This window comes from Escherichia sp. E2562, from assembly GCF_005781075.1.
Classification (GTDB): domain Bacteria; phylum Pseudomonadota; class Gammaproteobacteria; order Enterobacterales; family Enterobacteriaceae; genus Escherichia.
In genome coordinates this window covers 57,672-106,653 of the sequence record NZ_VATM01000021.1, presented here as the reverse complement: position 1 = coordinate 106,653, position 48,982 = coordinate 57,672, and the positions used below count along the sequence as shown (strand labels likewise).

General features: G+C 49.8%; 49 protein-coding genes and 1 pseudogene. 26 read left to right on the top strand and 24 right to left on the bottom strand.

Features of this window, described 5'->3' with window-relative positions:
- From FEK43_RS20735 to FEK43_RS20725, 3 genes are all read right to left on the bottom strand, one after another.
- Window positions 1–1,745 (bottom strand): ESPR-type extended signal peptide-containing protein (locus FEK43_RS20735; RefSeq protein WP_276608464.1); only part of this gene is annotated, 1,745 nt, incomplete at its 3' end.
- Window positions 1,746–1,788: 43 nt separating this feature from the next.
- Window positions 1,789–2,472 carry a DUF3251 domain-containing protein gene (locus tag FEK43_RS20730; RefSeq protein WP_138158698.1) on the bottom strand — a complete coding sequence of 228 codons (684 nt, stop codon included), beginning with the start codon at window positions 2,470–2,472 and terminating at the stop codon, window positions 1,789–1,791.
- Window positions 2,473–3,007: 535 nt separating this feature from the next.
- A complete protein-coding gene (locus FEK43_RS20725) occupies window positions 3,008–3,370 on the bottom strand; it encodes a YibL family ribosome-associated protein (RefSeq protein ID WP_000665676.1) in 363 nt (120 codons plus the stop codon).
- Window positions 3,371–3,649: 279 nt separating this feature from the next.
- Between FEK43_RS20725 and yibT the strand changes: the two genes are divergently transcribed.
- Complete coding sequence (gene yibT, locus FEK43_RS20720; protein WP_130206674.1) at window positions 3,650–3,859, top strand: protein YibT; 210 nt, start codon at window positions 3,650–3,652, stop codon at window positions 3,857–3,859.
- A gap of 4 nt (window positions 3,860–3,863) precedes the next feature.
- Here yibT and mtlR read toward each other — a convergent pair whose 3' ends face one another.
- The 3 genes from mtlR to mtlA all read right to left on the bottom strand — a co-directional run bounded on the left by mtlR (window position 3,864) and on the right by mtlA (window position 7,871).
- Complete coding sequence (gene mtlR / locus FEK43_RS20715) at window positions 3,864–4,451, bottom strand: mannitol operon repressor MtlR (protein ID WP_138158697.1); 588 nt, start codon at window positions 4,449–4,451, stop codon at window positions 3,864–3,866.
- Window positions 4,451–5,596, bottom strand: coding sequence for a mannitol-1-phosphate 5-dehydrogenase (mtlD, locus tag FEK43_RS20710; RefSeq protein ID WP_130206670.1), 1,146 nt, complete (start codon window positions 5,594–5,596; stop codon window positions 4,451–4,453). The genes mtlR and mtlD overlap by 1 nt, the downstream gene beginning before the upstream one ends.
- 361 nt (window positions 5,597–5,957) lie before the next feature.
- Window positions 5,958–7,871 (bottom strand): PTS mannitol transporter subunit IICBA, encoded by a 1,914-nt coding sequence (gene mtlA, locus FEK43_RS20705; protein ID WP_130206668.1) that lies wholly within the window; start codon window positions 7,869–7,871, stop codon window positions 5,958–5,960.
- 535 nt (window positions 7,872–8,406) lie between these two features.
- Between mtlA and FEK43_RS20700 the strand changes: the two genes are divergently transcribed.
- From FEK43_RS20700 to aldB, 8 genes are all read left to right on the top strand, one after another.
- Window positions 8,407–8,769: a DUF3302 domain-containing protein gene (locus tag FEK43_RS20700; RefSeq protein ID WP_130206666.1), complete on the top strand. Its 363-nt coding sequence runs from the start codon at window positions 8,407–8,409 to the stop codon at window positions 8,767–8,769.
- Window positions 8,770–8,771: 2 nt separating this feature from the next.
- Window positions 8,772–9,908 carry an HlyD family secretion protein gene (locus tag FEK43_RS20695; RefSeq protein WP_000364939.1) on the top strand — a complete coding sequence of 379 codons (1,137 nt, stop codon included), beginning with the start codon at window positions 8,772–8,774 and terminating at the stop codon, window positions 9,906–9,908.
- 70 nt (window positions 9,909–9,978) lie between these two features.
- Window positions 9,979–10,587 (top strand): glutathione S-transferase, encoded by a 609-nt coding sequence (locus FEK43_RS20690; protein WP_135408531.1) that lies wholly within the window; start codon window positions 9,979–9,981, stop codon window positions 10,585–10,587.
- Window positions 10,588–10,684: 97 nt separating this feature from the next.
- Window positions 10,685–12,076, top strand: coding sequence for an L-seryl-tRNA(Sec) selenium transferase (gene selA, locus FEK43_RS20685; protein WP_131161556.1), 1,392 nt, complete (start codon window positions 10,685–10,687; stop codon window positions 12,074–12,076).
- On the top strand, window positions 12,073–13,917 hold the full coding sequence (gene selB / locus FEK43_RS20680) for a selenocysteine-specific translation elongation factor (protein ID WP_135408533.1): 1,845 nt from the start codon (window positions 12,073–12,075) through the stop codon (window positions 13,915–13,917). The genes selA and selB overlap by 4 nt, the downstream gene beginning before the upstream one ends.
- Before the next feature lie 189 nt (window positions 13,918–14,106).
- Window positions 14,107–15,258 (top strand): L-threonine dehydrogenase, encoded by a 1,152-nt coding sequence (gene yiaY / locus FEK43_RS20675; RefSeq protein ID WP_130206658.1) that lies wholly within the window; start codon window positions 14,107–14,109, stop codon window positions 15,256–15,258.
- A gap of 119 nt (window positions 15,259–15,377) precedes the next feature.
- Window positions 15,378–16,673 (top strand): Fic family protein, encoded by a 1,296-nt coding sequence (locus tag FEK43_RS20670; RefSeq protein ID WP_135408535.1) that lies wholly within the window; start codon window positions 15,378–15,380, stop codon window positions 16,671–16,673.
- Window positions 16,674–16,780: 107 nt separating this feature from the next.
- Window positions 16,781–18,319 carry an aldehyde dehydrogenase AldB gene (gene aldB, locus FEK43_RS20665; RefSeq protein WP_001551836.1) on the top strand — a complete coding sequence of 513 codons (1,539 nt, stop codon included), beginning with the start codon at window positions 16,781–16,783 and terminating at the stop codon, window positions 18,317–18,319.
- A 40-nt stretch (window positions 18,320–18,359) separates the two neighbouring features.
- On the opposite strand, the gene FEK43_RS20660 is transcribed toward aldB, so the two are convergent.
- Window positions 18,360–19,439 carry a type I restriction endonuclease gene (locus FEK43_RS20660; protein WP_171020821.1) on the bottom strand — a complete coding sequence of 360 codons (1,080 nt, stop codon included), beginning with the start codon at window positions 19,437–19,439 and terminating at the stop codon, window positions 18,360–18,362.
- A gap of 481 nt (window positions 19,440–19,920) precedes the next feature.
- Here FEK43_RS20660 and FEK43_RS20650 point away from each other — a divergent pair, with 481 nt between their 5' ends.
- Window positions 19,921–20,106 (top strand): type II toxin-antitoxin system HicA family toxin, encoded by a 186-nt coding sequence (locus FEK43_RS20650; RefSeq protein WP_130206652.1) that lies wholly within the window; start codon window positions 19,921–19,923, stop codon window positions 20,104–20,106.
- A 16-nt stretch (window positions 20,107–20,122) separates the two neighbouring features.
- Window positions 20,123–20,533 carry a type II toxin-antitoxin system HicB family antitoxin gene (locus FEK43_RS20645; RefSeq protein WP_130206650.1) on the top strand — a complete coding sequence of 137 codons (411 nt, stop codon included), beginning with the start codon at window positions 20,123–20,125 and terminating at the stop codon, window positions 20,531–20,533.
- Here FEK43_RS20645 and FEK43_RS20640 read toward each other — a convergent pair.
- Window positions 20,530–20,844: a hypothetical protein gene (locus tag FEK43_RS20640; RefSeq protein WP_135408538.1), complete on the bottom strand. Its 315-nt coding sequence runs from the start codon at window positions 20,842–20,844 to the stop codon at window positions 20,530–20,532. The two genes, FEK43_RS20645 and FEK43_RS20640, sit on opposite strands and share 4 nt — an antisense overlap.
- Window positions 20,845–21,026: 182 nt before the next feature.
- Between FEK43_RS20640 and FEK43_RS20635 the strand changes: the two genes are divergently transcribed.
- Window positions 21,027–21,350, top strand: a complete 324-nt coding sequence (locus FEK43_RS20635; protein WP_130206646.1) for a DUF3302 domain-containing protein — start codon at window positions 21,027–21,029, stop codon at window positions 21,348–21,350.
- A gap of 5 nt (window positions 21,351–21,355) precedes the next feature.
- Window positions 21,356–22,491 (top strand): annotated as a pseudogene (locus FEK43_RS20630) (HlyD family secretion protein).
- Here the strand turns inward: FEK43_RS20630 and FEK43_RS20625 are convergent.
- Window positions 22,488–23,462 carry a LysR family transcriptional regulator gene (locus FEK43_RS20625; protein WP_130206642.1) on the bottom strand — a complete coding sequence of 325 codons (975 nt, stop codon included), beginning with the start codon at window positions 23,460–23,462 and terminating at the stop codon, window positions 22,488–22,490. The pseudogene FEK43_RS20630 and the gene FEK43_RS20625 sit on opposite strands and share 4 nt — an antisense overlap.
- Window positions 23,463–23,586: 124 nt before the next feature.
- On the opposite strand from FEK43_RS20625, the gene FEK43_RS20620 reads away from it, so the two are divergent.
- The 3 genes from FEK43_RS20620 (at window position 23,587) to kdgT (ending at window position 26,347) form a co-directional block, all read left to right on the top strand.
- On the top strand, window positions 23,587–24,327 hold the full coding sequence (locus FEK43_RS20620) for a MipA/OmpV family protein (RefSeq protein WP_130206640.1): 741 nt from the start codon (window positions 23,587–23,589) through the stop codon (window positions 24,325–24,327).
- 156 nt (window positions 24,328–24,483) lie between these two features.
- On the top strand, window positions 24,484–25,104 hold the full coding sequence (gene sodA, locus FEK43_RS20615; RefSeq protein ID WP_001361705.1) for a superoxide dismutase [Mn]: 621 nt from the start codon (window positions 24,484–24,486) through the stop codon (window positions 25,102–25,104).
- Window positions 25,105–25,363: 259 nt separating this feature from the next.
- The gene (kdgT, locus tag FEK43_RS20610) at window positions 25,364–26,347 is read left to right on the top strand and encodes a 2-keto-3-deoxygluconate transporter (protein WP_130259279.1); all 984 of its coding nucleotides are present in this window, start codon (window positions 25,364–25,366) and stop codon (window positions 26,345–26,347) included.
- Window positions 26,348–26,402: 55 nt separating this feature from the next.
- Here kdgT and FEK43_RS20605 read toward each other — a convergent pair whose 3' ends face one another.
- Window positions 26,403–27,293 (bottom strand): dihydrodipicolinate synthase family protein, encoded by an 891-nt coding sequence (locus tag FEK43_RS20605; RefSeq protein WP_130206636.1) that lies wholly within the window; start codon window positions 27,291–27,293, stop codon window positions 26,403–26,405.
- A gap of 152 nt (window positions 27,294–27,445) precedes the next feature.
- Here FEK43_RS20605 and yiiM point away from each other — a divergent pair, with 152 nt between their 5' ends.
- The gene (gene yiiM / locus FEK43_RS20600) at window positions 27,446–28,120 is read left to right on the top strand and encodes a 6-hydroxyaminopurine reductase (protein WP_135408541.1); all 675 of its coding nucleotides are present in this window, start codon (window positions 27,446–27,448) and stop codon (window positions 28,118–28,120) included.
- A gap of 105 nt (window positions 28,121–28,225) precedes the next feature.
- Here the strand turns inward: yiiM and cpxA are convergent, their stop codons facing one another.
- Window positions 28,226–29,599, bottom strand: a complete 1,374-nt coding sequence (gene cpxA, locus FEK43_RS20595; RefSeq protein ID WP_000580414.1) for an envelope stress sensor histidine kinase CpxA — start codon at window positions 29,597–29,599, stop codon at window positions 28,226–28,228.
- Window positions 29,596–30,294, bottom strand: coding sequence for an envelope stress response regulator transcription factor CpxR (gene cpxR, locus FEK43_RS20590; protein WP_130206632.1), 699 nt, complete (start codon window positions 30,292–30,294; stop codon window positions 29,596–29,598). The genes cpxA and cpxR overlap by 4 nt, the downstream gene beginning before the upstream one ends.
- Before the next feature lie 148 nt (window positions 30,295–30,442).
- On the opposite strand from cpxR, the gene cpxP reads away from it, so the two are divergent.
- The 5 genes from cpxP to cdh all read left to right on the top strand — a co-directional run bounded on the left by cpxP (window position 30,443) and on the right by cdh (window position 35,305).
- Window positions 30,443–30,943, top strand: coding sequence for a cell-envelope stress modulator CpxP (cpxP, locus tag FEK43_RS20585; RefSeq protein ID WP_130206850.1), 501 nt, complete (start codon window positions 30,443–30,445; stop codon window positions 30,941–30,943).
- Window positions 30,944–31,091: 148 nt separating this feature from the next.
- Window positions 31,092–31,994, top strand: coding sequence for a CDF family cation-efflux transporter FieF (gene fieF, locus FEK43_RS20580; protein ID WP_064530279.1), 903 nt, complete (start codon window positions 31,092–31,094; stop codon window positions 31,992–31,994).
- Window positions 31,995–32,174: 180 nt separating this feature from the next.
- A complete protein-coding gene (gene pfkA / locus FEK43_RS20575) occupies window positions 32,175–33,137 on the top strand; it encodes a 6-phosphofructokinase (RefSeq protein ID WP_032185626.1) in 963 nt (320 codons plus the stop codon).
- A gap of 319 nt (window positions 33,138–33,456) precedes the next feature.
- Window positions 33,457–34,446 carry a sulfate/thiosulfate ABC transporter substrate-binding protein Sbp gene (gene sbp / locus FEK43_RS20570; RefSeq protein WP_130206630.1) on the top strand — a complete coding sequence of 330 codons (990 nt, stop codon included), beginning with the start codon at window positions 33,457–33,459 and terminating at the stop codon, window positions 34,444–34,446.
- Between the two features lie 103 nt (window positions 34,447–34,549).
- The gene (gene cdh, locus FEK43_RS20565) at window positions 34,550–35,305 is read left to right on the top strand and encodes a CDP-diacylglycerol diphosphatase (protein ID WP_131161564.1); all 756 of its coding nucleotides are present in this window, start codon (window positions 34,550–34,552) and stop codon (window positions 35,303–35,305) included.
- Window positions 35,306–35,363: 58 nt separating this feature from the next.
- On the opposite strand, the gene tpiA is transcribed toward cdh, so the two are convergent.
- Together tpiA and FEK43_RS20555 are read right to left on the bottom strand one after the other, a co-directional pair.
- Window positions 35,364–36,131 carry a triose-phosphate isomerase gene (gene tpiA / locus FEK43_RS20560; protein WP_130206626.1) on the bottom strand — a complete coding sequence of 256 codons (768 nt, stop codon included), beginning with the start codon at window positions 36,129–36,131 and terminating at the stop codon, window positions 35,364–35,366.
- Between the two features lie 107 nt (window positions 36,132–36,238).
- The gene (locus FEK43_RS20555) at window positions 36,239–36,838 is read right to left on the bottom strand and encodes a YiiQ family protein (protein WP_130206624.1); all 600 of its coding nucleotides are present in this window, start codon (window positions 36,836–36,838) and stop codon (window positions 36,239–36,241) included.
- 100 nt (window positions 36,839–36,938) lie between these two features.
- Between FEK43_RS20555 and FEK43_RS20550 the strand changes: the two genes are divergently transcribed.
- The 3 genes from FEK43_RS20550 (at window position 36,939) to uspD (ending at window position 38,345) form a co-directional block, all read left to right on the top strand.
- A complete protein-coding gene (locus tag FEK43_RS20550) occupies window positions 36,939–37,379 on the top strand; it encodes a DUF805 domain-containing protein (RefSeq protein ID WP_064530283.1) in 441 nt (146 codons plus the stop codon).
- A gap of 211 nt (window positions 37,380–37,590) precedes the next feature.
- Window positions 37,591–37,890, top strand: a complete 300-nt coding sequence (locus tag FEK43_RS20545) for a DUF406 domain-containing protein (protein WP_032204720.1) — start codon at window positions 37,591–37,593, stop codon at window positions 37,888–37,890.
- Between the two features lie 26 nt (window positions 37,891–37,916).
- Entirely contained in the window at window positions 37,917–38,345 is a 429-nt protein-coding gene (uspD, locus tag FEK43_RS20540) for a universal stress protein UspD (RefSeq protein WP_130206622.1), read from the top strand.
- Window positions 38,346–38,349: 4 nt separating this feature from the next.
- On the opposite strand, the gene fpr is transcribed toward uspD, so the two are convergent.
- The 4 genes from fpr to glpF all read right to left on the bottom strand — a co-directional run bounded on the left by fpr (window position 38,350) and on the right by glpF (window position 42,778).
- Entirely contained in the window at window positions 38,350–39,096 is a 747-nt protein-coding gene (fpr, locus tag FEK43_RS20535) for a ferredoxin--NADP(+) reductase (RefSeq protein ID WP_130259285.1), read from the bottom strand.
- A 96-nt stretch (window positions 39,097–39,192) separates the two neighbouring features.
- Window positions 39,193–40,203, bottom strand: coding sequence for a class II fructose-bisphosphatase (gene glpX, locus FEK43_RS20530; RefSeq protein WP_130206618.1), 1,011 nt, complete (start codon window positions 40,201–40,203; stop codon window positions 39,193–39,195).
- A 198-nt stretch (window positions 40,204–40,401) separates the two neighbouring features.
- Window positions 40,402–41,910: a glycerol kinase GlpK gene (gene glpK / locus FEK43_RS20525; RefSeq protein WP_130206616.1), complete on the bottom strand. Its 1,509-nt coding sequence runs from the start codon at window positions 41,908–41,910 to the stop codon at window positions 40,402–40,404.
- A gap of 22 nt (window positions 41,911–41,932) precedes the next feature.
- Window positions 41,933–42,778: a glycerol uptake facilitator protein GlpF gene (glpF, locus tag FEK43_RS20520; RefSeq protein WP_130206614.1), complete on the bottom strand. Its 846-nt coding sequence runs from the start codon at window positions 42,776–42,778 to the stop codon at window positions 41,933–41,935.
- 424 nt (window positions 42,779–43,202) lie between these two features.
- On the opposite strand from glpF, the gene zapB reads away from it, so the two are divergent.
- Complete coding sequence (zapB, locus tag FEK43_RS20515; protein ID WP_001296623.1) at window positions 43,203–43,448, top strand: septal ring assembly protein ZapB; 246 nt, start codon at window positions 43,203–43,205, stop codon at window positions 43,446–43,448.
- Between the two features lie 252 nt (window positions 43,449–43,700).
- Here the strand turns inward: zapB and FEK43_RS20510 are convergent, their stop codons facing one another.
- From FEK43_RS20510 to ftsN, 6 genes are all read right to left on the bottom strand, one after another.
- Window positions 43,701–44,375 (bottom strand): hypothetical protein, encoded by a 675-nt coding sequence (locus tag FEK43_RS20510; protein WP_138158695.1) that lies wholly within the window; start codon window positions 44,373–44,375, stop codon window positions 43,701–43,703.
- Between the two features lie 59 nt (window positions 44,376–44,434).
- Entirely contained in the window at window positions 44,435–44,920 is a 486-nt protein-coding gene (gene rraA / locus FEK43_RS20505) for a ribonuclease E activity regulator RraA (RefSeq protein WP_000872908.1), read from the bottom strand.
- Between the two features lie 92 nt (window positions 44,921–45,012).
- Window positions 45,013–45,939, bottom strand: a complete 927-nt coding sequence (menA, locus tag FEK43_RS20500; protein WP_130206608.1) for a 1,4-dihydroxy-2-naphthoate polyprenyltransferase — start codon at window positions 45,937–45,939, stop codon at window positions 45,013–45,015.
- Window positions 45,940–46,005: 66 nt separating this feature from the next.
- Window positions 46,006–47,337 carry an HslU--HslV peptidase ATPase subunit gene (gene hslU, locus FEK43_RS20495; RefSeq protein ID WP_001293348.1) on the bottom strand — a complete coding sequence of 444 codons (1,332 nt, stop codon included), beginning with the start codon at window positions 47,335–47,337 and terminating at the stop codon, window positions 46,006–46,008.
- Between the two features lie 9 nt (window positions 47,338–47,346).
- Complete coding sequence (hslV, locus tag FEK43_RS20490; protein WP_000208242.1) at window positions 47,347–47,877, bottom strand: ATP-dependent protease subunit HslV; 531 nt, start codon at window positions 47,875–47,877, stop codon at window positions 47,347–47,349.
- 92 nt (window positions 47,878–47,969) lie between these two features.
- A complete protein-coding gene (gene ftsN / locus FEK43_RS20485) occupies window positions 47,970–48,929 on the bottom strand; it encodes a cell division protein FtsN (protein WP_131161567.1) in 960 nt (319 codons plus the stop codon).
- Window positions 48,930–48,982 lie beyond the last annotated feature (53 nt).

Here is a 48,982-nt window from a genome sequence, read left to right as displayed (position 1 = left end):
CCGGTATCACTCATTGTTGCGCCACCGCCCAAATAGGACGTAATGGTGCTTGCCGTACTCTGAAGTTGTGAACCATTAATGGCATCGGTGCTGGTGGTAGAAACAGTGCCTGCCAGTACGTTGGTGATTTTGCTGGTGGCATCGGTGCCGTGCGCGGCGCTGAATGCATTTTTAGCATCATTCCACAGCAGGGCATCATCCTTAAGGTCACCAACGGAATTCGTCAGGCTGGAGATGTTGGTGGTGTTGGTGGCAATACTTGCCGTATTCGTGGCAATGTTGCTGGTATTAGTAGCGATATTGGTGGTATTGGCCTCGACATCGTCATTGGTAGCTTTCAGCTGAGAACCGTTAACCGCATCCTTACTGGAGGCTGAAATCGAGCCATCCGCAACATCGGTGATTACGCTGGCAGCTGAGCTACCATGAGCAGCGCTGTATTTGCCTTTGATTTGGTCCCATTGCAGAGTGTTTTCATCAAGTACAGTGAGCGCTGCCCCAACGTTACTTTTGCTACCATTTTTTAAATTGTAGGTTGGCGCTGTAACAGTACCGTCATCAACATCTACTGCAGACCCTCCCCCAAGCCTTTTTGCTATCGAGTCGCTAATGGCATAAAGCTGTGAGCCATTAATGGCATCGTAACTGTCAGACTTGATCGCGCCATTTTTCACATTAACGATCTTGCGTTTTAATGAGCTATTGCCGACAGAGACGGTATTGTCTAAATCCGCAATGGAATCTGCACCTAGCGCGACAGAGTTAATACCGTTAGCACTGGTATCACTACCAAGCGCAAGACTCTTATCACCAGTTACAACACTGGCCTTGCCTAAGGCAATGGCGTTTAAGCCGCTCGACTGGCTACCATTACCCAGAGCAATGGTATCCACACCATCAGCTTTGTTGCCCTGGCCTATGGCGATTGCATTATCTGCCAGAGCCTGGCTGCCATTTCCTAATGCGATAGTATTGACTTTATTGGCAAGGCTTCCGAACCCCATTGCCATGCTATTAGTCCCATTTGCCTGCGCTCCAGTACCAACTGCCGTCGCATTTTCAGCGGCTTTGCTCTCAGCGCCCATAGAAATTGCGTTTGCGGCGCTGGCGGTGGATAGTCTGCCGAATGCGAGGCCGTCGTCACCGTTTGCTACGCTATATTCACCCATTGCAATGGATTTGGCACCTCTAGCCTCAGCGTGAAAACCTGATGCGAGACTGGATAGGCCAAGTGCTTTGCTGTAATAGCCTAGAGCGACAGCGTTATCTGCATCGGTAGTGGCATATACCCCCATAGATATAGCAAAGCCGGCATTTGCAGTTGCATTGGATGAGGCTCCCATAGCAATAGAGCGGTTGCCATCGGATTTTGCTTTTACCCCCAAAGCCAGAGAGGAATCACCATTCGATTGACTGTATGAGCCGATTGCTGTGCTCCACGGTCCAAGTGCTTTAGCATAATAACCGAGTGCTGCTGATGCACCATTGGTATTTGTATATGAATTAGCGATAGCTCCATAACCAATTGCAATCCAACCAGTACCACTGTCGTAGTGGTTACTGTCACCAGTATCATTACCGGCATTTGCTAACGCCCCAAACGACGACAACAGCCCACCAGCAACCAGTGCAGAAATTAACAGCTTACTGCGTCCGCTCTTCTTGCCACGACTCTTCGCCGTTTCGCTGGCAACGCTGTAACTGCCCGTCGCCGGATTCCAGATAACTTTAAATATTTTGTTCATTATTGATGCTCTCTATTCCTTGATATAAGCGCAGAAGCTGCATTTATTTTTTGCTTTTTCGCTGCTGATATGCAGCAGAGTGAAGGTCGTCGAACTGAAGGTTTGCCATATTGATGGCGAGTTTCAGGTATTTCAGATTATTGGGAGATACGCCTTTCAGTGTCAGGTTAATGTCTTGCCATTGACCTGGTAATAATTTCAGCGAGGAGTTCATTGAGGTACTGAAAAGTAATTGTTGCCATTTTGCTAATTCTTTAGAGTTGGTAGGTTTTTCATTGCCCCACGTGGCATGAAAGCCAATATTGGATACGGGAACGCTTAATAAGTTGACCAGTGAAATACGAATAACGCTGCCATTTTCTACGGCGTCAATAGACAGTATGCGTCCTGCTAGACCGACTGAGCCGTTATTTAAAATGAAATATTGTGTTTGTGCCGGGTTAAATTCAGTGAAGACAAACTCATTCTGCTTGTCCTTGACTGATTTCACGACGCTGGCAAGCGTTTTGGTACTGGTTATGATGCTGTTTTGTTGTTTTTCAATAAGTTCAATTTTGCTTTTATATTGATCTTGCTGTTTTTTAAGCGCGTCTATTTGACTTTGTTGCAACGCTTGCTGCCTGGTGAACTCGTCGATTGAGTTTACTTTTTCAATATAGTCACACCCCGTTAATGCACAGAGTGACGATATCGTTAACACATTTAATAGTGCTTTTTTTATGCTCATGGGATGAATTCCTTTTCATAATCCTGATGCGTTGAAAACTACGGTGTAATTATTTTTTGTGTGAATGATTTAATATTTTATATTCACAATAAAAATGGATGAGAGAGTTTTTAATTAATGGGCATTGAGAGTGTGTTATTAAATGTCAAATTGTTTTAGTTTGTCGATGATAATGAGTAAATCGCGCGAATTTTAATGATCGGTGTCAATCAATGTCAAATATTTAATGGAGTAAAAGCGAGGAAGGTAAGAAGTTAATATTTGTATGGTGGATGTTTTGATAAAATAAATGTGATGATGGTTGGAAAATATAAATAATTAAGCATTAATACACGAATAATCATATTTAATATTTATATATAGTGCTTTTATTACGCAGAATATTTTCAGAATTTAGCCTGTGACAATGAGGCAAGCGAGCGGGCGACATTGAACATGCAATGTTAAGAATGTTAACGATATTCGGTATCTGAAACCGGCTCCTGCATGTGTCAGCAGGAGCGAGTAAAAATAGAGGAAGCGGTGATTACATTGATCAGAAGGCAGTCTTTGAGAACCCGGTCATCTCTTCCAGGCCCATTTCACGGCCCAGCGCGGTCATTGGGTGTACAACCACCAGTCCGCGAACGCTCTTCTTCAGTTTGCCCATATCAGCTTGCTCTTTTTTGGTAATCGCACGCTGGAATGGCATCTTCATCAGCTTTTGCGCTTCTTTACTGAGTTTCTGGCTATGAACTTCGCGCAGACGCGCAATTTCAGCTTCCAGCGTGGCTTTCTCTTTTTCCAGCTCGGCATATTTGTCTGCGGCTTCAACCAGTGACAGATCGGCTTGCTGATGGCGGATGGCGTCCAGGCGATCGCTGAGACGTTTGATTTCGTTTTTTTCGACTTCTTTCATGTGATGGCTTCTGATAAAGATAAATTTATAGTCCCTAGTATGCGCGACCAGGCACTTTGTTCACAACTGATGACATTGTAATAGTTCTTCCTTGCAACCAGTTACATGCTCAAAAACCATGTAACGTTTTGATTTGTAGTAAAATTAAAAGAAAAAGATAACCAGTGAGGGTGAACATTGAGGAATAAGCACGTTTTCCTTAATGCCATCTTGACCTGGATCCTAAACTAAAATTGGCGGCCGCGCATTCCCGGCGCGGGGTAATACGGAGATATTATCATGGGCAAATTAGGTGAAAACGTTCCGCATCTGATCGACAAAGCCGTAGATTTTATGGCATCAAGCCAGGCGTTCCGGGAGTATCTGAAAAAGCTTCCTCCTCGCGACGCTATTCCGTCCGGTATACCTGAGGATAGCGTGCCGTTATATCTGCAACGTCTGGAGTATTATCGTCGGCTTTATCGGCCGAAGCAGGTTGAGAAGCAGTAATCGCTTACTTTTGAAAGGCTTTTTTTAAGCTGATTTTGGAAATCAGCTCTGTCAGTGAAAGTACCATTGTTGAACGCACAGCTTGTTGGTAACGCTGAATTTGCATCGCATACAAACTGGAATCCGTTGGTTCAAATTGTGGCGGCGGTGGGATCGCCGCCACGCAGTGCAGCTCGCCAAATGGCCCAATAATTTCATCATCGGTAAAGGCATACTCGTTACCGTCGTGATTCAGCTCTTCACGCAGCGCCATCAAGAGTTCCGCATCTTCATATTCGTTGCGGCTAATCACGCCAAGCCCATAAATCAGCTTTAAGCGCACGGAAAGGTCGCCCAGCGGACCATCGCCGTCGAGTAACGGTTCTACAGCATACTTCACCGCGTAATCGTCTTTGCGGAATACCTGAAGCACCAGAAGATTCACCGCCTCGGTCAGGAGATCAACGGCGGTGATCAAAAAGCTTCGCACGGTTTTGCCAGCATTCAGACGCTCAAGCACACGGTTTTCAAAGGCCTGGGTTTGTTCCATTGTTGCCTGCATATCTGACAATCTGTTGTTCAGGCGCAGGGTTTTCTGCGCCTGGTTTACCATTATTTTGCGTTATAAGCCGTGACTGCTTCGGCGACTACCTCGCTGTTAGCATCAAGCCCGGAAATTTGCGCCAGCGCTTCCTGCGGGCCTTTCTCGGTAATCAGTGCCGCCAGTTCCTGCGCCTGCGGATCATCTTCACTACGGAAATGCATCGCGGCGGCGATACCTTCAATCAGGTTTTTGTGCGGCAAACCGTACTCCAGCGTACCCAACAGCGGTTTTACCAAACGATCGCCAGCGCTCAGTTTACGCAGCGGCTGACGCCCTACACGCTCCACATCATCCTTCAGATACGGATTTTCAAAACGACCGAGGATTTTCTGGATGTATGCTGCATGTTTGTCAGCATCAAAGCCATAGCGCTTGATCAGTACCGCGCCGCTTTCTTCCATCGCACCTTTTACCACTGCACGGATTTTCTCGTCGAGAATTGCATCACGAATGGTCTGATGGCCCGCCAGTTTTCCGAGGTACGCGGTTATAGCATGACCTGTGTTCAGGGTGAAGAGTTTACGCTCGACAAATGCCATCAGGTTGTCTGTTAATTCCATACCTGGGATGTTCGGCAGTGTGCCTTTGAACTGGGTTTTATCGACAATCCATTCGCTGAAGGTTTCTACCGTGACTTCCAACGGATCGTTAGTTGCAGAAGCGGAAGGCGGTACGATGCGGTCAACGGCGGAATCGACAAAGCCAACATGCTCTTCTACCCACGCTTTGGCATCTTCCGGCAGGGCGTTCATCACATGGCCTTTCAGTTGCGTGGTGCCGCGAACCATGTTTTCACAGGCGATGATGTTCAGCGGGGATTCATTACCTTGCTCTTTACGTTTCACCAGCCCTTTAGCGATGGCAGGAGCTATACGTTCCAGCACGACCGGGCCAACGGCGGTAGTGACTAAATCAACCTGAGCAATCAGATCAACGACATCATCACCGATGCTGCTGACGGCATTTACGCCGGAAACGGTATCCACCTGCTCGGTTTCGCCGACCACATGAACCTGATAGCTATGACGGGCATTCAGGGCATCAAGCACCACCTGATTTACATCGGCAAACGTCAGTTGGATACCCGCGTCCGCCAGCAGTTTACCGATAAAGCCACGACCGATATTACCTGCGCCAAAATGTAATGCTTTCATAGTATTAACCTTCATCAATGTTTTTACCCGAGAGGGCTGGGGTGAGGCATTTCCCTCACCCAAACCCTCTCCGTGTGGAGAGGGGCAGCGCCGGATGCGGCGTAAACGCCTTATCCGGCCTACAAGAACGTGCAAATTCAACAAACTGCGCTTTGTTTTGTAGGCCTGATAAGCGAAGCGCATCAGGCAATCAGCCCACCTTCTCCATGTGGAGAGGGGCAGCGCCGGATGCGGCGTAAACGCCTTATCCGGCCTACAATCGTGCAAATTCAACAAATTGCGCTTTGTTTTGTAGGCCTGATAAGCGAAGCGCATCAGGCAATCAGCCCCACCTTCTCCATGTGGAGAGGGTGGGATTGGATTACTTACGACCTGCCAGCAGTTCCAGCACTTCATCCACGCTGGTGGTGTGTGCCAGACGCTCGATGACGGACTCATCATCCAGTGCGTTGGTCAGGCTGGTGATAACCTGAATGTGCTCGTTGTTACGGGCTGCAATACCAATCACCAGACGGGCAATGTCATCTTCTTCTTCACCGAAGCGCACGCCTTCCGGGTACTGGCAGAACACGACGCCCGTTTTCAGCACGCGATCTTTCGCTTCAACCGTACCGTGCGGCACGGCGATAGACTCACCCAGGTAAGTCGGGGTCAGTTTTTCACGGTCCAGCATCGCCTGTACGTATTCCGGCTCAACATAACCGCCTTTCACCAGCTGCTCGCCAGCAAAACGAATCGCTTCTTCTTTGGTGGCCGCTTTGCGACCGAGGAAGATGTTTTCCGCGCCGAGCTTGAACAGGTTGGCATTAGAATCGTCAAAGCTGTCTTTCAGGCTGTCTTTTACTTTCACTTCGTTTTCAGTATGACGCTGGGCAGCAACCAGACGTTCAGTCAGGCTGGTGTACAGGCCGCTATCGAGGAAGTTAGTCAGCGAAATATGTTGTGCCTGCGGAACCTGGCGCATAGCGCGTTCGGTCAGATCACGGTGAGTGATGACCAGGTCCACATCCGGCGGTAGGTTGTTGATCGCGCTGTTGGTAACTGAAATCTGCGACAGACCCGCATCCTGAATTTTCTTACGCAGCACACCTGCGCCCATCGCACTGGAACCCATACCGGCGTCACAGGCAACGATGATTTTACGTACGTGGCTCAGGTCGTTAGTCACATCGCCAGCAGACAGCGGAGACGCGCCTTTAGACTCAGCTTTCATTTCCTGAACGCGACGTGCTGCAGCTTCAATATCATCTTCTTCTTTTACTTTGCTGGTTTTCAGCAAAATAGCAGAGACAACGAAGGACACAGCCATCGCCGCACACACACCTGCGATGTTAGCGAAATAAGCACCTTTTGGCGTCATCGCCAGTACCGCGAGGATAGAACCCGGAGATGCCGGAGAAACCAAACCACCGCCCAGAATAGTCAGCGTGAACACGCCAGTCATACCGCCGAGGATAACGGCCAGAATCAGACGCGGATTCATCAACACATACGGGAAGTAAATTTCGTGGATACCACCCAGGAAGTGGATGATTGCCGCACCGCCCGCAGACTGTTTAGCGCTACCACGACCAAAGAACATGTACGCCAGCAGAACACCCATACCCGGACCCGGGTTAGCTTCAATCAGGAAGAAGATGGATTTACCCAGTTCATGGGACTGCTGAATACCCAGCGGCGAGAAGATACCGTGGTTAATGGCGTTGTTGAGGAACAGGATTTTCGCTGGCTCAACAAAGATGGACGCCAGCGGCAGCATGTCATGGACAACCATGAAGTTAACGCCCGCAGCCAGCATTTTGGACAGGGCTTCAACCAGCGGACCAATCCCCATGAATGCCAGAATAGCGAGGATCATCCCCATGATACCGGCAGAGAAGTTGTTCACCAGCATCTCAAAACCGGATTTGATTTTACCGTCTACCCAGCGGTCGAAATGCTTAATGCACCAGCCACCCAGCGGACCTGCAATCATAGAACCGAGGAACATCGGCATATCTGCGCCGACGATAACGCCCATGGTGGTGATGGCACCGACTACGCCGCCACGTTCGCCGCCTACCAGCTTACCACCGGTATAACCGATCAGTAGCGGCAGGAGGTAGGTGATCATCGGCCCGACCAGCTTCGCCAGCGTTTCGTTCGGTAACCACCCTGTTGGAATAAATAACGCGGTGATGATACCCCACGCGATAAACGCGCCGATATTCGGCATCACCATGTTGCTGAGGAAACGACCAAAGCTTTGCACTTTGATCTTAATATCGGATGACATAAAAACACCCCTTCTTATGTTTGCTGTCGCGCAGGCTGGAAGCCCGAGGTTTTTTGTTAATGTGGCGGCAGAGGTAGCCGGACCTTGTAGATACTGCGAAATCTGGCACTGAATCGGTTAACTGTCCAGTTGGTGGCCTTTTGTGTGATGTTAGTCACATAAATATAGGGGGTAGAGAGGTAATTGACGTGATGTTCATCACAAAACGCTTGTGTAAAAAAGCAACAAGACGGCGATTTTCGCTAAAAATGGCATTTAAATGTGAGTAACGCCACATTTTTATTTTGACGGTTTGTTGAATCTTTGTGATCTAAATCACAAGATATTTTCTCACGGCGTTCACCTGATGTGATCTACAGCATGTTATGCCTTAGTCATAAAATCGTTATGTAACTAAGCAACTCATCGCTTCTTAAAATTATTCTTCGGTGTGATGGCGAGAATCGCAAACCCGGATTATTGTCAAATAATCAGCCCGACGCGTATCTGGCTGCCAGCCCATAACAACTCTGATAAGCGTGAATTCGAGGCAGCTATGTTTCTAAACTATTTCGCGTTGGGAGTGCTGATCTTCGTCTTTCTGGTGATTTTTTATGGAATCATCGCGATACATGACATCCCCTATCTGATTGCCAAAAAGCGCAACCATCCTCATGCCGATGCCATTCATACCGCAGGGTGGGTCAGCTTGTTTACGCTCCACATTATCTGGCCGTTCCTGTGGATCTGGGCCACGCTTTACCAACCGGAACGCGGCTGGGGGATGCAGTCGCATATTACGCCGCAAGAGAGGGCGCCTGACCCGGACATCGCTGCGCTTTCTGACCGTATCTCCCGGCTGGAACATCAACTCGCCGCCGAGAAAAAACCTGACTACTCCACGTTTCCGGAGATCTAATCATGGATCTGTTGATTGTCTTAACTTACGTGGCGCTGGCGTGGGCAGTATTTAAAATCTTCCGCATTCCGGTGAATCAGTGGACGCTGGCGACGGCGGCGCTCGGCGGTGTGTTTTTGGTGAGTGGTTTGATTTTACTGATGAATTATAACCATCCCTACACTTTTACGGCGCAAAAGGCGGTGATAGCTATCCCTATCACGCCACAGGTGACGGGGATCGTGACTGAAGTCACCGATAAAAATAATCAGCTTATTCAGAAGGGCGAGGTGCTTTTTAAGCTCGACCCGGTACGTTACCAGGCGCGAGTAGACAGACTTCAGGCTGATCTGATGACGGCGACGCATAACATCAAAACGCTGCGGGCGCAGCTCACTGAAGCGCAGGCTAACACCACTCAGGTTTCAGCGGAGCGCGATCGGCTGTTTAAAAATTATCAACGCTACCTGAAAGGTAGCCAGGCGGCGGTGAATCCGTTCTCGGAACGTGACATCGACGATGCGCGGCAAAATTTCCTCGCGCAGGATGCGTTAGTGAAAGGCTCGGTGGCGGAGCAGGCGCAGATCCAGAGCCAGCTCGACAGCATGGTCAACGGTGAGCAATCGCAGATTGTGAGCTTAAGAGCGCAACTTACTGAAGCAAAATATAACCTTGAGCAGACCGTCATTCGCGCGCCAAGCAATGGCTACGTTACTCAGGTACTGATCCGCCCAGGTACATACGCAGCGGCCTTGCCGCTGCGTCCGGTTATGGTTTTCATCCCTGAGCAAAAACGGCAAATTGTCGCCCAATTTCGGCAAAACTCGCTGTTACGTCTGAAACCCGGCGATGATGCGGAAGTGGTGTTTAACGCGCTGCCTGGGCAGGTGTTCCACGGCAAACTGACCAGTATTTTACCTGTCGTGCCTGGCGGTTCTTATCAGGCGCAGGGGGTATTGCAATCATTAACGGTCGTGCCCGGCACGGACGGTGTGCTGGGAACCATTGAACTGGACCCTAACGATGATATCGATGCCTTACCCGACGGCATCTACGCCCAGGTGGCAGTTTACTCCGACCATTTCAGCCATGTTTCGGTGATGCGGAAGGTACTGCTAAGAATGACCAGTTGGATGCATTATCTTTATTTGGATCATTGAGACTTATATCACCTGTGTTTTGCGTGAGCCTGGGCCATACTGATATTTTTCCTCGCACAAAGGACTCGGCATGAAACTCGTCGGTAGCTACACCAGCCCGTTTGTACGCAAACTTTCTATTCTGTTGTTAGAAAAGGGCATAACTTTCGAATTTATTAATGAACTGCCCTATAGCGCGGACAATGGCGTGGCGCAATTTAACCCGTTAGGGAAAGTGCCGGTGCTGGTGACCGAAGAGGGCGAATGTTGGTTTGATTCGCCGATCATCGCTGAATATATTGAATTAATGAATGTCGCTCCGGCGATGTTGCCGCGCGATCCGCTGGAGTCGTTGCGAGTGCGCAAAATTGAGGCGCTGGCGGATGGCATTATGGATGCCGGGCTGGTGTCGGTGCGTGAACAGGCGCGTCCGGCGGCGCAGCAGTCTGAAGATGAATTGTTACGCCAGCGGGAGAAAATCAACCGCAGCCTGGATGTGCTGGAAGGATATCTGGTCGATGGCACGCTCAAAACTGATACAGTCAATCTGGCGACTATCGCCATTGCCTGTGCCGTCGGGTATCTCAATTTCCGCCGCGTTGCGCCGGGCTGGTGTGTGGACCGCCCAGACTTAGTCAAACTGGTCGAGAATCTCTTTAGCCGCGAAAGCTTCGCTCGCACCGAACCGCCAAAGGCTTGATGCGCGATATGTCCTCCTGACCCATCTCACGTTACAATCCGTGGTTATGTTAAACGCCCTTCTCCGTGCGAGAGGGCCTTGATGAGCCTGGTTTCCTATGACAACCGAAACGCGTTCCCTCTATAGTCAGCTTCCAGCTATCGATCGCTTATTGCGTGATAGCTCTTTCCTTTCTTTGCGTGATACTTATGGCCATACCCGTGTCGTGGAGTTGCTACGTCAAATGCTCGACGAAGCGCGGGAAATGATTCGCGACAGCCAGTCGCTGCCTGCATGGTGTGAAAACTGGGCGCAAGAGGTTGATGCTCGTCTGGCGAAAGAGGCGCAGAGCGCGCTGCGTCCGGTGATCAACCTGACGGGAACCGTGCTGCATACGAACCTTGGGCGGGCATTGCAGGCGGAAGCGGCGGTTGAGGCTGTTACGCAAGTTATGCGTTTGCCGGTGACGCTGGAATATGATCTGGATGACGCCGGACGCGGGCATCGCGATCGTGCGCTGGCGCAGTTGTTATGTCGCATCACCGGCGCAGAAGATGCCTGTATCGTCAATAACAATGCGGCGGCGGTGCTGCTGATGTTGGCAGCTACTGCCAGTGGTAAAGAAGTGGTGGTTTCTCGCGGCGAACTGGTGGAGATTGGCGGCGCGTTTCGTATTCCCGATGTCATGCGCCAGGCGGGCTGCACCCTACACGAAGTGGGGACCACCAACCGCACACACGCGAATGATTATCGTCAGGCAGTGAATGAAAATACCGCGCTGCTGATGAAGGTGCATACCAGTAATTACAGCATTCAAGGCTTCACCAAAGCGATAGACGAAGCTGAACTGGTGGCGCTCGGCAAAGAACTGGATGTTCCCGTGGTGACTGATTTAGGCAGTGGTTCGCTGGTGGATCTCAGTCAGTATGGTTTGCCAAAAGAGCCTATGCCGCAGGAGTTGATTGCGGCGGGCGTCAGCCTGGTGAGCTTCTCCGGCGACAAGTTGTTAGGCGGGCCGCAGGCAGGGATTATCGTTGGTAAAAAAGAGATGATCGCGCGTTTGCAGAGTCACCCGCTGAAACGTGCATTACGTGCAGATAAAATGACACTCGCGGCGCTGGAAGCCACGTTGCGTCTTTATTTACACCCTGAAGTACTGAGTGAAAAATTACCGACCCTGCGTCTGCTTACCCGCAGCGCAGAGGTCATTCAAATCCAGGCGCAACGGTTGCAGGCACCCCTTGCCGCTCACTATGGCGCGGAGTTTGCGGTACAGGTTATGCCATGCCTTTCGCAGATTGGCAGTGGTTCGCTGCCGGTGGATCGTCTGCCGAGCGCGGCATTGACGTTTACGCCTCATGACGGACGCGGTAGCCACCTTGAGTCATTAGCTGCTCGCTGGCGTGAATTGCCGATTCCGGTGATTGGGCGCATTTACGACGGGCGTCTGTGGCTGGACCTACGCTGCCTTGAAGATGAGCAACGGTTTTTGGAGATGTTGTTGAAATGATTATTGCGACTGCCGGACACGTTGACCACGGCAAAACGACGTTATTACAGGCGATTACGGGCGTAAATGCCGACCGTCTGCCGGAAGAAAAGAAGCGTGGGATGACCATCGATCTCGGCTATGCCTACTGGCCGCAGCCAGATGGACGCGTGCCTGGTTTTATCGACGTTCCCGGTCATGAAAAGTTTCTTTCCAACATGCTGGCGGGCGTTGGTGGTATCGATCACGCACTGCTGGTGGTGGCGTGCGATGACGGCGTGATGGCACAGACCCGTGAGCATCTGGCGATTTTGCAGCTTACCGGTAACCCGATGCTGACAGTGGCATTGACTAAAGCCGATCGCGTGGACGAAGCGCGTGTTGATGAGGTTGAACGCCAGGTAAAGGAGGTGCTGCGGGAATACGGTTTTGCTGAGGCAAAACTGTTTATCACCGCAGCGACCGAAGGACGGGGAATTGATGCCCTGCGCGAACATCTGCTTCAGTTGCCGGAACGCGAACACGCCAGCCAACATAGTTTCCGCCTCGCGATCGACCGCGCATTTACCGTAAAAGGTGCCGGGTTGGTGGTCACCGGTACGGCGTTAAGCGGGGAAGTGAAGGTAGGCGATTCACTATGGCTGACAGGTGTAAATAAACCGATGCGCGTGCGTGCGCTGCATGCGCAAAACCAGCCAACTGAAACCGCCCATGCCGGGCAGCGTATCGCGCTTAACATCGCTGGTGATGCGGAAAAAGAACAGATTAACCGTGGCGACTGGCTGCTTGCCGATGTGCCGCCAGAGCCGTTCACACGAGTGATTGTCGAGTTACAAACCCATACGCCGCTGACCCAGTGGCAGCCGCTGCATATTCACCACGCCGCCAGCCACGTTACGGGGCGCGTTTCGCTGCTGGAAGATAACCTTGCCGAGCTGGTGTTCGACACGCCGCTGTGGCTGGCGGATAACGATCGCCTGGTGCTGCGCGATATCTCTGCCCGTAACACGTTGGCGGGGGCGCGGGTGGTGATGCTTAACCCGCCGCGTCGCGGTAAACGTAAGCCGGAATATCTGCAATGGCTGGCGTCACTGGCACGCACACAAAGCGATGCCGACGCACTGACCGTTCATCTGGAGCGCGGTGCGGTTAACCTTGCCGATTTCGCCTGGGCGCGTCAGCTCAATGGTGAAGGGATGCGCGAATTACTGCAACAGCCGGGCTATATTCAGGCTGGTTACAGTTTGTTGAACGCTCCAGTTGCCGCCCGCTGGCAACGTAAAATTCTCGACACATTAGCAAATTATCATGAGCAACATCGCGATGAACCAGGTCCAGGACGCGAGCGTCTGCGGCGCATGGCGTTGCCGATGGAAGATGAAGCACTGGTGCTGTTGCTGATTGAAAAGATGCGCGAAAGCGGCGACATTCACAGCCATCATGGTTGGCTGCATCTGCCGGATCACAAAGCGGGATTTAGCGAAGAGCAGCAAGCAATCTGGCAAAAAGTGGAACCGCTGTTTGGCAACGAGCCGTGGTGGGTGCGTGACCTGGCAAAAGAGACGGGAACTGACGAACAGGCAATGCGCCTGACACTACGGCAGGCGGCGCAGCAGGGGATAATTACGGCGATCGTTAAAGATCGTTATTACCGTAACGATCGGATTGTCGAGTTTGCCAACATGATCCGCGATCTCGATCAGGAGTGTGGCTCGACCTGTGCGGCAGATTTCCGCGATCGCTTAGGTGTTGGTCGAAAACTGGCAATTCAAATTCTGGAATATTTTGACCGCATTGGTTTTACGCGTCGTCGGGGAAATGATCATTTATTGCGTGACGCATTATTATTTCCGCATAAATAAGATAATGATTAATTCATATTAAATGCGAATTACTTTAAAAGTCTTATAAATTTTGAAAAAGCGCATTAGAACATGAGTCTAATGTGCTTTTTTTAATATACGATTCTAAAAAGAATAATATCGATCAACTTTTTAAATATAAATCCTCTGTAAGCTGCCCGCCCTTTTACCCTCGTTCTGGAGTGTGTTATGGCAGCTTCCACATTTTTTATTCCTTCTGTTAATGTCATTGGCGAAGATTCTTTAAAAGATGCGCTGAATATGATGGAGGAATATGGTTTTCGCCGTATATTAATTGTTACTGACAGAATGCTAGCGAAATTAGGTATGGCGGGAGAGGTACAAAAAGCCTTATATGACCGCAATATTTTTAGCATTATTTATGAGGGTACCCAACCTAATCCGACCACGAAGAATGTCGCAGAAGGTTTGAAAATGTTGAAGGAAAATAACTGCGACAGCGTGATCTCCTTAGGCGGCGGTTCTCCGCACGACTGTGCAAAAGGTATTGCACTGGTAGCCGCTAACGGTGGTGATATCCGTGATTATGAAGGCGTAGACCGCTCTGCAAAACCACAGTTGCCGATGATTGCCATTAATACCACGGCGGGTACAGCGTCTGAAATGACCCGTTTTTGCATCATCACCGACGAAGTGAGACATATCAAAATGGCGATTGTGGATAAACACGTTACCCCGCTGCTTTCGGTTAATGATTCCTCGCTGATGATCGGTATGCCTAAGTCACTGACTGCAGCTACCGGGATGGATGCTCTCACTCATGCCATCGAAGCGTATGTGTCTATTGCGGCAACGCCAATTACTGATGCCTGCGCGCTGAAAGCAATGACCATGATTGCGGAAAATCTACCGTTAGCCGTCGAAGATGGCAGCAACGCTAAAGCGCGTGAAGCAATGGCTTATGCCCAGTTCCTCGCAGGTATGGCATTCAATAACGCTTCTCTGGGTTATGTTCATGCGATGGCGCATCAGTTAGGTGGCTTTTACGATCTACCGCACGGCGTTTGTAATGCCATTCTGCTGCCGCACGTGCAGTTATATAACAGTAAAGTTGTTGCATCACGTTTGCGTGACTGCGCCGCGGCGATGGGTGTGAACGTCACAGGTAAAAATGATGCTGAAGGGGCAGAAGCCTGTATTAACGCGATTCGCGACCTGGCGAAGAAAGTGGATATCCCGGCAGGTCTGCGTGACCTGAACGTTAAAGAAGAAGATTTCCCGGAGCTGGCAAGCAATGCCCTGAAAGACGCTTGTGGCTTTACTAACCCGATTCAGGCAACTGAGGAAGAAATTGTGGCGATTTATCGCGCTGCAATGTAATCCCCATTCTCCTGCGGCTGGCGTATTGTCAGCCGCTATCTCAAAATTTGCGATTTTTGAGATAGTTTCTTTAGTCTGCTATACACTATCTCAATATTGCGCTTTTTTGAGATAAGCAAATGGCTATCAAATCACCTCCCAGACTGATTCCTTTATCACACTTATCGGGTGAGGAACTCCAGGCCCACTTACGCTTTAACCGGGTTACCGATGAAAAAGGACGTTATCTGCCTTTTGATGAGTTGCAGTACCGCATCAAAAAAGGGGAAAACATTGAAGTGGCGTGGACGCTTACCCGGCTGGCGCGCAACGCGGCGATCCAGCGAATCAATTATTGCAATGAAGCGGGTGAGCAGGCCGGATTCAACATTACGCCAGTGATTGCAGAAGCGTGCGAGCTTGTCGACAAACATGCAACCGCGCTGGCGCTGAAAGATCAGACTGAACGGTTACGCGGGGCGGGCGCCGAGTTAAGCCAGTTACGCCTGGAAGAGCCGATTACCAGTTCCCAACTGGAAGGTGCGAATACCACGACGCTGGTGGCGAGAAAAATGCTGGAAACAGGGCGGGCGCCACGCACTGAAGACGAGTATATGATTGCGGGAAATGCCCGGCTGATGGCGGAAATTCCGCAATTACTCACAGAACCGCTGACACCTGCGCTTATACGTCAGTTACATGCTATTGGTATGGGGGGAATAAATGACGCGAAATATCGTCCGGGTGAATTTCGTGAAACAGATGATGTCGTGATCGCCGATTATGACGGCAATATTGTGCACCAACCGCCCGCTGCGGCATTGTTGCCGGAACGACTGGAAAAAGTTTGCCAGTGGTTAAACAGCCATGAAGGGTATATTCACCCGCTGGTCCGCGCCTGCATTCTGCATTTTATGCTGGCCCATGAACATCCGTTTCGCGATGGCAACGGGCGCACCAGTCGGGCGCTGTTTTACTGGTATATGCTGAAATCGGGCTACGATGTCTTTAAATATATTTCCATCAGCCGTTTGCTTCATGTTGCACCAGTCAAATATGCCTCCAGCTACCAGTACACTGAATCTGATGGTATGGATCTGACTTATTTCCTTGAATATCAGGCGGGTGTCATTAAACGTGCTATGCAAAACTGGCAGCAGCATATTGATGAAATTATGCAACGAAGCGCAAAACTTGACCGCCTATTGTTTAGTTCTGGTGTGCTTAGGCGACTGAATCCGCGTCAGGTGACACTTCTGAATGTGATGCTCGCCAATCCGGGGAAAGAGTACACAGTTTCTGAAACCAGCGCGAGTCTGGGCGTCTCTGATAATACAGCGCGAACTGATTTACGGACGATTGTTAAAGAAGGATTTGCGCAAGAGAAGAAAATTAATGACCAGCAAGTAGTGTACGTCGCACATTACCCGCTGTAGTCCTTGCCAGTAAATTCGTGATAGCCGTCGTAAAGCTGTTACCGACTGGCGAAGATTTCGCCAGTCACGTCTACCCTTGTTATACCTCACACCGCAAGGAGACGATCATGACCAACAATCCCCCTTCAGCACAGATTAAGCCCGGCGAGTATGGTTTTCCCCTCAAGTTAAAAACCCGCTATGACAACTTTATTGGCGGCGAGTGGGTCGCGCCCGCCGATGGCGAGTATTACCAGAACCTGACGCCGGTAACCGGGCAGTTGTTGTGCGAAGTGGCGTCTTCGGGCAAACGAGATATCGATCTGGCGCTGGATGCTGCGCATAAAGTGAAAGATAAATGGGCGCATACCTCGGTGCAGGATCGCGCAGCGATTCTGTTTAAGATTGCCGATCGGATGGAGCAGAACCTCGAGCTGTTAGCGACGGCTGAAACCTGGGATAACGGCAAACCCATTCGCGAAACCAGTGCTGCCGATGTGCCGCTGGCGATTGACCATTTCCGCTATTTCGCCTCGTGTATTCGGGCGCAGGAAGGCGGGATCAGTGAAGTTGATAGCGAAACCGTGGCTTATCACTTCCACGAACCGTTAGGTGTGGTGGGGCAGATTATCCCGTGGAACTTCCCGCTGCTGATGGCGAGCTGGAAAATGGCTCCCGCGCTGGCGGCGGGCAACTGCGTGGTGCTGAAACCCGCACGACTTACCCCGCTTTCTGTACTGCTGCTAATGGAAATCGTCGGTGATTTACTGCCGCCGGGCGTGGTGAACGTGGTCAACGGTGCGGGCGGCGAAATTGGCGAATATCTGGCGACTTCAAAACGTATTGCCAAAGTGGCATTTACTGGCTCAACGGAAGTGGGTCAGCAGATTATGCAGTACGCCACGCAAAACATTATTCCAGTGACGCTGGAGCTGGGCGGTAAATCGCCCAATATCTTCTTTGCTGACGTGATGGATGAAGAAGATGCCTTTTTCGATAAGGCGCTGGAAGGCTTTGCATTGTTTGCTTTTAACCAGGGCGAAGTCTGTACCTGCCCAAGCCGTGCTTTAGTGCAGGAGTCTATCTACGAACGCTTCATGGAACGCGCCATCCGCCGTGTTGAAAGTATTCGTAGCGGTAACCCGCTCGACAGCGTGACACAAATGGGCGCGCAGGTATCTCACGGGCAACTGGAAACCATCCTCAATTACATTGATATCGGTAAAAAAGAGGGCGCAGATGTGCTCACCGGCGGGCGGCGCAAGTTGCTGGAAGGCGAGCTGAAAGATGGTTACTACCTTGAACCGACTATCCTGTTTGGTCAGAACAATATGCGTGTTTTCCAGGAAGAAATATTTGGCCCGGTGCTGGCGGTAACCACCTTTAAAACGATGGACGAGGCGCTGGAGCTGGCGAACGACACACAATATGGCCTGGGTGCAGGTGTCTGGAGTCGTAACGGCAATCTGGCCTATAAGATGGGGCGCGGCATTCAGGCCGGGCGCGTGTGGACCAACTGTTATCATGCCTACCCGGCACACGCAGCGTTTGGCGGCTACAAACAGTCGGGCATCGGACGCGAAACCCATAAGATGATGCTGGAGCATTATCAGCAAACCAAGTGTCTGCTGGTGAGCTACTCGGATAAACCGTTGGGGCTGTTCTGATGTTTTAGGCAGGCAACATTAATTGTTGCCTGCCTATGTTTTAGTTGTATAAAGCGGCAGTCGCTTTTAACTCATCGCTGAAAGAATAAATATCATCGAGAGATTCAATAGGATGGCGGGTTTCGTTTTTCTCTAAGTCAAATAGGCCAATATATTTTTGATTTCGATTGAAATGTAATCTACAGAGTGGCTTTCGATTATTGTCATCTACAAGTATACCAAAATAGCTTTTTGTATCTCTGTGGACTATTCGTGGTGCATCAAGCACTACGCGAACTATAGCTTTAACAATATGAAATCCTTCAAGCTCCTCCATAGTAGTAGCAATATCGGTTTCTTCTTTATTAATACATTCTACTTCTTCATTGTGTGAATTCGAATCAATTACAGATAATGAACCACCACCTATTGCCGATTTCAATCTTTCGTTTATTTGAGAGTTAATATATTGATTGGCAGCTTTCTTTGTTAATTTTGCAAATGTATCTTTTACTTTTTGTGTTAACATACCTTCATAAATTCTTGCTGCAAAGAATTTTACAAAATCCTCTTCAGGATTATTCATTTGTGTATGGAGAACTTTTTTAATTAAACTAACATATTTTAATTCACCTGCAGCGTTAATTATTGATTCCAAATCAAATGCTGATTTAGTAAGTTTCTTTATCTCGGGAACAACTGTTTCATCTAAGTCAAGTAGATCTATCTCAAGAAATGGTTTTTCATCCATTTTATTAGGCGCTTCTAAATCAGTAAAAAATTTATAAACTTGTCCATTGGTTAGAATAGATATTCTTGCATTTGTTACATGGAAGTATCGAAAAAGCTGTGAAGCGTGATTTATATTTAGAGGATCGCCGATTTTTTTGCATTCAATGAGAATCTGAACCTCACCACTTTTTAAGATCGCATAGTCAATCTTTTCACCTTTCTTCGTTCCAATATCGCATACAAACTCTGGGATAACTTCGGTAGGATCAAAGACATCATAACCTAACACATTGTTAATGAACGGAATTACGAAAGCATTTTTGGTAGCCTCCTCAGTTTCAATGACCCCGGCTTGTTGTTTTATTTTTGCGGATAATGAATTCAGCTTATCTATAAACTCCATAGACATTATAACTCCTTTTATATATTTAATAAAAATGCGTTTTATAAAAATATAGAAAATATTTATATATTAACGCGTTATCATTGATCATACTTAATGTATAACACACAAAAAATAATGTTTGCACATTGTAAATACAATGGTGAAACAAGCTTGATATTTATCAAGGAAATAAAACAATGTCTGTTATTCTTTTATTGGTTATTTTAAACGTTCTATGAATAAGAGTTGGAGCTATAGCAAGACTGGCTTCGATATCGCATGGATAATCTAATACAAGGTTTTTTAACGCCTAATACTATGAGTTATACGTAAATTGCGAGTCTCCTCGCATTTTTTCAACAAGTTACTGCACGTGGTTATTCTTCTTCCGAGCGACATTCCTGAATCAATTTTAGCCACCTGACGGCCTCTATAAATCGCGCTATCGTGATTGCTATCGCTAATTATATGCGTATCGTATGTATAATCATGGAAGGACAGGGATGTGAAAAGTGCAGACGTGATCGCCATCCTGAAACAGCATGGCTGGGAACATATTCGAACCCGCGGCAGTCATCATCAGTTTCGCCATCCTGTTCATCCGGGCCTGGTGACGGTCCCGCATCCTAAAAAAGATATTAAGCTAGGTACGCTGGCACAAATTGAGCGTCAGGCTGGTTTAACATTTTAAAATTTCAGGAGGCAATATGTTTTATCCCGCCTATATCCATAGCGATTCCGACGGTAGCGCCAGCGGTTTTTTCCCTGATGTTCCTGGCTGTTATTTTGCCGGGGATACGCTTGATGACGCTTTCCAGGATGCGCGAAGTGCACTGGTCGCACACTTTGAAACCTTGTGCGAGATGAATGAAGAGTTGCCTCTTCCTGGCTCCGTAGACGAACATCTGGCTCAGCAGGCACAGGACTTTATTGGCGGGCAATGGTTGCTGGTGGATATCAATATGAATCAGTTCGAAGGTCGGGCTGAACGTATCAATATTACGATGCCGAAAAGGTTACTGAACAAGATTGATACCTACGTGCGCAATAACCCAGACTACGCCAACAGAAGTGCATTTCTGGCAGAAGCTGCCCGGCGTGTTTTGCCAGGAGTTTAATCTCGTGTTTCGATGGTGAGCGGGCGAACCAGGCTGTACAACCACAAACCAAAACAAGCGATAGTGCCAATCATCACGGTGAGGAACACACTGACTGACAGGCCTGCAAGCATTCCTGCGGGCAGGGCCAGCAGGCCGTGGATTACGGTGTCGTTCCATCTGACCTGATCGTAGCCAAACATGCCTAAAACGCCGCAAACCAGGCCGTAAATCACCATTGGTGTTCCGAGACCAATCAATAATAAACGGTAGATAATTGAAGGTTTAATACGCTTAATCTGTACTGTGGATGTTTCACTGGAGTTATTCATTAGTTTGGCCAATAGTTCCATTATTTCAATATGATAAGCCTCGACCTGTTTAAAAGCCAGGCAGCACATTTCAGAAAGTATATAAAAAACAATATGTCGTTATATAAATAAGCAAATTGCACTGCATCATGGCATTTCATAATATGCGTTAATTGTTCTTTTTTATATTCTCTGAGGGAAATATGTTTCTGGATTATTTTGCACTGGGAGTGCTTATTTTTGTATTCCTGGTAATCTTCTATGGGATTATTATTTTACATGATATTCCCTACCTGATAGCGAAAAAACGCAACCATCCTCATGCCGATGCCATTCATGTTGCCGGTTGGGTGAGTTTGTTTACGCTGCACGTTATCTGGCCCTTTTTGTGGATTTGGGCCACGCTTTACCGCCCGGAGCGGGGATGGGGAATGCAAAGCCATGATTCATCCGTTATGCAACTACAACAGCGCATTGCCGGGCTGGAGAAACAGCTCGCCGACATGAAAGCTCCTTCTGCCGAGTAATATTTATGGATTTACTGATTATTTTGACCTATGTGCTTTCGCATGGGCAATGTTTAAGATTTTTAAAATTCCCGTGAATAAATGGACCATCCCTACTGCGGCACTGGGCGGCATATTTATTGTCAGCGGCTTAATTCTATTAATGAACTATAACCATCCATACACCTTTAAAGCGCAAAAAGCGGTTATTTCCATTCCGGTTGTTCCGCAGGTGACGGGTGTAGTAATTGAAGTGACGGACAAGAAAAATACGCTGATTAAAAAAGGCGAAGTGCTATTTCGACTGGATCCGACGCGTTATCAGGCGCGGGTGGATCGGCTGATGGCGGATATCGTCACCGCAGAACATAAGCAGCGGGCATTGGGGGCAGAGTTAGATGAGATGGCGGCGAATACCCAGCAGGCAAAGGCCACACGGGATAAATTTGCCAAAGAGTACCAGCGTTACGCACGCGGCAGCCAGGCGAAAGTAAATCCGTTTTCAGAACGGGATATCGATGTGGCGCGGCAAAACTATCTGGCGCAGGAAGCCTCAGTGAAGTCATCGGCGGCGGAACAAAAACAGATCCAGAGCCAACTGGATAGCCTGGTGTTGGGGGAACATTCTCAAATCGCCAGCCTGAAAGCGCAGCTTGCGGAAGCAAAATATAACCTTGAGCAGACGGTAGTGCGTGCGCCGAGCGACGGTTACGTGACTCAGGTACTGATTCGTGCAGGAACGTATGCCGCGTCGCTGCCGCTGCGTCCGGTAATGGTGTTTATACCCGATCAGAAACGACAAATTGTGGCGCAGTTCCGCCAGAACTCCTTGCTGCGCCTGGCCCCCGGCGATGATGCGGAAGTGGTGTTTAATGCCCTGCCTGGTAAGGTCTTCAGCGGTAAGCTGGCAGCCATCAGTCCAGCTGTTCCTGGCGGGGCTTATCAGTCGACCGGCACTTTACAGTCCTTAAATACAGCACCAGGTTCTGATGGCGTTATCGCGACCATTGAGCTGGATGAGCATACTGATTTGAGCGCATTACCAGACGGTATTTACGCCCAGGTGGCGGTCTATTCCGATCATTTCAGCCATGTTTCGGTTATGCGCAAAGTGCTGTTACGCATGACCAGCTGGGTGCATTACCTTTATCTCGACCACTAATCTTTGTTTTCCGCCGCTTGTTCAGGCCGCAGTTGCTGCGACTGGGCAAGCTGGTGGCGAATTTCACGCAGCATCTCGTCCAACACATACTGGACCCGCCAGGGCTGGTATTCCCGTTTACGGAAGATAGCCACCAGATCCAGCCACCATTCATACGGTTGCTGAAAGCAGGGGATCAGCGTGCCGTCTTGCAGGTCGCTCTGCACACTTTTGTCTGGCGCAAACACTATCCCCAGGTGATTTCGCGCCAGCTCCAGCGCCGACTGAGTATTGTCACAGACGTAATTTCCCTTAACACGATAATCACGTACTTCTTTACTTCCGGCGACGTTGAAGCGCCAGATATTCGCGTCATCGATCATCATCGAGTCGATCAAAATACAGGAGTGATGTTCAAGTTCGTCTGGTCGGCTAATGGGGTGTTTCTCAAGATAAGTTTGGCTGGCATAGGCGGTTACTGCATATTGCGTAATAAAACTGGCAACCAGCGATTCATCTTTTGGTGGCGCGTAGCTGATTAAAACATCACAATCATCGGGAAATTCGACACCTTCATAAAAGGCGTTGCGCTCAAGATTGCAGGTTTTTAGCGATAAGGTGATTTCACCGATATCTTTAATTTTGTCGATAACGTGTTTGGATAAATAGGTAATAATGCCAGTTGGTGCGTAGATGGTAACCCGACCACGTTTCTCATGCTTATAATCTGCAATAAAATTATTAAGCTGCTCGTTTCTGTCGAGCATATCATTAATGTACGGTAATAGCGCGGTTCCAAAAGGCGTCAGCATCAATTGCCGTGTGGTTCTGTCAAAGACTTTTAAGCCCACTTTTGATTCAAAATCAGCAAGATATTTACTGACATTGGCCTGCGCGATGCCAAGCACGGTGGCAGCATGGCTGATATTTTCACTGGCAGCGATTACCGAGATAATTTTTAACTCCCGGTACTTGAGTTGTAATTTTGTCATCGCAACAGTCCAATTTATATATAATTTTATATATTACTATATAAATATGAATCTTGCACCGGAGAAATTGTAAGTATTACTATGCCGACTCTTTTTTATCTTAATTTAAAATGGAATGTCGGACATGTTAATTAACCGCAATATTGTGGCGTTATTTTTTATGCCTTTTATGGCAAGTGCAACTGCCGCAGAATTATCCGTTGGTGCTGGCGCAGTTTATAATGAATCGCCTTATCGCGGTTATAATGAAAATACCAAAGCAATTCCGCTGATCAGTTATGAGGGCGATTCTTTTTATGTCCGCCAGACGACGTTAGGTTTTATTCTGTCGCAAAGTGAAAAAAATGAACTTAGCCTGACTGCATCCTGGATGCCGCTGGAATTTGATCCTGCCGATAATGACGACCATGCTATGCAACAACTCGATAAGCGTGACAGTACGGCAATGGCGGGAGTTGCCTGGTATCACCATGAGCGTTGGGGGACCGTGAAAGCTTCTGCGGCAGCTGATGTTCTGGATAACAGTAACGGTTGGGTAGGTGAGTTATCGTTATTCCACAAAATGCAGATAGGTCGCCTGTCGCTGACACCTGCTCTTGGCGTTCTCTATTATGACGAGAATTTCAGTGACTATTACTATGGCATTTCAGAGAGCGAGTCTCGTCGCAGCGGTCTGGCGAGTTATACCGCGCAGGATGCCTGGGTGCCTTATGTCAGCCTGACGGCAAAATACCCCATCGGAGAACACGTCGTATTAATGGCGAGTGCCGGATACAGTGAGCTGCCAGAAGAGATCACTAACAGCCCAATGATTGACCGTAATGAAAGTTTTACTTTTGTCACCGGCGTGAGTTGGCGTTTTTAATTGACTGGGTAGAAAAACTGACCGGAATCATCTCGGGCATTCCCCTATGAAAAGTACGGCATTGATAATCATTTTCAATATCATTTAATTAACTATAATGAACCAACTGCTTACGCGGCATTAACAATCGGCCGCCCGACAATACTGGAGATGAATATGAGCTATACCCTGCCATCCCTGCCGTATGCTTACGATGCCCTGGAACCGCACTTCGATAAGCAGACTATGGAAATCCACCACACCAAACACCATCAGACCTACGTCAACAACGCCAACGCGGCGCTGGAAAGCCTGCCAGAATTCGCTAACCTGCCGGTTGAAGAGCTGATCACCAAACTGGACCAGCTGCCAGCAGACAAAAAAACCGTTCTGCGCAACAACGCTGGCGGTCACGCTAACCACAGTCTGTTCTGGAAAGGTCTGAAAAAAGGCACCACCCTGCAGGGCGATCTGAAAGCGGCTATCGAACGTGATTTCGGTTCCGTTGATAACTTCAAAGCAGAATTTGAAAAAGCGGCAGCTTCCCGCTTTGGTTCCGGCTGGGCATGGCTGGTGCTGAAAGGCGATAAACTGGCGGTGGTTTCTACTGCTAACCAGGACTCCCCGCTGATGGGCGAAGCCATTTCTGGCGCTTCCGGCTTCCCGATTGTGGGTCTGGATGTGTGGGAACACGCTTACTACCTGAAATTCCAGAACCGTCGTCCGGACTACATCAAAGAGTTCTGGAACGTAGTGAACTGGGATGAAGCTGCGGCACGTTTCGCGGCGAAAAAATAATCGCATCTTGCCTGCTGCAATGAGGCGTTTACGCCTCTTGTCAGCATAAAAAACAAACCATCGTGCATAACGGTGGTTTTTTTGTGATCAATTTCAAAAGAAAAACAATGATCCTATAAAATTAAAACGACGTTTCAATTGGTGTGGTGTTGATCACTTTTATTGCTATGATGAATGTCTATCTTCGTTTCCATCAACACTGATGCTCCGTTAAGGAACTTCGCATCAGCCTATAAAAATATGCCAACAGGTGATGGAAATGCAGATAAAACGCACGATAGAGAAAATCCCGGGGGGGATGATGCTCATCCCGCTGTTCCTTGGCGCACTGTGTCATACCTTCTCGCCGGGGGCGGGGAAATATTTTGGATCATTCACCAACGGGATGATTACTGGCACGGTGCCAATTCTGGCGGTGTGGTTTTTCTGCATGGGGGCGTCTATCAAATTAAGCGCGACGGGAACAGTGTTGCGTAAATCCGGTACGCTGGTGGTAACCAAAATTGCCGTTGCGTGGGTGGTTGCGGCCATTGCTTCGCGCATTATTCCTGAGCACGGTGTCGAAGTTGGATTTTTTGCCGGGCTTTCAACGCTGGCGCTGGTGGCGGCAATGGACATGACCAACGGCGGTCTGTATGCCTCTATCATGCAACAGTACGGCACCAAAGAAGAGGCCGGGGCATTTGTGTTGATGTCGCTGGAATCTGGTCCGCTAATGACGATGATTATTCTGGGAACCGCCGGGATTGCTTCGTTTGAACCGCATGTTTTCGTTGGCGCAGTGTTGCCGTTCCTGGTGGGCTTCGCGCTGGGGAACCTTGATTCTGAATTGCGCGAGTTTTTTAGCAAAGCGGTGCAGACGCTGATTCCGTTCTTTGCCTTCGCGCTGGGCAATACCATTGATTTAACCGTGATTGCCCAGACCGGTTTGTTGGGGATCCTGTTGGGCGTGGCGGTGATTATCGTGACCGGTATTCCGTTGATTATTGCCGATAAATTGATTGGCGGTGGCGATGGCACCGCCGGAATTGCCGCCTCCAGTTCTGCCGGGGCCGCAGTGGCAACGCCGGTACTGATTGCGGAAATGATCCCGGCCTTTAAACCGATGGCGCCTGCGGCAACTTCGTTGGTGGCGACGGCGGTAATTGTGACGTCGATTCTGGTGCCAATTCTTACCTCTGTCTGGTCACGTAAAGCCAAAGCCAGAGTGGCGAAGATCGAAATTCTGGGTACGGTGAAATAACCTCTCTTATTCCATATCATCGCCGGATGAATTGACGTTCATCCGGCGTTTTACCTTAAATAACAAATACCTCATCAATCGTCCGACATTCGCTTTCTGTTAACTCCCCACCGGCATTGCGCGACACTCCTGTGCAGTAACCAAACTTACGTGATACCACCGTCTTGATGGTAGTGACAAAATCTTCACCGATGGCGTAGATGGACATATAAGTACCAATCTGTTGCTGAATATCTTGTAAAGCTGCCAGGTCGCCGCGTTTGAAGGCTTCGCGGGCTCCGACAAACAGCTCTGGCATAACGTTATTTAAGCCAGAGATTATCCCCGCGCCGCCAGCCAGCAAATTAGGAATGTAATACTCGTCATACCCCGAAAGCACCGCAAAATCAGGACGCACAGCCTGAGTTGCCTGAATCATGCTGCGGGTGTGTGACTGGCAATCGACAGTATCTTTAATTCCGGCAAACTCAGGAAACTCACTCGCCAGTGTGGCGACCAGGTCTGGGGTTAAATCACAACCGGTCCGCGCCGGGAAGTTATATGCGAACCATTTGCCCTGTAATTCGCGACCCAGGTGACGGAAATAGCTTAATAATTGCTTTGCCGTTTGGCTGTAGTAGTAAGGCGGGAGGATCATCACCGCATCGTAGCCAACGCGATACGCTTCTTGCGCCATAACCAGCACATCATGTGTGCATGTGGATGAGACGTTGGCCACCATTTTTAGCTTGCTCATGGCTCGTGCTTCACGAATAAGCATGAGCCTCTCTTCCAGGGTGAAGGAGGCAAACTCACCAATGCTTCCCATTAGCAATATCACATCGATATTAGCGTCAGTGAGTCGCTGCAGATGCTGCTTCAATCCGTTAAGGTCTATATTCCCGTCTTTATCCATCGGCGTGATGGAAGGACACCAGACGCCAGAAAACAGTGATTTATCAGCCACGCTGTAAACTCCTCATAATGAAATGGTGTTTCAAAAACATCTCATTGATAACATGTCTACAGTTTTGTCATGTGAACCGTGCTCTCATTTTGCGCGCCTGACGTAAAATAAATATGGTCTAATGGGGAAATTTCTCGGTGGAGAGGGAACAGATGCGATATCCGGTTGATGTATACACAGGCAACATTCGGGATTATCCGGAAAGCCGTCCAAGTGCAATTGCGAAAATCCAGGTCGATGGCGAGTTAATGTTGACAGAACTGGGGCTGGAAGGCGACGAACAGGCAGAGAAAAAGATTCACGGTGGGCCGGACAGGGCGCTGTGTCATTATCCTCGCGAGCATTATCTCTACTGGGCGCGGGAATTTCCGGAACAGGCAGAGTTGTTTGTTGCACCTGCGTTTGGTGAAAACCTCTCAACCGACGGTCTGACGGAAAATAATGTTTATATTGGCGATATTTTCCGCTGGGGAGAGGCGTTGATTCAGGTCACCCAGCCGCGCTCTCCGTGCTACAAACTCAATTACCACTTTGATATCAGTGATATAGCTCAGTTGATGCAAAACACGGGTAAAGTCGGCTGGCTGTATAGCGTGATTGCGTCGGGGCTGGTATCTGCTGATGCGCCGCTGGAGTTGGTTTCCCGCGTTAGCGATGTGACCGTGCAAGAGGCTGCCGCCATCGCATGGCATATGCCGTTTGATGATGAGCAGTATCACCGCTTGCTTTCCGCAGCCGGGCTATCGAAAAGCTGGACGCGGACGATGCAGAAACGCCGACTTAGCGGCAAGATTGAAGATAATTCGCGGCGGTTGTGGGGGAAATAACCCCCGGAGAGTAGGCCTGATAAGACGCTATCAGCGTCGCATCAGGCATCATGCTCAGACGCCGGATGCGGCGTAAACGCCTTATCCGATCTACAAAAGCGGAGTTTAACTCCGCTTATACAGCGGCAGCCAAATCACCAGACGTAAACCGCCCAGCGGGCTGTCTTCCGCTTTCACCCAACCACGGTGCTGCTGAATGGCGGTTTCGACAATCGCCAGCCCCAAACCTGTACCGCCAGATTCACGATCGCGCGCTTCATCTGTACGATAGAACGGGCGGAAAATCTGTTCGCGATCTTCCGGGCTAACGCCAGGACCATCGTCGTCCACCGTAATGGTGATACCGTCTTTATCTACCGCAAAGCCCACTTCAATCTTCGTATGGGAATAACGCAGAGCATTACGCACAATGTTTTCCAGCGCACTTTCCAGGGCGTTCGGGTTGCCGTACAGCGGCCACGGCCCTGGCGGGAAGTTAACCGTAAACGACTTGCCCATTTGTTCCGCTTCGAACGCCGCGTTATCCAGCACTTCGTTCCACAACTGGTTGGCTTTGATTGTCTCGCTCACCAGCGCGTTTTTCTGCTGATTACGCGACATTACCAACAGGTCGTTGATCATGCTGTCCAGACGCTGGGCTTCGGTTTCAATACGCTCCAGTTCCTTGCTTTCACCACTACGACGACGCAGTAACGCCGTACCCAGTTGCAGACGCGTCAGCGGCGTGCGCAGCTCGTGAGAGATATCAGAAAGCAGGCGCTGCTGGGAGGTCATCATGCGTTCCAGTGCGGTCACCATCTGGTTAAAACTGGCACCTGCGGCAAGAAATTCTTGTGGCCCCGCTTCCAGTTCCGGATGCTGGCGTAAGTTCCCCTGGGCAACTTCATCGGCAGCGTTTTTCAGCTTACGCGCCGGTTTTGCCAGGCTCCAGGCCAACCACAACAGCAGCGGCGTACTGACCAGCATGGTGACAATCAGCAGTAATAGCGGGCGGTCAAACAGTAAGTTTATGAAATCGGATTGAGAACTGCTGGCCGGGCGAATCAGATACAGTTGGTAATTATCTTCGCCATCACGCACGGAGAACGGACCCACCAGTTCCACGCGACCATACTTTTTCTTCTGCGGATGATCGGCGTTATCGGCCTGACCTATAAAGTTGCGAATGATCTGCATTTCGCTGCGTTCAGCGCCGATCACACGGCCTTCAGTGGTCACCAGTAATAAACGCTGGCCTGGTGGCGCCCACTTATCAATGGCCCGGAACAGGCGACGCCACCACATTAAATCGTTGGGTGGATCGTTCGCCAGTTCCGCTTCGACATGCTGCTCAATCATCAGCCCCTGACGCTGTTCGCTATCCAGAAGCTCGGTCATCTGGCGTGAATCGAGCTTGGGTAACATCAAAACCAGCATCAACACCAGCGCCAGCGTCAGCCAGAAGATGGCGAAGATGCGCGCGGTTAAGCTGCCTATCATGAAGCGGAAACCATCAGATAGCCGCGACCACGCAATGTTTTAAACCAAGGATGACCGTCTTTACGATCCGGCAGCTTACGACGCAGGTTGGAAATATGCATATCGATAGCACGGTCGAAAGGCGTCAGGCGTTTGCCCAGCACTTCCTGGCTTAAATGCTCGCGAGAAACCACCTGACCCAGATGCTGCGCCAGTAGGTAGAGCAGGGTAAATTCAGTACCGGTTAACTCCAGTGTTTGCCCGTCGAAGCTGGCTTCCTGACGGCCTGGATTCAGCACTAAGGCGTCAACTTCCAGCGTCGGCGAACCGTTATCGCTGTTCTGCTGTTGCTCGCTCCAGTGCGAACGGCGCAGGATCGCGCGAATACGCGCAACCAGTTCACGATCGTTAAACGGTTTCGGGAGATAGTCATCCGCACCCAGCTCAAGGCCGAGGACGCGATCAAGTTCACTGCCGCGAGCCGTCAACATAATGACTGGCGTCTGGTGTGTCTGGCGAAGCGCTTTCAGCGTATCGATACCATTTTTCTTCGGCATCATCACATCAAGCAAAAGTAAATCAATGCTGTCGTCCAGAAGAGCAAGCGCCTGTTCCCCATCGTGGGCAACAATCACGTTGAAGCCTTCCATCTCGAGCAGCTCCTTTAACAGGGATGTCAGCTCTCGGTCATCATCAACTAACAGGATTTTATTCATTGTTTAAATACCTCCGAGGCAGAAATTACGTCATCAGACGTCGCTAATCCATGACTTTACGTTGTTTTACACCCCCTGACGCATGTTTGCAGCCTGAATCGTAAACTCTCTATCGTTGAATCGCGACAGAAAGATTTGGGAGCAAATGATGCGCATAGTTACCGCTGCCGTCATGGCCTCAACGCTGGCAGTCAGTTCATTAAGCCACGCTGCTGAAGTCGGTTCAGGCGATAACTGGCATCCGGGAGAAGAACTTACGCAGCGCAGTACGCAGAGCCATATGTTCGACGGCATAAGTTTAACCGAACATCAGCGTCAGCAGATGCGAGATCTTATGCAACAGGCCCGGCACGAACAGCCACCTGTTAATGTTAGCGAACTGGAGACAATGCATCGCCTTGTCACCGCAGAAAATTTTGATGAAAACGCTGTGCGCGCACAGGCAGAAAAAATGGCGAACGAGCAAATAGCTCGTCAGGTTGAGATGGCAAAAGTCCGCAACCAAATGTATCGCCTGTTAACGCCGGAGCAGCAAGCGGTTTTAAACAAGAAACATCAACAACGAATGGAACAGTTGCGCGACGTGACGCAATGGCAAAAAAGTTCATCGTTGAAGCTATTGAGTAGTAGCAACTCACGTTCCCAGTAGTAAACCCTGTTTTCCTTGCCATAGACACCATCCCTGTCTTCCCCCACATGATGTGGGGGTTTTTTTTATCCGCAATTTGCCTGTTACTTGATGCATTGCAGATGATTTGCATCCGTTATACTACCGTCAGTTGATAGCGGGAGTATTTATGAATCAATCTTATGGGCAGCTGGTCAGTCGGGCAGCGATTGCTGCAACGGCGATGGCTTCGCTGTTATTACTGATTAAAATTTTTGCATGGTGGTATACCGGATCAGTGAGTATTCTCGCTGCGCTGGTGGATTCGCTGGTGGATATCGGCGCGTCATTAACTAACTTATTGGTCGTGCGTTACTCACTGCAACCTGCCGACGATAATCACTCCTTTGGTCACGGTAAAGCTGAATCGCTCGCCGCGCTGGCGCAAAGTATGTTTATCTCCGGCTCCGCGCTGTTCCTGTTTTTGACCGGTATTCAGCATTTGGTTTCTCCGACACCGATGAAAGACCCGGGTGTTGGGGTTATCGTGACTATTGTGGCGCTAATTTGTACGATTATTCTTGTCTCGTTTCAGCGTTGGGTCGTTCGCCGGACGCAAAGCCAGGCAGTGCGGGCAGATATGCTACATTATCAGTCTGATGTTATGATGAACGGCGCGATTTTGCTGGCGCTGGGATTGTCCTGGTACGGCTGGCATCGTGCTGATGCCCTGTTTGCTTTGGGAATCGGCATCTATATTTTATATAGCGCGTTACGCATGGGGTATGAGGCGGTCCAGTCATTATTGGATCGTGCGCTGCCCGATGGCGAACGACAGGAAATTATTGATATCGTGACTTCCTGGCCGGGAGTTAGCGGCGCTCACGATCTTCGCACGCGGCAGTCAGGGCCGACCCGCTTTATTCAGATTCATTTGGAAATGGAAGACTCTCTGCCTTTGGTTCAGGCACATATGGTGGCGGATCAGGTAGAGCAGGCTATTTTACGGCGTTTTCCGGGTTCAGATGTGATTATCCATCAGGATCCTTGTTCTGTCGTACCCAGGGAGAGTAAACGGTCTACGCTTTCATAATCCGTACAAAAGAGAGCCAGACCCGCATTTTGTGTATAAAATACCGCCATTTGGCCTGACCTGAATCAATTCAGCAGGAAGTGATTGTTATACTATTTGTACATTCGTTGGATCACTTCGATGTGCAAGAAGACTTCCGGCAACAGATTTCATTTTGCATTCCAAAGTTCAGAGGTAGTCATGATTAAGAAAATCGGTGTGTTGACAAGCGGCGGTGATGCGCCAGGCATGAACGCCGCAATTCGCGGGGTTGTTCGTTCTGCGCTGACAGAAGGTCTGGAAGTAATGGGTATTTATGACGGCTATCTGGGTCTGTATGAAGACCGTATGGTACAGCTAGACCGTTACAGCGTGTCTGACATGATCAACCGTGGTGGTACATTCCTCGGTTCTGCGCGCTTCCCGGAATTCCGCGACGAGAACATCCGCGCCGTGGCTATCGAAAACCTGAAAAAACGTGGTATCGACGCGCTGGTGGTTATCGGCGGTGACGGTTCCTACATGGGGGCAATGCGTCTGACCGAAATGGGCTTCCCGTGCATCGGCCTGCCGGGCACCATCGACAACGACATCAAAGGTACTGACTACACCATTGGTTTCTTCACGGCATTGAGCACCGTTGTTGAAGCTATCGACCGTCTGCGTGACACCTCTTCTTCTCACCAACGTATTTCCGTGGTGGAAGTGATGGGCCGCTACTGTGGCGATCTGACTCTGGCTGCGGCTATTGCTGGTGGCTGTGAATTCGTTGTGGTTCCGGAAGTTGAATTCAGCCGTGACGATCTGGTAAACGAAATCAAAGCCGGTATCGCGAAAGGTAAAAAACACGCGATTGTGGCGATCACTGAACATATGTGTGACGTCGACGAGCTGGCTCATTTCATCGAAAAAGAAACTGGCCGTGAAACCCGTGCAACTGTGCTGGGCCACATCCAGCGTGGTGGTTCCCCGGTACCTTACGACCGTATTCTGGCTTCCCGTATGGGGGCTTACGCTATCGATCTGCTGCTGGCAGGCTACGGTGGTCGTTGCGTAGGTATTCAGAACGAACAACTGGTTCACCATGACATCATCGATGCTATCGAAAACATGAAGCGTCCGTTCAAAGGTGACTGGCTGGACTGCGCGAAAAAACTGTATTAATGATTTCGGAAAAAGGCAGATTTCTTTAGCCTGAAACCGATGACAGAGGCAAAAATGCCTGATGCGCTTCGCTTATCAGGCCTACATGAATTCTGCAATCTATTGAGTTTGCAAGCTTTTGTAGGCCGGATAAGGCGTTCACGCCGCATCCGGCATGAACAAAGCGCACTTTGTCAGCAATATGAGGCGGATTTCTTCCGCCTTTTTAACTCCCCCATATATACCCGCAAGTTATAGCCAATCTTTTTTTATTCTTTAATGTTTGAATCCCTTTCTGGCACGCTTTGTTCATCACAACACAACATAAGAGAGCCGGGCGATGAACAAGTGGGGCGTAGGGTTAACTTTATTACTGGCAGCGACCAGCGTTATGGCAAAGGATATTCAGCTTCTTAACGTTTCGTATGATCCAACGCGCGAACTGTACGAGCAGTACAACAAAGCCTTCAGCGCCCACTGGAAACAGCAAACCGGCGATAACGTGGTGATTCGCCAGTCGCACGGCGGTTCGGGTAAACAGGCGACGTCGGTAATCAATGGCATAGAAGCTGATGTCGTCACGCTGGCGCTAGCCTATGACGTGGATGCCATTGCTGAACGTGGTCGTATCGATAAAGCGTGGATCAAGCGTCTGCCGGATAACTCCGCACCTTATACTTCTACCATTGTCTTCCTGGTGCGCAAGGGCAATCCGAAGCAGATTCACGACTGGAACGATTTGATTAAGCCTGGTGTTTCGGTGATCACCCCGAACCCGAAAAGTTCTGGTGGTGCTCGCTGGAACTACCTGGCCGCCTGGGGCTACGCCTTGCATCACAACAACAACGATCAGGCAAAAGCGCAGGAATTCGTGCAGTCGTTGTATAAAAACGTCGAAGTACTGGATTCCGGTGCGCGCGGTTCAACGAATACCTTTGTTGAGCGCGGCATTGGCGACGTGCTGATTGCCTGGGAAAACGAAGCTCTGCTGGCGGCGAATGAACTGGGGAAAGATAAATTCGAAATCGTCACGCCGAGCGAGTCTATTCTCGCAGAGCCTACGGTGTCAGTTGTCGATAAAGTGGTAGAGAAAAAAGGCACTAAAGAGGTGGCGGAAGCTTACCTGAACTATCTCTACTCGCCAGAAGGCCAAGAGATTGCGGCTAAAAACTACTATCGTCCGCGCGATCCTCAGGTAGCGAAAAAATATGAAAATGCCTTTCCGAAGCTGAAGTTATTCACCATTGATGAAGAGTTCGGTGGCTGGACGAAAGCGCAAAAAGAGCATTTCTCTAACGGCGGTACGTTTGACCAAATCAGCAAACGTTAATTTTGTTGAAGGCAATCAGACCCGGTGGCATCTCGCGACCGGGTTTTTTATTTGTCACGATTTTGCGTTACCCTTGCATCTCTTTGAGGTACAGGGAAAAAAGATGAAAAAAGCAGGTCTTCTTTTTTTAGCGATGATGGTTATCGCTGTTGCTGCTACAGGCATTGGTTACTGGAAATTGACCGGTGAAGAGTCGGACACGTTGCGCCAGATTGCCCTTGAGCAATGTTTACCCAACCAGCAGCAAAACCAAAGCCCTTCGCCATGTGCGGAAGTCAAACCCAATGCCGGATATGTGGTTTTAAAAGACCTCAACGGTCCTCTGCAATATTTGTTGATGCCAACGTATCGTATTAACGGCACTGAAAGCCCATTGTTAACCGATCCTTCAACGCCTAATTTCTTCTGGTTAGCCTGGCAGGCGCGTGATTTTATGAGCAAAAAATACGGCCAGCCAGTCCCCGATCGCGCGGTATCTCTGGCGATTAACTCCCGTACCGGGCGCACGCAAAACCATTTTCATATTCATATCTCTTGTATTCGTCCTGATGTGCGCGAACAACTGGATAATAATCTGGCGAATATCAGCACCCGTTGGTTACCGCTGCCCGGAGGGCTGCGTGGGCATGAATACCTGGCACGTAGGGTAACTGAAAGCGAGCTGGTAAAACGGAGTCCGTTTATGATGCTGGCAGAAGAAGTGCCAGAGGCACGGGAACATATGGGCAGTTACGCGCTGGCGATGGTGCGGCAGAGTGATAACTCGTTTGTATTGCTGGCGACGCAGCGCAATCTGCTGACGCTGAATCGTGCTTCAGCCGAGGAACTTCAGGATCATCAGTGTGAGATTTTGCGTTAAAGCGAGGAGTTGTTGAGGAAAGCTAAGTGCCGGATGCGATATCCGGCACCAGTCAGACTTAAGCCTGTTTAGCCGCTTCTGCAGCTTTAACGATCACTGCGAAGGCGTCAGCTTTCAGAGAAGCACCGCCAACCAGCGCACCGTCGATGTCCGGCTGAGCGAACAGTTCTGCGGCGTTAGACGCGTTTACAGAACCGCCGTACTGGATGATCACTTGTTCAGCGATGTTAGCGTCAACTTTAGCGATGTGGTCACGGATAAATTTGTGAACAGCCTGAGCCTGCGCCGGAGTTGCAGATTTGCCAGTACCGATTGCCCATACTGGTTCGTAAGCGATTACCGCACCTTCGAATGCCGCAGCACCCTGAGTTTTCAGTACCGCGTCGATCTGACGTGCGCAAACTTCTTCAGTTTTGCCCGCTTCGTTTTCAGCTTCGGTTTCACCGATGCACAGAACCGGAGTCAGACCCTGCTCTTTCAGCACCGCGAATTTTTTCGCGATCAGTTCGTCAGACTCTTTGTGGTAAGTACGACGTTCAGAGTGACCGATGATGATGTACTGTGCGCCGATGTCTTTCAGCATAGCAGCAGAGGTTTCACCAGTGAATGCGCCGGACAGGTTCAGATCCACGTTCTGCGCACCCAGCATGATGTGGCTGCCTTCAGCTTCACGCTTCGCCATATCGATGTACATTTCTGGTGGCGCGATTGCAACGCCACAGCCATCAACGCCTGCCAGCTCTTTACGCAGGTTAGAAACCAGCTCATGAACCATGTGGCGGCTGCCGTTCAGTTTCCAGTTACCCATCACTAAAGGATGTCGCATTTTAATTCTCCACGCTTATAAGCGAATAAAGGAAGATGGCCGCCCCGCGGGGCAGCAGGTCTGTGAAACAGTATAGAGATTCATCACTGGAAAGGCTTTGCTTTTTGTCATTTATTCAACCCTTCAAGCGATTCAGATAGCGCCAGCTTAATCGGTTCAACAGCGAAGGTCAGTCCCTTTTCGCCGTTGTCCGCGACAACATAGCGCAGTGCGCCTTCTGTCTCTGTGTAATAACGTTTGTTTTTCCCCGCAGTAAGGAGCGACTGTAGCTTTTTCTGGCTTTGTGTTTTGGTCATCAGCGGGGTGAGTGTGCGGATCACCGCCGCCATGTATTCATGAGCTTTTGCTTTGGCGGCTTTTTGCTCTGGTCCCTGGATTGGTAGCCAGGTAATTTGAATGCTTTTGATTTTTAAAGTGCCACGCTCCAGCGCCGTAGAGGCATACAAGTTCTCGTTAATTTTACTGGCGGCGCGAGTCAGATTGGCTTTGTCGGGGCTGCTGTCGATGGCGCGAAACTCGTTCAGTGGCAGGTTGGGGTTCTGGCTGTTAAAGTTTTCTCGAAACTGGCTGATGGAGAGATCGAAGGTAGGGGCGCCAGCAAGCAGATAGGGCGCAGTGGTCGCCGTACCTGGTGTTTGTGCATGCACCGTTGTGCTAACGGCTGATGCAGAACATAAGAGAAAAAACAGCGTAAACCCTGGCTTCATCGACAGTACCTTTTGTTATGACTGGCTCCGATTAAAACGATATCTGTCTCCCTTGTCAAAAGGGTAGAATCCTGGAAAAGACAACCATCAAGGAACTTACATGACCATACAGCAATGGTTATTCTCGTTTAAAGGGCGTATTGGGCGCCGTGATTTCTGGATTTGGATTGGCCTCTGGTTCGTTGGCATGCTGGTGCTTTTCTCACTGGCAGGTAAAAACTTACTCGATATCCAGACCGCCGCGTTTTGCCTGGTGTGCTTACTTTGGCCGACAGCGGCAGTAACGGTCAAACGACTGCACGATCGCGGGCGTTCCGGCGCATGGGCATTTTTAATGATTGTAGCGTGGATGCTGCTGGCGGGTAACTGGGCGATTTTACCGGGCGTCTGGCAATGGACGGTGGGGCGTTTTGTCCCGACGTTGATTCTGGTGATGATGCTTATTGATCTTGGCGCATTTGTCGGTACGCAGGGCGAAAATAAATTTGGCAAAGATACTCTGGATGTGAAGTATAAAGCCGACAATAAATCAAGTAATTAACCTTTAATATATCTTTTATTGCTATTTTTTTCCGGGATCGTTATTTCCACGCTGGAAATGACAATGCCCGGAAAATCCTCCTCATTTCCTCACCTTAAGCAATATCAAAAAAAATGGTAATCCATAAGATCATTACTTGTTTGTTCTTCTCTTAACGGCGCATTATTCTTAAGTCGTAATCGACAGAGAGGCGAATATACAGAGGTGCCCTATGAAAGATGTCGTAGATAAATGCAGTACTAAAGGATGTGCGATTGATATCGGTACGGTGATTGATAACGACAACTGTACCAGTAAGTTTTCGCGCTTTTTTGCCACCCGCGAAGAAGCAGAGTCCTTTATGACCAAACTGAAAGAGCTTGCCGCCACTGCATCCTCTGCGGATGAAGGGGCCAGCGTGGCCTATAAGATTAAGGACCTGGAGGGGCAAGTTGAGCTTGATGCGGCCTTCACCTTCTCATGCCAGGCCGAGATGATTATTTTTGAGTTATCCCTGCGTTCGTTAGCTTGATGGAGTCGCTTTAGAAGGAGTTAAACATGGCTTATAAACACATTGGCGTGGCAATTTCCGGAAATGAAGAAGATGCCTTACTGGTGAACAAAGCCCTGGATCTCGCCAGACATAATGACGCTCACCTGACATTGATTCATATTGATGATGGCTTAAGCGAGTTGTATCCGGGCATTTACTTCCCTGCAACAGAAGATATTCTTCAACTATTGAAAGATAAGTCAGATAACAAGCTGTATAAACTGACGAAAAATATTCAGTGGCCGAAGACCAAACTGCGTATTGAACGCGGAGAAATGCCGGAAACACTGCTTGAAATTCTGCAACAAGAGCAGTGCGACCTCCTTGTCTGTGGGCATCACCACTCATTTATCAACCGTTTGATGCCAGCATACCGCGGGATGATCAATAAGTTGAATGCGGACCTGCTCATCGTGCCGTTTATCGATAAGTAACCGCTTACCAGTAATGCTCCGCTGTCATGTGGCCCGGTCGACGACGTAAATGTTTCGTCATCTGCCGGGTTTCTTTTAGCAGCTGTTGCGTATCGCGCACCATTTGCGGATTACCACACAGCATCACGTGACTGGTTTCTTTATCCATTGGTAGGCCAACCGCGTTTTCCAGTTCACCGCTTTCAATTAACGCCGGTATTCGCCCGGTGAGCGAACCCGCAGCCGTTTCCCGACTGACCACCGTCTGAATGCGCAGTTTCCCTTCGTAGCGTTTTTCCAGTTCTTGCATCAGCGGCAGATAGCTTAAGTCGGCGGCATATCGTGCGGCGTGAACCAGCACCAGGTTTTTGAAGCGATCTAAATCTTTGCCCAATTGCAGAATTGATAAATAAGGGCCAATCGCTGTACCGGTTGCCAGCATCCACAGTGTTTCGCAGTCCGGCACTTCATCCAGCACAAAGAAGCCAGCCGCCTCGCTAACCACTTGCACTTCGTCACCCGGTTTTAGCGCCGCCAGTCGCGGGCTTAATTTGCCATCGGGAACGGTGACCAGGTAAAACTCCAGATCGGGATTATCGGGCGAGTTAACGTAGGAGTAAGCGCGCTGGACGCGTTCGCCGTCAATTTCAAGGCCAAGTTTAGTGAATTGCCCGGCGGTAAACGGAAGCACGGGAGCGTGAACGGTGAGACTAAACAGGGCGTCGGTCCAGTTCTGCACTTTAGTGACTTTGCCTGTTACCCAATCAGCCATGTTTTTCTCCTGTTTTGATTGACTTGCCTTATCTTCGTTCTCCGAACAAAAAAATTCCAGTCCCGAAGGACTGGAAGGCTCAATCGATCAAATCACTCAGAGAATGTGCACCTGCATATCCGGGTCTTTACGATCCAGATAGTGAATCGACTGAATGCGACGAATAGTGCGGGATTTACCACGGATCAGCAGCGTTTCGGTAGTGGCGATATTGCCTTTGCGGCTAATACCTTCCAGTAGATCGCCCTTAGTGATACCGGTTGCGGAAAAGATGACGTTATCGCTGCGCGCCATATCGCCCAGACGCAACACTTTACCCGCTTCGATGCCCATTGCTTTGCAGCGTGCCAGTTCCTGTTCACCAATGCGGCGATTTTCTGCGTTGTCGCCTTTGACATCATGACGCGCCAGCAGACGGCCATTCATATCGCCATCTAACGCCCGAATCACCGCCGCAGAAACCACGCCTTCCGGCGCGCCGCCAATGCCGTAAAGCACGTCAACTTCGCTGTCTGGCATACAGGTGAGAATTGAGGCCGCAACGTCACCATCCGGAATCGCAAACACGCGCACGCCGAGTTGCTGCATTTCTGCGATAACGGCATCGTGGCGCGGTTTCGCCAGAATCGTTACCGTCAGTTCACTCAATGGTTTGCCGAGCGCAGCGGCAACATTGCGCAGGTTATCCGCTAACGGCAGATTCAGGTCAATGGCGCCCTTAGCTCCCGGTCCGACGATCAGCTTTTCCATATACATATCTGGCGCGTTGAGGAAGCAGCCTTTATCGCCTACAGCCAGCACCGCCAGCGCGTTAGCCTGGCCCATCGCCGTCATGCGCGTGCCTTCAATCGGATCAACAGCAATATCCACTGCATCACCGCGACCAGTACCGACTTTTTCACCAATGTAGAGCATCGGTGCTTCGTCGATTTCACCTTCACCAATGACGATAGTGCCGTCAATGTTGACCTGGTTGAGCATAATGCGCATGGCGTTAACCGCTGCGCCGTCAGCGGTATTTTTATCGCCGCGTCCTAACCATTTGTAGCCAGCCAGCGCCGCAGATTCGGTGACGCGGGAAAATTCGATGGCAAGTTCTCGTCTCATAGCAAACTCTAAGCAGTAAGGAATGGCGCGAAGTGTAGCACAGGGGAGGGAGCGGATTATTGATGTGTGCGGGGGTTGCCCCCGCACGGTTTCAGAGTCTGTGTGATGCCGGATATGTATCCGGCTCGTAGGCCTGATAAGACGCGTCAGCGTCGCATCAGGCGATCAGCATCAGACAATCGGTTCAGGTGCCTGACATTACTCGTCGTGTTCTTCCCAGGCCATCGCGCGTTTGACCGCTTTTTTCCAGCCAGCGTAACGGTAATTACGCTCGGTAGTTTCGATGCCAGGACGGAACTCGCGTTCAATCACTGCTTTCTCTTGCAGTTCGTCGAGATTTTGCCAGAAGCCAACCGCCAGACCAGCAAGATAGGCCGCACCCAACGCAGTCACTTCGCGAACTTCCGGGCGCTCAACGCGCGTGCCGAGAATATCGGACTGGAACTGCATCAGGAAGTTATTTGCCACCGCGCCACCGTCCACGCGCAGGGCGTGCAGACGAATGCCTGAGTCGGCCTGCATTGCTTCCAGCACGTCACGCGTCTGATAGGCAATAGACTCCAGCGTCGCACGGATGATGTGGTTGGCGTTCACCCCACGAGTTAAGCCGAAAATGGCCCCGCGCGCATACGGATCCCAGTAGGGCGCACCCAGTCCGGTAAACGCCGGAACGACATACACACCGTTGGTGTTTTGTACTTTAGTTGCAAAGTATTCGGAATCGTAGGCGTCGTTAATCAACTTCATTTCATCGCGTAGCCACTGAATGGAGGCGCCCGCCATAAATACCGCACCTTCCAGTGCGTAGTTTACTTCTCCGCTCGGGCCACAGGCGATGGTGGTCAGCAGACCGTTTTCTGATTTCACTGCTTTCTCGCCGGTGTTCATCAGCATAAAGCAGCCGGTACCGTAGGTATTCTTCGCCATCCCTTCTTTCACGCACAACTGGCCGAAGAGTGCCGCCTGCTGGTCGCCCGCAATCCCGGCGATCGGAATACGCGTGCCGCCTTTGCCGCCAATGTTGGTCTGACCGTACACTTCGGAAGAACGACGTACTTCTGGCAGCATCTCACGCGGGATATCCAGCGCGTCGAGCATTTTGTCGTCCCAGTCCAGAGTATGGATGTTGAATAACATGGTACGAGACGCATTAGTGTAATCAGTGACGTGAACGCGGCCCTGAGTCATTTTCCAGATAAGCCAGGTATCAACCGTACCAAACAGCAGTTCACCACGGCGTGCACGCTCGCGGGAACCTTCCACATGGTCGAGGATCCACTTCACTTTGGTGCCAGAGAAGTACGGGTCAATCACCAGACCGGTGTTGTTACGAATGTACTCTTCCATGCCGTCACGCTTGAGATGCTCACAGATCTCGGCGGTACGACGGCACTGCCAGACAATAGCGTTATAGATAGGCTTGCCGGTTTCTTTTTCCCAGACGATGGTGGTTTCACGCTGGTTCGTAATACCGATAGCTGCAATTTGATCGGAATTAATATCTGCTTTCGCCAGCACTTCTACCAGTGTGGAGCTTTGGGTGGCCCAGATTTCCATCGGGTCGTGTTCTACCCAGCCTGGTTTTGGGTAAATTTGCTCAAATTCGCGCTGTGACACGCTAATGATATTGGCATCGTGATCCATCACGACCGCGCGGGAGCTGGTGGTGCCCTGGTCGAGCGCAACGATATATTTTTTTTCAGTCATGTTTAATTGTCCCGTAGTCACATTACAGCGAAGCTTTTTGTTCTGAAGGAGTTGTGATCTCCTTTTCTTCCACAACACAGATATCGCAAGGCAAATGGCGACCAATCAGTTTGCGGTAGGCGAATGCACCAACAATCGCGCCAACGATAGGGCCAAAAAGCGGCACCAGGAAGTAAGGAATGTCTCTGCCGCCGGTAAAGGCGACATTGCCCCAGCCCGCCAGCCAGGCAAAGGCTTTCGGACCGATATCACGTGCTGGGTTCATGGCAAAGCCCGTTAATGGCCCCATAGATGCGCCAATGACCGCAATCAGTAGACCAATCAGCAAGGGAGCCAAAGGGCCGCGCGGTACGCCGTTACCATCGTCCGTTAACGCCAGGATCAGCCCCATCAGAATAGCGGTAATCACCATCTCAACTGCGAAGGCCTGCACAAAATTGATATGAGGGTTAGGATAAGTAGAGAAAGTACCCGCCAGATCAACACTTTCAACGCTTCCGCGAACAATATGATGGGTCTGCTCGAAGTCGAAGAATAAATTGTAGTAAAGCCCGTAAACTAATGCCGCAGCGCAGAAAGCTCCGGCGACTTGTGAAACGATATAAGGAATAACCTTGCGCTTGTCGAAACAGGCAAACAGCCACAGCGCAATGGTGACAGCTGGATTAAGATGTGCGCCGGAAACCCCTGCGGTTAGATAGATGGCCATCGCCACCCCCAGTCCCCAAATAACACTGATTTCCCACTGACCAAAAGACGCGCCAGCGACTTTAAGTGCAGCAACGCAACCGACACCGAAAAAAATCAACAACCCGGTACCGAGGAATTCAGCAATGCACTGGCCTTTCAAGGTTGATGTTTGACTCATAATCGGATCCTGAAGAGTTAATGTTTGTTGTATGCGTGAAAGTCACGGACCTCCACGATGCTTGTAGGCATGCTGTAAACTTATCGTTAACGAGCGAAAACGAGAAATATCGAACTTAAAATGTGTGTGCTTCGTCATAAAATGAGCGTTATCGCGCTATTTTTTTCATCTGTCTATACATGATGTATGTTTGTTAGAACATTAATGTAACAATTTTATTAACATTTTCTATTGGTGTGGATTATGTCACCAGGAGAAGGATGAAAAGTGTGGCAAACCGTAATCTACAAGGCGTGCCGCTGGACAGCGATGGCGCGGCTTCATACAATCGGAGCTAACTAAAATGCGCTCGTATTTATTAAGGCGTCACCGGTAATCGGGACGAGGATTTTTATCCATCAACGCCTTGCAATTCAGGAGAGGTATGACAATGTCATTAGAAGTGTTTGAGAAACTGGAAGCAAAAGTACAGCAGGCGATTGATACCATCACTCTGTTGCAGATGGAAATCGAAGAGCTGAAAGAAAAAAACAACTCACTGTCGCAGGAAGTTCAAAATGCCCAGCATCAGCGCGAAGAGCTGGAGCGTGAGAACAACCATCTGAAAGAACAGCAGAACGGCTGGCAGGAACGTCTGCAGGCCCTGCTGGGTCGTATGGAAGAGGTTTAATCTCTTCCACGCAGAGGCGCCGCAAGGCGCCTTATTTTTTTACTTCTGTGTTTTTTGAGCGAATGCGCATAAAAGACCTGACACAAGCACGGGACGTAATAGTGACCACAGAAAGACTGAACTGATATATTTTCCAGCCATGCCAGGGACCCCGTACCACAGATTGCTGTGCTGAAGGTGACTAAGAAAAACAACTAATATCCATAGTATTAATAAGATAATGCATCTCGTATCAATAATATATTAATCAGATCATTGACGGGCAGAAAGCATCATTTTCATTACTTCTTCTTGATATTCGTCCAAATAATCTGGGTCGATGGCTGCGACCAGTTGTATCAAATTAGTGTTATCCAGTAGAGTCATGAAAATAGCATGTCTTACTTTGCCATCACTCATTGTTTGCACTCCTTCCTGATAAGCGCAGGTAAATCCCTGAACATCACAAACATGCATTTCTGCAGTTCCGTTTTGAGTCTCGGTAAGTTCCTCGATTGAATGTACACCGAGTTCATTTTGTGAGAAGGCAACAATAGCTAAAATAGCATGGGCATCCCGAGTCACCAGGGTTGGCCCTTGTTTTACTATATTGGCAACCCACTGTTTGCTCGGAACCGTGACGGTGATACCTGGCCCCGGGAAAGTATAATCCCATGTGCTGTGCCGTTCCCACACCGTATAGCTGCTATAGATAAGAAATAATCCCATTAACCAACAAGTGCCGCGAATAAAGCTGCGGCTGCTTCTTTTTTTTATCGTTATACAGATGATTGTTGCGGTAATAAATGATAGGGCAAGTGGGTTAAAAAACACGTTAGCAAAATATAAAATCATTTCACCGGTGTTGCCAGATAAAAGGAATTTGTAGCGGAAATGGTTAACGGCTATAAGAAATAAATATATAATTAAAAGAATAATATTCTGCATGAATACGTCCATGTATAAAAAAGGGGAATTTAATTCCCCTTTTAACGCATGGCAGATACTTATTCAATATCCAGCGGATCTTCAGAAAGAATAATCCCGGTATTGTCGGCATAGAGATGGTCGCCGGAGAAGAAGGTGACGCCGCCAAAATTGACGCGGACATCGCTTTCGCCAATGCCTTCGCCAGCGGCACCGACCGGAATTGCGGCCATCGCCTGGATGCCGATGTCCAGTTCTTCCAGATCATCTACCTGACGCACCGCGCCGTAAATGACCAGGCCTTCCCATTCATTTTGTACTGCCAGACGCGCCAGTTCAGCATCGACCAGTGCGCGACGAACAGAACCACCGCCATCGACGACAAGGACACGACCACGGCCATTCTGTTCGAGCAGATCGTACAGCAACCCGTTGTCCTCGAAACATTTTACCGTGATGATTTGTCCGCCAAACGACGCCCGTCCACCAAAGTTGGAGAACAGCGGTTCCACGACGTTGACATCTTCTTGATAGATGTCACAAAGCTCGGAAGTATCGTATTTCATAGGCTTAACATTCAGTTGCTGCGAGAATTTTCAGTATATCGCGCTATGTGGGTTGTTGGCAAAATCATCAATTGTTAATTGATATTTGTCAGTTATGTAGCCCACTGGCTTAAGAATATTCCCAAAACAAACAGCAGGTTAGTTAGTAATGCTCCTTTGACGGTGCGTTCCAGCATCGGACGCATCGCCACCGGGTCCATTTCATGCATCACATAACGGGCTTGCTTCACCAGCAACGGTGCTGCCAGCAGGAACAGCCAACCCCACAGGCTATGCAGTGAAAAGAGATTAAACAGCGCCAGACACACCAGCGAGCCCATCAGCAGGCAAGCATGGTAACGACGGGCGTTCACTTCACCTAAGCGCACTACCAGTGTGTTTTTGCCATTCTCGCGGTCGCTATTGATATCGCGCAGATTGTTAATGTTAAGCACCGCCGTTGCCAGCAAACCACAGGCTGTCGCCGGAAGGATCAGCGCCGGAATCAGCGTATGCGCCTGCAAATACCAGCTGCCCATCACACTCAACCAGCCAAAGAACACCAGTACGGAAATATCACCCAGGCCGATATAACCATAAGGACGATTGCCCACGGTATAGGTGATAGCGGCGATAATTGATAACCCACCAAGAATCAGGAAGCCGACAAAATCAGCCAGGTTATGACACGCCACTGCGACCAGCGCCAGTCCAGAGAGGCAAATGAGCACGACGGTAATAATGAGCGCCCGTTTCATCTCTTGCTGGGTAATGACCCCTTTTTGCATGCCGCGCAGAGGTCCAATGCGGTCAGGTTTGTCGCTACCTTTGACGGCATCACCGTAGTCATTGGCGAGGTTAGAGAGGATCTGTAATAGCCCGGCGGTAATGAGTGCCAGCAGAGCGACCAGCGGATCGAAGTGACCTTGCCACCATGCCAGCGCCGTCCCGACGATAATTGCAGCAAAGGCGAGGGGGAGGGTTTTAGGTCGTAAACTTTCCAGCCACGCCTGAGTTCGGCTAATTTGTTGTTCAGTCATAATACGCGCCAATAAAAATGGGGCCTTTCAGCCCCATCAAACAATGATGAAAATGATTGAACGCGATTATAGGATAAAACGGCTCAGATCTTCATCTGCCACCAACGCATCCAGATGTTTGCTCACATAATCTGCGTCAATAGTGATGGTTTGACCGCTTAAATCGCTGGCGTCGTAGGAAATCTCTTCCATCAAACGCTCCAGAACGGTATGTAAACGACGCGCACCGATGTTTTCGGTAGATTCGTTTACCTGCCATGCCGCTTCTGCAATGCGTTTGATACCGGAGTCGGTGAACTCAATATTCACGCCTTCGGTCGCCATCAGTGCTTTGTACTGCACGGTGATAGAGGCATTCGGCTCGGTCAGAATACGCTCAAAGTCGCTGGTGGTCAGGGCCTGCAGCTCAACGCGGATCGGCAGACGACCTTGCAGTTCTGGGATCAGGTCAGACGGTTTTGCAACCTGGAATGCGCCAGAAGCGATGAACAGAATGTGGTCTGTTTTGACCATCCCGTGTTTGGTGGAAACAGTACAACCTTCTACCAGCGGCAGCAGGTCACGCTGAACGCCTTCACGAGAAACATCCGGGCCGGAGGATTCGCCGCGCTTACAGATTTTGTCGATTTCGTCGATGAACACGATCCCGTGCTGTTCTACGGCGTCGATAGCGTCTTGCTTCAATTCTTCCGGATTTACCAGTTTCGCCGCTTCTTCTTCAATCAGCAGCTTCATGGCGTCTTTGATTTTCAGCTTACGCGCTTTTTGCTTCTGACCGCCCAGGTTCTGGAACATAGACTGCAACTGACTGGTCATCTCTTCCATTCCCGGAGGCGCCATAATTTCAACGCCCATCGGTGCTGCGGCAAGATCGATCTCGATTTCTTTGTCATCGAGCTGGCCTTCACGCAGTTTTTTGCGGAATGCCTGACGGGCAGCGGAAGGTTCCTGCTGCTGTTCGGTCTGTCCCCAATTGTTTTTAGCCGGTGGGATCAGCACGTCGAGAATACGTTCTTCTGCCAGTTCTTCAGCGCGATAACGGTTTTTCTCGATAGCTTGTACACGTACCATTTTCACTGCGGCATCGGTCAGGTCGCGAATAATAGAATCGACTTCTTTACCTACATAACCGACTTCGGTGAATTTGGTTGCTTCAACTTTGATGAACGGCGCGTTCGCCAGCTTAGCCAGACGACGGGCGATTTCAGTTTTACCGACGCCGGTCGGGCCGATCATCAGAATGTTTTTCGGGGTCACTTCATGGCGCAACTCTTCGTTGAGCTGCATGCGGCGCCAGCGGTTACGCAGTGCAATCGCCACGGAACGCTTAGCGTTATCCTGGCCGATGATGTGCTTATCAAGTTCGCTGACGATTTCGCGTGGGGTCATTTCAGACATGGGAGATCCTTACGCTTTGTAGCTTAATTCTTCGATGGTATGGAAATGGTTGGTATAGATGCAAATATCGCCTGCAATATCCAACGCCTTTTCAGCAATTTCACGGGCGCTAAGTTCTGTGTTTTCTAACAGAGCGCGTGCCGCAGCCTGGGCGTAAGGGCCGCCGGAGCCGATAGCAATAAGATCGTTTTCTGGCTGTACCACGTCACCGTTGCCGGTGATGATCAGCGATGCAGTTTCGTCCGCGACCGCCAGCAGTGCTTCAAGTTTGCGCAACATGCGATCGGTACGCCAGTCTTTTGCCAGCTCAACTGCCGCTTTAACCAGATGGCCCTGATGCATTTCCAGTTTACGTTCAAACAGTTCGAACAGCGTGAAGGCATCCGCCGTGCCGCCGGCAAAGCCTGCGATTACTTTATCGTTATACAGGCGGCGAACTTTTTTAACGTTGCCTTTCATTACGGTGTTACCCAGTGTGGCCTGACCATCACCGGCGATTACTACGTGGCCATTACGGCGTACGCTTACTATAGTTGTCACGAGCAGACCCCTTGGTTAGGAATACAGAATTCAAGCCCCGCACAATTGTGCGGGGCATAATGCAAGTATAGATGGGGGAGATTTTGAGGGTTTCAACCCCCGGTGGCGAGCCGAATGCAGTTTGTATGGCCTGCCATCTTCAAACGATTGAGGGTGTTGTCAGCGTTCTCTTTGCCTTTCACCGGCCCGATGACCACACGATTCCAGCCATTGTTGGTGGTAATTTTCGAGTCAAAGCCTTCGAAAGCCAACTGCGCACGTACAGTCTCAGCCTGTTCAGCACCTTTAAATGAACCGCACTGAACCATCCAGCGACGTTCATCTTTCTTCTCCGCTGTTGGTTTCGGCGCTTCAGCCGCGCGTGCTACTGGTGCGGCCTGCTGTGGCTTCGGCTGCGAGGTTGTATGCGCAGGCGTTTGCAGCAGATCCTGGTACGGTTGCTGGGTAGAAGCCGGTTTAGACTGGCGCGGTTGCGCTTGTACCGGCGCGGCTTGCGACGTACGCGTCTGTTGCTGCCAGCTTTGCTCGGTCGTACGCGACTGCTGAGCCAGGCGTTGCTGTTCCGCTAACTGCTGCGCCTGACGCTGGCGTTGCAGCGTTTGCTGGCGCTGTGCCGGTGTCTGCTCATTCCACGGGACTTCGGCAAGCTGCGTTGGTTGCTGACGCATATCAGCCTGCATTTGTTCAAGAAGCTGGCGCTGCTCCGGAGTCAGCTGATCCGGCGTTTTCACTTCGCCGCCAGCAGACGGTTCTGTTGGCGCACGTACGCCCGGCTGGCGACTTTCCAGCTCTTTAATGTAGCGCCAACGTTCTTCCGGTTTCGGAGGTAGTCCGTTTCCGGTCACTTTCTGGCTTTGCAGCGTCTCAGACTCTTCTTTCTTGTGGTGCGTAATGAAGTACAGACCCCCGATAAAGGTCACAAGAACGGCTGCAGCAATAGCGACCATTGCGGGAGAAACCGCAGGCATATTTCGTTGCTTTTTCCGTGAGGTGCTCTTTTTTCGCCGCGAAGGTGCCGGTTGGCTGCGGCGTACATAATCTCGTTGTGCCACTATCGTTTCGCTGTATTTATTCGTTCGTCAGCCCGCCATGTTACTTAAGCGGC

Bases quoted from the DNA above. Each gene is read 5' to 3' on its own strand.
- rraA (WP_000872908.1), bottom strand. From the start codon at position 44,920: ATGAAATACGATACTTCCGAGCTTTGTGACATCTATCAAGAAGATGTC.
- fieF (WP_064530279.1), top strand. From the start codon at position 31,092: ATGAATCAATCTTATGGGCAGCTGGTCAGTCGGGCAGCGATTGCTGCA.
- uspD (WP_130206622.1), top strand. From the start codon at position 37,917: ATGGCTTATAAACACATTGGCGTGGCAATTTCCGGAAATGAAGAAGAT.
- selA (WP_131161556.1), top strand. From the start codon at position 10,685: ATGACAACCGAAACGCGTTCCCTCTATAGTCAGCTTCCAGCTATCGAT.
- FEK43_RS20545 (WP_032204720.1), top strand. From the start codon at position 37,591: ATGAAAGATGTCGTAGATAAATGCAGTACTAAAGGATGTGCGATTGAT.
- FEK43_RS20725 (WP_000665676.1), bottom strand. From the start codon at position 3,370: ATGAAAGAAGTCGAAAAAAACGAAATCAAACGTCTCAGCGATCGCCTG.
- menA (WP_130206608.1), bottom strand. From the start codon at position 45,939: ATGACTGAACAACAAATTAGCCGAACTCAGGCGTGGCTGGAAAGTTTA.
- kdgT (WP_130259279.1), top strand. From the start codon at position 25,364: ATGCAGATAAAACGCACGATAGAGAAAATCCCGGGGGGGATGATGCTC.
- aldB (WP_001551836.1), top strand. From the start codon at position 16,781: ATGACCAACAATCCCCCTTCAGCACAGATTAAGCCCGGCGAGTATGGT.
- FEK43_RS20670 (WP_135408535.1), top strand. From the start codon at position 15,378: ATGGCTATCAAATCACCTCCCAGACTGATTCCTTTATCACACTTATCG.
- FEK43_RS20510 (WP_138158695.1), bottom strand. From the start codon at position 44,375: ATGCAGAATATTATTCTTTTAATTATATATTTATTTCTTATAGCCGTT.
- FEK43_RS20690 (WP_135408531.1), top strand. From the start codon at position 9,979: ATGAAACTCGTCGGTAGCTACACCAGCCCGTTTGTACGCAAACTTTCT.
- sodA (WP_001361705.1), top strand. From the start codon at position 24,484: ATGAGCTATACCCTGCCATCCCTGCCGTATGCTTACGATGCCCTGGAA.
- pfkA (WP_032185626.1), top strand. From the start codon at position 32,175: ATGATTAAGAAAATCGGTGTGTTGACAAGCGGCGGTGATGCGCCAGGC.
- yibT (WP_130206674.1), top strand. From the start codon at position 3,650: ATGGGCAAATTAGGTGAAAACGTTCCGCATCTGATCGACAAAGCCGTA.
- FEK43_RS20550 (WP_064530283.1), top strand. From the start codon at position 36,939: ATGACCATACAGCAATGGTTATTCTCGTTTAAAGGGCGTATTGGGCGC.
- FEK43_RS20695 (WP_000364939.1), top strand. From the start codon at position 8,772: ATGGATCTGTTGATTGTCTTAACTTACGTGGCGCTGGCGTGGGCAGTA.
- FEK43_RS20640 (WP_135408538.1), bottom strand. From the start codon at position 20,844: ATGAATAACTCCAGTGAAACATCCACAGTACAGATTAAGCGTATTAAA.
- zapB (WP_001296623.1), top strand. From the start codon at position 43,203: ATGACAATGTCATTAGAAGTGTTTGAGAAACTGGAAGCAAAAGTACAG.
- glpF (WP_130206614.1), bottom strand. From the start codon at position 42,778: ATGAGTCAAACATCAACCTTGAAAGGCCAGTGCATTGCTGAATTCCTC.
- cpxA (WP_000580414.1), bottom strand. From the start codon at position 29,599: ATGATAGGCAGCTTAACCGCGCGCATCTTCGCCATCTTCTGGCTGACG.
- FEK43_RS20730 (WP_138158698.1), bottom strand. From the start codon at position 2,472: ATGAGCATAAAAAAAGCACTATTAAATGTGTTAACGATATCGTCACTC.
- FEK43_RS20660 (WP_171020821.1), bottom strand. From the start codon at position 19,439: ATGTCTATGGAGTTTATAGATAAGCTGAATTCATTATCCGCAAAAATA.
- glpX (WP_130206618.1), bottom strand. From the start codon at position 40,203: ATGAGACGAGAACTTGCCATCGAATTTTCCCGCGTCACCGAATCTGCG.
- selB (WP_135408533.1), top strand. From the start codon at position 12,073: ATGATTATTGCGACTGCCGGACACGTTGACCACGGCAAAACGACGTTA.
- glpK (WP_130206616.1), bottom strand. From the start codon at position 41,910: ATGACTGAAAAAAAATATATCGTTGCGCTCGACCAGGGCACCACCAGC.
- FEK43_RS20625 (WP_130206642.1), bottom strand. From the start codon at position 23,462: ATGACAAAATTACAACTCAAGTACCGGGAGTTAAAAATTATCTCGGTA.
- FEK43_RS20620 (WP_130206640.1), top strand. From the start codon at position 23,587: ATGTTAATTAACCGCAATATTGTGGCGTTATTTTTTATGCCTTTTATG.
- yiiM (WP_135408541.1), top strand. From the start codon at position 27,446: ATGCGATATCCGGTTGATGTATACACAGGCAACATTCGGGATTATCCG.
- mtlA (WP_130206668.1), bottom strand. From the start codon at position 7,871: ATGTCATCCGATATTAAGATCAAAGTGCAAAGCTTTGGTCGTTTCCTC.
- cdh (WP_131161564.1), top strand. From the start codon at position 34,550: ATGAAAAAAGCAGGTCTTCTTTTTTTAGCGATGATGGTTATCGCTGTT.
- FEK43_RS20635 (WP_130206646.1), top strand. From the start codon at position 21,027: ATGTTTCTGGATTATTTTGCACTGGGAGTGCTTATTTTTGTATTCCTG.
- cpxP (WP_130206850.1), top strand. From the start codon at position 30,443: ATGCGCATAGTTACCGCTGCCGTCATGGCCTCAACGCTGGCAGTCAGT.
- FEK43_RS20700 (WP_130206666.1), top strand. From the start codon at position 8,407: ATGTTTCTAAACTATTTCGCGTTGGGAGTGCTGATCTTCGTCTTTCTG.
- sbp (WP_130206630.1), top strand. From the start codon at position 33,457: ATGAACAAGTGGGGCGTAGGGTTAACTTTATTACTGGCAGCGACCAGC.
- FEK43_RS20555 (WP_130206624.1), bottom strand. From the start codon at position 36,838: ATGAAGCCAGGGTTTACGCTGTTTTTTCTCTTATGTTCTGCATCAGCC.
- mtlR (WP_138158697.1), bottom strand. From the start codon at position 4,451: ATGGTAAACCAGGCGCAGAAAACCCTGCGCCTGAACAACAGATTGTCA.
- hslU (WP_001293348.1), bottom strand. From the start codon at position 47,337: ATGTCTGAAATGACCCCACGCGAAATCGTCAGCGAACTTGATAAGCAC.
- tpiA (WP_130206626.1), bottom strand. From the start codon at position 36,131: ATGCGACATCCTTTAGTGATGGGTAACTGGAAACTGAACGGCAGCCGC.
- cpxR (WP_130206632.1), bottom strand. From the start codon at position 30,294: ATGAATAAAATCCTGTTAGTTGATGATGACCGAGAGCTGACATCCCTG.
- yiaY (WP_130206658.1), top strand. From the start codon at position 14,107: ATGGCAGCTTCCACATTTTTTATTCCTTCTGTTAATGTCATTGGCGAA.
- FEK43_RS20645 (WP_130206650.1), top strand. From the start codon at position 20,123: ATGTTTTATCCCGCCTATATCCATAGCGATTCCGACGGTAGCGCCAGC.
- fpr (WP_130259285.1), bottom strand. From the start codon at position 39,096: ATGGCTGATTGGGTAACAGGCAAAGTCACTAAAGTGCAGAACTGGACC.
- mtlD (WP_130206670.1), bottom strand. From the start codon at position 5,596: ATGAAAGCATTACATTTTGGCGCAGGTAATATCGGTCGTGGCTTTATC.